This is a genomic window from Rhodococcus sp. MurmanLake-1 (assembly GCF_056945715.1).
Genome location: NZ_JBWZNF010000004.1, coordinates 1 through 57,671 on the forward strand (window position 1 = coordinate 1; position 57,671 = coordinate 57,671).

Genomic DNA, 57,671 nt, shown 5'->3' on the forward strand with positions numbered 1-57,671 from the left:
CGGCGGCATCGGCGCAGCCGCACTCTGCGGCGGCGGCGGACAAGGCGACGCACTCATCATCCGCGTCCCCAAGGCGTGAGTGTCTAAATACACCTGAACGAGCGCTCTCGCTCTGCGACGCCCCGTGGTTTTGCTCACACAACTACGGGGCGTCGTAGTTGTTCGGGCACAATGGCCTCATGGCGAACATCTTTGACGTATCCACTCCCGCGAAACGCTTCCGTCTGGTGGCGTGGTGGGAAGCTGTGACCTGGGCGGCCTTGCTGGTTGCCATGTTCTTCAAGTGGGTCCTCGGACACGAAGAAGCGATTCGCATCCCCGGAATGGTTCACGGCACCGCCGGCTTCCTGGTGTTCATCGTTGTTGCTCTGCTGACTGCGTGGTCGCTCAAGTGGGACATCAAGACCACGATCCTTGCGCTGATCTCGAGCGTTCCCCCGTTCGGCACCGTCATATTCGAACGCTGGGCAGTGCGAAACGGCAAGCTCGGTGAGCTGTCCACGGAGTTCGAGGCGTCCAAGGGCAACGCGGCGCTCGTCTGAGTGCTGCATCCCTCTACGTAGCTTCGCGCAACTCGTGACAAACTGGGAGTCGTGACTCGACCAGGTTCCAGGCCCCCCGCGCGTTCGTCCGCAGTTGCTGCCGCCATGAGCGGCGCAGTCGACTTGTCCGCCTTCAAAGAGCGGGCCACGGCCCCACCACCGCCGCGTAACACCAGCGGCGACGGGGCCGTTTCTGCTGTCTCCGGGGCAGTGATCGAGGTGACCGAGGAGAACTTCGAAAGCGAAGTCCTGCTGAAGTCGAGCCAGGTGCCGGTCATCGTCAACATCGGTGGCCGCGCATACGAGCCCTCGGTCGTGTTCACCGAAGTTCTCGAATCATTGGCGGCGCGCGCCGGCGGCAAGTGGATTCTTGCCAACGTCGACGTCGACGTGAGTCCTCGCATCGCGCAGGCATTCGGTGTCCAGTCGGTGCCGACGGTTGTTGCCGTCGCGGCTGGTCAGCCGTTGGCCGATTTTCAGGGCGCTCAGCCAGAGGCGCAGCTCAGCCAGTGGTTCGACGCAGTGCTCCAAGCTGTCGAGGGCAAGTTGAGTGGGCCGGTGTCCGACGGGGACGAACCGGTGGAGGAGGTCGAGGATCCTCGCTTCGTGGCCGCTGAAACCGCGCTGGACGAGGGCGATCTCGACGCCGCCATCGCTGCTTACCAGGTGATTCTCGACGCCGAACCCAACAACGCGGAGGCCAAGAGCGCTGTTCGCCAGGTGAAGTTCATGGCTCGGGTTCAGGGCGTCGATCCCGAGTCGATTGCGGCCGCGGATGCTGATCCGTCCAATCTCGAACTGCAGTTCGCTGCAGCCGACCTGGAAATGTTCGCCCAGCAACCCGAGGCTGCGTTCGCTCGCTTGATCTCGGTGGTATCTCGAACTGCCGGCGACGACAAGGCCGCAGCGCGGACGCGCCTGCTCGAGCTGTTCGAACTGTTCGACCCGGCAGAACCGATCGTCATCGCGGCCCGGCGTAAGTTGGCTTCCGCTCTCTACTGACGTGTGGACCGGCAGCCGCTACTCCGTGTAGCGGCTGTCGCACACTTCCCGGCCACCCAGTACACCGGTCCGGAACGCGTCTACGCGTGCAAACCCGCTCGGCACCGTCTCACCGTTGACGTCACTGGCGGCGAGGCCGTCGGTCAGCAGCCCCGATACGGCTTCGTCGAGGTCGCCGGGGGAGAGTGTGACTTGAGCTCCGGACGCCGCAGCGTTGGTGGGACTGAGCGCTGCGGTGATGACGCCGGACAGGCAGGCGGCGCGCAAGGCAGTCTGCGGAGTGTCGAGCGATTGGCCGTTCTCCTTCTGCATCGCGAGGGTGTACCTCGACGCGAGCAGGACGTAGGCGTTGTAGTCACCGGTGATGTTGGTCTGGATCAACTCACGTCGACCGACGCGACCCGGCGTGCCGCGCTCGGCCAGGTCGTCGACGCTGATTCCGATGGTGTTCGTCGACGGGCAGTACGAGACGGGCTCGGTCGCAACGGCGTCGCTGCACCCGGTGTCTGCGCCGGTGAACACGACCTTCGGCGGCTCGGGTAGATCGAAGATCGCTTGGAATGTCTTCACGAACTCGTCGAGCGTTGCCTCGGTGACAGGCAGTTCTCCGGAGTCGTTGCCTTCGGCGAACTGTTGCGGGAGGTCTGCGCGTCGTGACTCGATTTCGTCGGCGTCCATCTTCGCGCAGGCGCCGGCGCCGTCGGTGAAGCCGATCTGAGTGGCGGTGACGCGCTCGAACGCCGAACCATGGTGGCTCTCAGGATCATTAGGGTCTTCGTCGCGGATGGCGACCGCCGAGGCCAACACCTTGTTGAGGCCGTCGGAGGTGTTCATCGTGAAGTGTGCGGCCTTGTCCTCGGCGACGTGCCGCAAGAAGGCGCCACCGAAACAGTCGGCTTGCTGTTCTCGCACCAGGGCCGCATCTCGTTTGCCGCCGACGATCCCGGCTTTGCGTTGTACGGCGTGGCCGTACTCGTGCGCGAAAATGAAGGCGACGGCCACTTCGCCGAACTTCTCTCGTACCTCGGGCAGTAGCAGTTCGCGATCCCAACCGATGGTGTGATCGATGCTGCAGTACCCGGCGTTGATGAGTTCTTCGGTGGTCTCTTCGCAGAAGTCCGGGCCGTTCGATTCGGTGGGGTCCCACGAGATCAGCTCGTCAACCGGCTCGAAGGGCTTGTCGAACAGAGCCGGGTACTCGGCGGCCCAGTAAGTTTCGATGTCGGTGATGGCGTTGGCCGCCAGGGCGTCGATGTCCCCGCCGTCGGTACCGGTGATTGCTCGGTCCGCATTGGGGGCTCCCGGGCGCAATCCGCTGGGGCCTGCTGTTGCGTCGAGTCCGGCGACGCGGAACGGATCGTGATAGATCGAGACGGCGTGCCCGTTCGTTCCGCTGGCACAACCGGCGAGCAGTGCGGCCACTGCGAACAGTGACGACGTGACAATGACTACTCGCCGGCCGACCATCAACGCTCCAGACTTATCCAAATCGCTCCAGCAGCTGGCAGCGCCACCTGTGCGGAGGCTGGCCGACCGTGCCACGAACGCGACGTTGCCGTGACCGCTCCGAGGTTCCCGACTCCGGAGCCGCCATACACCTCGGCATCGGTGTTGAGAATTTCCACCCATCGGCCGGGCTCTGGTAGCCCGACGCGGTAGCTCGAGTGCTCACTGCCCGAAAAGTTGAACAGGCAGGCGACAATCGAACCGTCAGTACCGTAACGCAGAAAACTGAGGACGTTGTTCTCGGTGTCGTTGGCGTCGATCCAGGAGTATCCGCCGGGGGAGGTGTCGAGGGTCCACATCGCCGGATGGCGTCGGTACGCGGAGTTGAGATCTCCGACCAGTCGCTGGACGCCGCGGTGGAGAGTGCCGGTGTACTGATCGTCGAGTTGCCACCAGTCGAGGCCGCGTTCTTCGGACCATTCCGCGCTCTGACCGAACTCCTGTCCCATGAACAGCAGTTGCTTGCCCGGATGCGCCCACATGTACGCAAGCAGTGAGCGCAGGCCGGAAGCCTTGGCGAAGTCGTTGCCGGGCATCCGGGTCCACAGAGTTCCCTTGCCGTGCACCACTTCGTCATGGCTGATCGGTAGCAGGTAGTTCTCACTCCACGCGTACATCAGCGAGAAAGTGATCTCGTGATGGTGGTAAGTCCGGTGCACCGGGTCGTGACCGAGGAATCCGAGGGTGTCGTGCATCCACCCCATGTTCCATTTCATGTTGAACCCGAGGCCACCGACATTGGTCGCCCGAGTGACTCCGGGCCACGCCGTCGACTCCTCGGCGACGGTGACGACTCCTCGGTGGTTCTTGTGGACGGTGGCGTTCATCTCCTGCAGGAACGCAACAGCTTCGAGATTCTCGCGGCCACCGTGAATGTTGGGAGTCCATCCACCTTCCGGACGTGAGTAGTCCAGGTACAGCATCGATGCGACGGCGTCGACGCGCAGTCCGTCGATGTGGAACTCCTCGAGCCAGAAGAGCGCGTTGGCGACGAGGAAGTTCCGGACCTCGCGGCGACCGAAGTCGAATACGTATGTGCCCCAGTCCAACTGCTCGCCGCGACGCGGATCGGCGTGCTCGTACAACGGCGTTCCGTCGAAACGGGCAAGCGCCCATTCGTCTTTGGGGAAGTGTGCAGGCACCCAGTCGACGATGACGCCTATCCCTGCGGCGTGCAGGTGGTCGACGAACCACCGGAAGTCGTCCGGGGTGCCGAAGCGGGAGGTCGGTGCGTAGTACGAGGTGACCTGGTACCCCCACGATCCACCGAACGGATGCTCGGAGACGGGCAGCAGTTCGACGTGGGTGAATCCGGTTTCGGTGACGTATACGGCGAGTTGCTCGGCCATCTGCCGGTAGTCGAGTCCCGGACGCCACGATCCGAGGTGCACCTCGTACACGCTCATCGGGGACTGCGAAGGGTCGACACCAGCGCGGGTTTCCAGCCAGGCCGCGTCGTTCCATTCGTGCGAACTGGTGGTCACTCGCGACGCCGTCGCCGGCGGTACCTCGGTACCGAATGCCATGGGATCGGCCTTGTCGCGAACCGAGCCGTCGTGGCCGTGGACCCGGAACTTGTACAGCGAACCGACTGCGATGTCGGGCAGGAAGAGTTCCCAGACCCCGGTGGAGCCGAGGACTCGCATGGGGGCGAATTGCCCACTCCACCCGTCGAAGTCGCCGACGACGGTCACGCCGCGGGCGGCCGGAGCCCAGACGGCGAACGAGGTGCCGTCGACGGGTCCGTCCGGTGTCTCGTACGAACGCGGATGTGCGCCGAGGATGTCCCACAGTCGTTCGTGCCGACCTTCGCCGAACAGGTGAAGGTCGAGTTCACCGAGAGTCGGCAGGAATCGGTAAGGGTCGGCTGCGAGAACCGTGTGGCCACCCGGGTACGTCACGGAATAGCGATAGTCGATCAGGTCGGGGTAGGGGACCAGGGCCGCGAATATTCCGTTCGAAACATGTTCGAGAGGAAAGGTTTTGCCGCCGATGACGGCGCTGACGGACTCGGCGTTGGGACGCAACGCTCGAAGAACGGTGCCGTCGGCGTGGGGATGGGCGCCGAGAACACTGTGCGGATCGTGATGTTCACCGCGCGCCAACAGTTCCAGATCGTGATTGTCCGGCGCGATACCCGAAGGGGACTTTTCGGTTGGCATCACTTGCCTCCACCTGCGCGGTGCGCATTGCGTGCTTGGTAGGCCAGAGAGATCCGGGCCGGATACGGAACGGGTGGGAGCGATAGGATGTGCGCCACCGAACGCCAGGGCTCGAGGCGGACGAAATTGGCTTGGCCCCAATTGAACTGCTCACCGGTAACCTCGTCGAGCACGGTCATGTGGTCGTGCCATTCGCGTCCGAGCGCCGGCATGTCCAACCAGACGGTGCCCTCTTCTGCCGCGAACGGGTTGAGGTTGATCACCGTCAGGACGGCGTCACCGGTCGAGGCGTCGAACTTCGAGTAGGCGATCAACGCGTCGTTGTCGATGTGGTGAAAGTGCAGGTTCCGCAACTGCTGCAGGGCCGGGTGTGCACGCCGGATGCGATTGAGTGCGGTGATCCACGGCTCGAGAGATTCGCCTCGCGCTGCCGCTTCGGCGAAACGGCGCGGACGAAGTTCGTACTTCTCGGAGTCGAGGTATTCCTCGCTGCCGGGGCGAACGGCTTGATGTTCGTAGAGTTCGTAACCGGAGTAGACGCCCCACGTCGGCGCCAGGGTGGCGGCGAGAGCTGCTCGCAGTGCAAACATTCCGGGCCCACCGTGCTGGAGGGACTCGTGCAGGATGTCCGGTGTGTTCACGAAGAGGTTCGGTCGGGCCTCGTCGGCCTTTGCCGCCAGCTCGTTACCGAATTCGGTGAGCTCCCACTTTGCAACTCGCCAGGTGAAGTACGTGTACGACTGCGTGAACCCGCGCCTGGCAAGGCCGTACATGCGCGCCGGACGAGTGAACGCCTCGGCGAGGAACAAGACGTCGGGGTCGGTTTTCTTGACCTCCGAGATGAGTGTCTCCCAGAAGTTGGGCGGCTTGGTGTGCGGGTTGTCGACACGAAAGATCTTGACTCCGGCGTTGATCCAGTGGCGGACCACGCGCAGGATTTCCTTGTCCAGACCGCGAGGATCGGTGTCGAAGTTGATCGGGTAGATGTCCTGATACTTCTTGGGCGGGTTCTCGGCGTAGGCGATGGTGCCGTCGGGAAGAACGTTGAACCACTCCGGATGCTTCTGAGCCCATGGATGATCCGGGGCGCACTGCAGCGCGAGATCCAGTGCCACTTCGAGATCCAGCTTGCGGGCCGCAGTGACGAAGGCCTTGAAGTCCTTGAGCGTGCCGAGTTGGGGGTGAACAGCGTCGTGCCCGCCGTCGGCAGAGCCGATCGCCCACGGCGAACCGACGTCGCCGGGTTCGGGGGTGAGGGTGTTGTTGCGACCCTTGCGGTTGATCTCGCCGATGGGATGGATCGGCGGAAGGTAGACGACGTCGAAACCCATTGCGGCGATGCGGGGCAGGTCTTCGGCCGAAGTGCGGAACGTGCCGTGCTGCGGTACTCCGTTCTCGTCCCATCCACCGGTCGAACGGGGGAAGAACTCGTACCAGGAGCCGAACAGCGCACGGCTGCGATCGACGACGACGGGGTGGGACTCGCCCTTGGTGACCAGTTCGCGAAGTGGAGTAGCGCGGAGCAGTTCGGCGACGTCGGAGGCGAAGGCCGGAGCGACGCGAGCAGTCAGCGCCTGATCGCTGCGCAGCGACGCCGTGACGGCCTCGAGCCTGGACCTGTTGCCCCGCGGCACTTCGTGCGCGGCCTTTTCGAACAGGCGCGCACCGATTTCCAGGTCGTTGGCCAACTCGGCCGCCCCTTGCCCGACGGCGAGCTTTGCTTCCACGGCGTGCTTCCAGGTGGCGATGGGATCGCTCCACGCCTCGATCCGGAACGACCACATACCTTCGGCGGACGGCGTGAACACCGCGTCGACGGTGTCCGGTTCGGTCCCGGGATCCATCGGAATGCGCAGCGGCTTGGTACCGCGCGGACCACGCACGACAAGAGTGGCGGAAATGGCGTCGTGGCCTTCTCGCCACACCGTGGCGTGCACCGGGAAGACTTCACCGACCACGGCCTTTGCCGGATAGTTACCCGAGATCTCGGGTACCACGTCGTCGATACCGAGGCGTCCTGACACGGGAAGCTCCATTTCTGATGATGGATCGCGGTAAAACTTTCTTTCGCCGGGTTCAACCGTAGTGGGTGCGACGCTGGAGTGCTGATAACGACGAATTCGGGTCTGTCGGTGGTCAGGTCGGCTCGGGCGTTCGGTTCCACCGGACAGAGTGCAAAGAACTCGACTAGGGTTCGCGGGGTGAAAGCCTTGCGTCGGTTCACTGTCCGAGCCCACATTCCGGAGCGCCTCGCCGCGCTCGGCCCCCTGTCCACCAACCTTCGGTGGTCGTGGCATCCCGAGACACAGGATCTGTTCTCGCGACTCGACCCCGAACTCTGGCAAGCAGTCCAGTTCGATCCGGTCCGCATGCTCGGGGAAGTCAACCCCACCCGTCTCGACGAACTCAGCAGTGACGAGGCATTTCTCGGTGACCTCGACACTGCAGCAGCCGATCTCGATGCCTATCTGAGCACGCCGCGCTGGTATCAGTCTCAGCAGGCCAAGGGCACATCGTTGGCCGGCGGAATTGCGTACTTCTCCATGGAGTTCGGAGTCAGCGAAGTTCTGCCCAACTACTCCGGCGGATTGGGCATCCTCGCGGGCGATCACCTCAAGGCCGCGTCCGACCTCGGGCTGCCGCTCATCGGCGTCGGACTGCTCTACCGATCCGGCTACTTCCGCCAGTCGCTGACCGCCGACGGTTGGCAGGCCGAGCACTACCCGCCGCACGATCCTCAAGGGTTGCCTCTTCGTTTGCTGACGGACGCAGGTCCGGCGTCCGACGACGGATCACCGGTCGTCATTCACGTCGCGATGCCCGGTGGACGAGTGCTGCGTGCGCGAGTGTGGATCGCTCAGGTCGGACGAGTGCCGTTGCTGCTGCTCGATTCCGACATCTCCGAGAACGACGCGGATCTGCGCGGCGTCACTGACCGTCTCTACGGTGGGGACCAGGATCACCGCATCAAGCAGGAGATCCTCGCAGGTATCGGCGGCGTCCGTGCGGTGCGTGCCTACACCGCGGCGTACGGATTGCCCGATCCCGAGGTTTTCCACATGAACGAGGGGCATGCCGGATTCCTCGGCATCGAACGGATTCGGGAACTTGTGACCACCAGCGGTCTGGACTTCGATTCGGCTCTGGCCGCGGTCCGCGCCGGAACGGTCTTCACGACGCATACTCCGGTTCCCGCCGGAATCGACCGCTTCCCGGCGGATCTGGTCCGTCACTACTTCGGCGGAGCGAACGGCGAGAACGAATCGAGTTTGCTTCCCGGACTGACCGTCGACCGCATCGTCGGGATGGGGCGCGAATCCGATCCGTCGATCTTCAACATGGCGCACATGGGTCTTCGCCTGGGCCAGCGAGCCAATGGCGTCTCGAAGTTGCACGGCATCGTCAGTCGCGACATGTTCAACGGTCTCTGGCCGGGATTCGACGCCGACGAGGTGCCGATCGGATCGGTCACCAACGGTGTCCACGCTCCGACGTGGGCTGCGCCGGAGTGGATGGACGTGGCCAGGCGGATCGTGGGGCAGGAGCAACTCGAAGAAGCGCGCGGTTGGGAGCGCCTACACGAGTTGTCGGCCAACGAACTGTGGGAGACACGTAATGCGTTGCGCGGCAAGTTGGTCGACGAAGTCCGTCGTCGCGTCCGAGCGTCGTGGCTCGAACGCGGCGCGACCGAAGCTGAACTCGGCTGGACCACTGGAGTTTTCGATCCCAACGTCTTGACAGTCGGATTCGCCAGGCGCGTGCCTACGTACAAGCGGTTGACGCTGATGCTGCGTGATCCCGAGCGTCTGCGTGCGATGTTGCTCGACGAGAAGCGTCCGGTGCAGTTGGTGGTGGCCGGTAAGTCGCACCCCGCCGACGACGGCGGTAAGGCACTCATCCAGCAGGTCGTACGGTTCGCCGACGAAGCGGATGTGCGTCACCGCATCGTCTTCCTGCCCGACTACGACATGTCGATGGCCCGGTACCTCTACTGGGGCTGCGACGTGTGGCTCAACAACCCACTTCGCCCACTCGAGGCGTGCGGCACTTCCGGCATGAAGTCCGCGCTCAACGGTGGACTCAACCTCTCCATTCGCGACGGATGGTGGGACGAGATGTACGACGGCGAGAACGGGTGGGCCATTCCGACGGCCGACGGTGTTCTCGACGACGTGCGGCGTGACGATCTGGAAGCCAGCGCTCTCTACGAACTTCTCGAGCACGCGGTACTGCCGACGTTCTACGACCGTGATGCAGCCGATCTGCCGACACGCTGGGTCGAGAGGGTTCGCCACACCCTCGAGAATCTGGGCCCGAAGGTGTTGGCATCACGCATGGTTCGTGACTACGCCGTCGACTACTACGCACCTTCGGCGGAATCAGCTCGAGCGGTAGTGGCGGACGATTTTGCCGGCGCGCGTGAGGTGGCCGAGTTCCGTCGTCGCATCGAATCGCAGTGGCCGTCGGTCGCCGTCGAGCAGGTGGACGGTTCCGGCTTGCCGGACACTCCGGAGATCGGTGCGACCATCTCGTTGAGGGCCAAGGTCCGCCTCGGCGGCTTGTCGGTCTCGGATGTCCAGGTCCAGGCAGTCCTGGGACGCGTCAGCCCGGGCGAGGAACTCACCGACGTTGTGACGTTCCCGATGACACACTTCGGCGCCGAGGACGGAACCGAGATCTTCGAAGCCGAGGTCGCGCTTCCGGTCTCCGGTTCCGTGGGATACACCGTGCGGGTGCTGCCGCATCACCGGTTGTTGGTCGATGCGTCCGAACTCGGGTTGGTGACCACTCCGAGCGTCTGACGTATTGCATTCTGCCCCGGTCCGTTCGGTAGGTACCGGGGCAGAATTGTGTCCGCGTGAGAACTGGCTCAGGGACGTGAGTCACGGATGCGGGTGAGCGCCTTGCGGACGACTTCGGGGTTGGTCGTCTCCCAGAAGGGCGGCAGCGATGCGCGAAGGTAACCCGCGTATCTCGCCGTGGCCAGACGCGGATCGAGCACGGCCACCACGCCCTTGTCGTCGGTGCTGCGAAGCAGGCGACCCACGCCCTGTGCCAGGAGCAGCGCCGCGTGATTGGCCGAGACGCTGAGAAAGCCGTTACCGCCATGGGATTCGATGGCTTGTTGGCGAGCCATCAACAGTGGGTCGTCCGGGCGCGGGAACGGAATCCGGTCCAAGATGACGAGGCTCAGCGATGGGCCAGGGACATCGACGCCCTGCCACAGGGACAACGTGCCGAACAGTGACGTGGGTTCGTCCTTGGCGAAGGCCTTGACGAGGGTGCCGGTGGCGTCGTCGCCCTGGCACAGGATCGGGGTGTCGAGGCGTTCGCGCATCGCCTCCGACGCGGCTTTGGCGGCGCGCATCGAGGAGAACAAGCCGAGGGTGCGTCCGCCGGCGGCCTCGACGAGTTCGGCGATCTCGTCGAGATAGACCGGGGAGAGGCCGTCGCGGCCGGGCGTGGGCAGGTGGCGGGCAATGTAGATGATGCCGGCCTTGGCATGGTCGAAGGGCGACCCGACGTCGAGTGAGTTCCAGCGGAAAGCAGAAGCGTCAGAAGGTGCTTCGGTGCCGATGGCGGTACCCGAGTCGGGTCGCACCGACGATTCCGCAGGAAGGCCCCAGTTGACGGCGAGACCGTCGAACGATCCGCCGACGGTCAGTGTCGCGGAGGTGAGAACGACGGTGGATTCGGCGAACAGTCGCGAGCGCAGCAATCCGCCGACGGAGAGCGGAGCCATCCGGACGGAGCGCCGCACCGATCCGCGGAACTCGTCCGAGGACAGCCAGACGACGTCCTTGCGCTTGGCCGGGTCTGGTTCGTCGAAAGCGGTGAGAATACGCACGGCACTGTCGTGGACGTCGTCGACGGACGAGAGCGCAGCGTTGCGGGCTGCAGCGGCTTCGGGGTCTGCGGCTGCCATGCCCGGTTTGGCCGGACCGATTGCGGTGCGCAGCGACCAGGCCGCGTCGCGTATCGCGGCCAGTGCGGGCGCCGCACCGTCCGGGAGGCCTTCCCATCGACCTGGACGCAATTCCTCGAGGAGCCCCGCCCAACCCTCGCCGGCGGCTTCGAGTCGGTCGGCGTCCTGCTCTTCGGCGATCTTGCCGCAACGCCTGGCCGCGGCACTGATCGAAGAAGCTGTGAGATCGGCCGTGGCAACACCGGTGACGCGGTCGACCAATTCGTGGGCTTCGTCGATCACCACGACGTCGTGGTCAGGGAGGATCTGGATGCCGGTGATGGCGTCGATAGCGAGCAGCGCGTGGTTGGTGACGACGACGTCGGCCTTCGACGCCTCGACGCGGGCGCGCTCGGCGAAGCAGTCCTCACCGACCGGGCATTGGTTCTTTCCGATGCACTCGCGGGAGGTGACGCTGACCTGCCGCCACGCCTGATCGGATACGCCCGGTACCAATTCGTCACGATCACCGGTTTCGGTGTCGGACGACCATTCGGTGAGGCGGACGACCTCCCGGCCCAGACGCGAGACCGTGAACGGATCGAACAACTCGTCCTCGGGCGGCTGTTCCGACGCGCCGGTGTGAATCTTGTTCATGCACAGGTAGTTGTTGCGGCCCTTGAGGATTGCGAACTCGGCGCGTCGGCCGAGTGGCTTCTTCAGTGCATCGGCCAGCCGTGGCAGATCTCGATCGACGAGCTGGCGCTGAAGCGCGATGGTGGCAGTGGACACGACCACAGTGCGCCCAGACTCGACCGCATGGCGCAGGCTCGGAACGAGGTAGGCGAGTGACTTACCGGTACCGGTGCCGGCCTGGACGGCCAGATGCTCGCCCGTGTCGATCGAGTGCGCCACGGCCGACGCCATCGTCAGCTGACTGGTTCGTTCGGCACCGCCGAGCGACCGCACCGCTGTCTGGAGCAGTTCGGGAACGTTCGGGAGTTGATCGGCCACCCACGAAGGTTAATGGATCCCTACGTCAGAAACGTCCACGGATGATTCCCGGGGTAGTTCCCCGGCATTCGAGTCTTCTTCCGACGACGCCTCGTCTCGCCCGATCAGCTGCACTCCCGCCTCCTGCATCTGTACCAATGCCGACTCGATCGTGGCAGTCGACACACCTGCGGTGAAGGGGAGAAGGACCGTCGTGGCGAATCCCGCGCGCGCCGCGTCGATGGCCGTGGCCTTGACACAGTGATCTGTGGCAATGCCGATCACGTCGACGTCGGTGATCTTGTGGGCGCGGAGCCAGTCCTCGAGTGTCGTGCCGTCCTCGGCTGCTCCTTCGAAACCGGAATAGGCCGCGCTGTAGGCGCCCTTGGAGAAGATTGCCGAACCGGCGACGGAAGCGTCGAACGCCGGGTGGAACTCGGCGCCGGCCGTCCCGACGACGCAGTGAATCGGCCAACTGTCGACGAAGTCTGGGGTCTCGGAGAAATGCGCCCCGGGATCGATGTGGAAATCGCGAGTCGCGACTACGGCGTCGTACTCGTGGGAGTTGACGAAATCGTTGACGGCCGCCGCAACCGCAGCGCCGCCGTCGACCGCGAGAGCGCCACCTTCACAGAAATCGTTCTGAACGTCGACGACGATCAGTGCTTTAGCACTCACTGGTGCTCACCTCCGGAGAATCGAACGGGCACAGCCGAGTCTCCGCGCGAGAGCTTGAGTCCTTCCCACGGCAGGCTCACGAGCCCGGCCTTCAGAACTGCGCGGCTCTCTTCGAGCGTCGGTGCGCTCTCGACGACCTTGCCTTCGCGAACCAACGGGATCAGCAGTTCGGTCGCGCCGTCCGCCTCGGAAACCGGAGCGGGCGAGCCGGCAGGGTAGATGACTTCTTCGACGATCGTTCCGGTCGGGCGAACCACGCGCAGTGCTTTCTTGGCGCCGCCGCGAGATGCCTTGTTGGTACTTCTCTTCTCGACCGCGATTCCGTCGACCTCGACCAGCTTGTAAACCATGCCTGCCGTGGGCGCGCCCGATCCGGTGACCAGTGAAGTACCCACGCCGTACGAGTCGACGGGTTCGGCGCGCAGAGCCGCGATCGCGTACTCGTCCAGGTCGCCTGAGACGACGATGCGTGTCTTGGTAGCACCGAGATCGTCGAGTTGTTGGCGTACCTGACGAGCAAGAACGCCGAGATCGCCGGAGTCGATGCGAACCCCACCCAGCTCGGGACCGGCAACGGCGACAGCCGTTTTCACACCCTCGGTGATGTCGTAGGTATCGACGAGCAACGTGGTGGATACGCCGAGTGCCGCGGCCTGACCGCGGAATGCCGCTGCCTCGTCCGGACCGTCTTCGGTGGTGTGCAGGAGAGTGAAGGCGTGCGCACTGGTACCTGCGCTGGGTACGTCGTGACGCCGCGCGGCTTCGAGGTTGGAGGTGGCGTCGAAGCCGGCGAGATACGCGGCACGTGAAGCGGCGACGGCGGCCTGTTCGTGTGTACGACGCGAGCCCATCTCGATCATCCGTCGACCGCCCGCTGCGCTCACCATGCGGGCTGCGGCCGAAGCGATCGCGCTGTCGTGGTTGAGGATCGAGAGAATCAAGGTTTCGAGGATGACGCACTCGGCGAACGTTCCGCGGACCGAGAGGATCGGTGAGCCGGGGAAGTAGAAGTCGCCCTCGCGGTAGCCGTCGATGTCACCGGAGAATCGATAGTTGCGCAGCCACTCGACGGTCGTGTCGTCGAGGAATCTCGCAACGATCGCCAGTTCCGGTTCACCGAACCGGAACTGCTCGAGTGCGTCGAGAAGGCGTTCGGTACCGGCGACGACGCCGTAGCGACGACCGTCTGGCAGCCGCCGTGCGAATACCTCGAAACTGCAGTTGCGGAAGGCAGATCCGTCGGCGAGAGCCGCCGAGAGCATGGTCAGTTCGTACTGATCGGTGAGCAGTGCGGTGCTGGCACCGGCGTCGCGGATGTCGGAAATTTGCGTAGGCACGCACACAACTCTATGCGCGAGACGACGTGGGTGGGTGTTGTCGCCTCTCGTCGCGCCGTACCCTGGATACATGGTTTTCGGCGGCGCGACCGTGTCCGACACTTACTCGGCGAACGTAACGATGAGAGGCGCTACGGCTTCCTCTCCTCAAGCCACGCCCGAGCAGTCGGAGGCTGTTGCGACCATCGAAGCCGCAGATCGGCCCTGGGTGACCATCGTCTGGGACGACCCGGTCAATCTCATGCATTACGTGACTTACGTGTTCCAGAAGTTGTTCGGTTACAGCAAAGCCAAGGCCACCGACCTGATGATGCAGGTCCATTCGGAGGGCAAGGCCGTGGTCTCGAGCGGTTCGCGCGACAAGATGGAGGCCGATGTTCGTCGCCTCCACGCTGCCGGTCTCTGGGCCACGATGCAACGCGACGACACCTGAGAAAAGCCCTGAGAAAAGCACTTTTTCGACCGATTTGTTCGCCTAACTCGTAGACGGGAGTCCGACGCGTGCGGACGTGGAGTAGGAAGAGTTCACTCGGCGGAGTGAAGTTCAAGTCCGAGATGGACGGCCACGAGGCGGCGGTTCTGCGCTCGCTCGTGGAGTCGGTGACCGGGCTTCTCGACGAGCGCGCGTCTTCGGCGCCGCAAGACGAGCTCGCCGCGCTGACGGGCCTTCGTACCGGAAATTCGGAGACGCCCGACAATCCGGTGTTGGCGCGTTTGCTTCCCGACTTCCAGCGCACCGATCCGGACAAGGTCGCTCCGGACAGCGACGATCTCGACGACGCCGGCGCCAATGTCAACGGCGCGCTGCGCAGTTTGCACGAGCCCGAGATCATCGATGCCAAGCGTGAGTCCGCTCGCATGTTGTTGGCTTCGCTTCCGGAGGTCGGCGGCAAGGTCGTTCTCACGCAGGAACAGGCCGATGCGTGGCTGTCCTCGCTCAACGACGTCCGTCTCGCGCTCGGAACCAATCTCGGCATCGACGCCGACACCCCGGAGAGCCTCGAACCCGACGACCCGCGCGCCCCGCATCTCGACGTCTATCACTGGTTGACGTGGATGCAGGACTCCCTCGTCCAGGCGCTCATGCCATGACCACGACGCGGACCGGGCCCACTGATTCACTGACAGATGTCGCCGGCCTCGCTGTCGGCCATCACCACAAGCTCGACGAGGGAGCCACTCTCGGAAGCGGCGCAGCCACCGGATGCACGGTCGTGCTCGCGTCGGCCGGTGTGGTTGCCGGAGTCGACGTCCGCGGCGGCGGTCCGGGTACCCGCGAGACCGACCTACTCGACCCGAGCCATTCGGTCCAGCAGGTCAATGCCGTGCTGTTGACCGGCGGTAGCGCCTACGGACTTGCCGCGGCCGATGGAGTGATGCGCTGGCTCGAGGAACACGATCGCGGGATCGCGATGGGTGCTCCTGGTCAGGTGGTACCGATCGTGCCCGGCGCCGTGATCTTCGATCTGCCGGTGGGGGACTGGACCGTTCGACCGACCGGAGACTTCGGATTCCTCGCTGCCGACACCGCTTCGCGCGAATTCGCCACGGGCACGGTCGGCGCCGGGGTAGGTGCCAGAGCCGGAGCGCTCAAGGGTGGGGTGGGAACGGCCAGCGTCGTGATCGCCGACGGCCCGGCCGAGGGTACGACGGTCTCCGCGTTGATCGTGGCGAACCCGGTGGGTTCGGTCTTCGATCCCAGAACAGGCTTGCCGTGGGGCGTCGGCTCGGACGGGGCGGAGTCGTTCGGGCTCAGGCTTCCCGACGCGTCCGAACTCGCGGCGGCCAACGCCGTTGCAGCCAAGGGAACAGTCCTCAACACCACGATCGGTGTGGTCGCCACTGACGCCGCCTTGACAAAAGCCGGGTGCCGACGCGTCGCCGTCGCAGGGCATGACGGTCTGGCTCGTGCGATTCGGCCCGCGCATTCGCCACTCGACGGCGACACGATCTTTGCGCTCGCCACCGGCGATCACACTCCGAATTCGGAGATCGCAGTTCCGGCCGCTTTCCCGAACGATCTGCCGATACTCGACGCGGTGTGCGCGGCTTCGGCGCAGGTTGTCGAACGTGCGATCGTCACAGCGGTTCTCGACGCCACGTCGGTAGCCGGAATCCCGAGCTACCGCGAGCTCTTTCCGTCGGCATTTCTCTAGGCAGCACTCCTGGAATCGGCGGTAATCTCGAATTGAGCCTGGTCGCGAGTGACCGAATCAGAAAACCGGATCGACCGTGGAGGACGCACACGATGACGATGGATTTCAACAATCCGGACTTCGGCACCCGGACGCCGGCACCGAAATCCGGTCCGCCCTCGGTGTGGAAGCAGTCGGCCGTGTTGGTGGGCGGCTTCGCGATCCTGCTCTACGTGATCGAGATCGTGGATGTCATCTCCGGTCAGAACGTCCAGAACGCCGGCGTCACCCCGCGCACGCTCGACGGCCTGTGGGGAATCCTGTTCGCCCCGGTCCTGCACGACGACTGGGCTCACCTGATTGCCAACACCATTCCGGTCCTGATCCTCGGGTTCCTCGTGCTGGTGTCGGGAATTGCGCGCGGACTCGCGGCGACCGGCATCATCTGGGTGATCGGCGGTGTCGGGACCTGGTTGTTCGCCGGCTCGAACTCGAATCACGTCGGTGCGTCCGTGCTGATCTTCGGCTGGGTCACCTACCTGCTGGTTCGCGGGTTCTTCACGCGGAGCTTCACACAGATCCTGATCGGCGTTGCCGTCTTCGTCGTGTACGGCGGAGTGCTGTGGGGCGTTCTCCCGAGCGATCCACGGGTTTCCTGGCAAGGACATCTGTTCGGAGCGATCGGCGGCGTGGTGGCCGCCTGGGCGCTGACGTCGAGGGAGAGGGCCAAGCGCGCAGGGTCGGCGCCGGCCGTCCGACCACCGAGTTTCTGAACGGACGTGGGTCACACCCTCGCTGCGGTGTGACTTCGACGCGCCAAAACCACCAAGAGCTTTTTTCCAGACGGGTAGACGTGGCAGCATGACCGGTATGCGCATGACCGTCCTGGGGTGTTCCGGCAGCGTCACGGGTCCGGATTCACCGGCTTCGGGATACCTGCTCACGGCACCGGGAACTCCGCCGCTCGTGATCGACTTCGGCCCGGGAGTTCTTGGGGCGTTGCAGCGATACGCCGATCCGGGCGAGGTGACGATCCTGCTTTCGCACCTTCATGCGGACCACTGTCTCGACATGCCCGGCCTGCTCGTCTGGCGTCGCTATCACCCCAACCCGCCGGTCGGGCGGGCTCTGGTTTACGGCCCCACCGACACGGCCTGCCGCATCGGAGTGTCCTCCGCCGAGTGCGCCGGCGAGATGGATGACATCTCCGACACCATCGACGTCCGGCTCTGGGCCGAGAACGAGCCGGTGACGTTCGGAGAACTGAGCGTCGTCGCCCGTCGGATGAATCATCCTCCCGAGGCTTACGGTTTCCGGATCACCGGCGCCGACGGCCGCGTGCTCGTCTACACCGGTGACACGGGTATGTGTGACAACGTCGTCGAACTCGCCCGTGGAGCGGACGTGTTGCTCTCCGAAGCTTCGTGGACCGACAGTCCGGATCGCCCCGAGGGAGTTCACCTCTCCGGTAAGGAAGCCGGCCGTGTGGCTGCCCTCGCCGGCGTCAAGGAACTTCTCCTCACGCACATCCCGCCGTGGACCTCCCGCGAAGACGTGATCGCCGAAGCGAAATCCGAATTCTCCGGACCAGTCCATGCCGTCTCCGCCGGAAGCGTCTACGACATCTGATTCCCCTCACATTCGATGCAGTGCCGACCGGGCGACCGCTAGGCTCACGAAGGTGACTACACGAGAAGACGGTAGGGCGGACGACGAGCTCCGCACGGTCAAGATCACCCGCGGGTTCACCAGTCATCCGGCCGGATCCGTTCTGGTCGAGTTCGGGAACACTCGCGTCATGTGCACGGCCAGCGTCGAAGAGGGTGTACCCCGCTGGCGCAAGGGCTCCGGCTTGGGTTGGCTGACAGCCGAATACGCGATGCTTCCCGCCGCCACGCACACGCGCAGTGGCCGCGAATCGGTCAAGGGCAAGGTCGGCGGCCGTACGCAGGAGATCAGTCGACTCATCGGCCGATCACTTCGGGCCTGCATCGATCTCGCTGCGATCGGCGAGAACACCATCGCCCTGGACTGTGATGTCCTCCAGGCCGACGGCGGCACCCGCACCGCGGCAGTGACGGGGGCGTACGTGGCCCTGGTCGACGCCGTGACGTACCTGCGCGCAGCCGACCTGCTCTCCGACCCTCAGCCCATCTCGTGTGGCATAGCGGCCGTCAGCGTCGGCGTCGTGGACGGACGAGTGCGCCTCGATCTTCCGTACGAAGAGGATTCGCGCGCCGAGGTCGACATGAATGTCGTGGCCACCGATACCGGCACGCTGGTGGAAATCCAGGGAACCGGTGAGGGCGCCACGTTCCCACGCTCGACGCTGGACAAGCTGCTCGACTCCGCTCTGGCTGGTTGTGAGCAACTTTTCGAGATCCAGCGTCAAGCGTTGGCCGAGCCGTATCCCGGGGTGCTACCCGAACCGAAGAATCCGGAACCCAAAAAGAAGTTCGGTGCCTGAGCTGTGAGCGTACGAGTACTGGTTGCCAGCCGAAATGCCAAGAAACTGAAGGAACTTCACCGGGTGCTCGACGCCGCTGGAGTGAACGGAATCGAACTGGTCGGGCTCGACGAGGTGCCGCCGTTCCCCGAAGCCCCCGAGACCGGGGCGACGTTCGAGGAGAATGCACTCGCCAAGGCACGTGACGGCGCGGCGGCAACCGGAATGCCTTGCATCGCAGATGATTCCGGTGTCGAGATCGATGCACTCAACGGTATGCCCGGCGTGCTGTCCGCGCGATGGTCGGGCACTCACGGCAACGACGGCGCCAACACGGCGCTTGTCCTGGCTCAGCTGGGAGACGTGCCAGACGAGCGGCGCGGCGCGGCATTCGTCTCCGCCTGTGCACTGGTGATCCCCGGCGGTGACGAGACTGTCGTGCGCGGCGAATGGCGCGGGGTGATCGGCCGAGAACCAGCCGGCGACGGGGGCTTCGGATACGACCCCATCTTCCGTCCGGACGGCGACACCCGCTCTGCCGCTGAACTCACCCCGGCCGAGAAGGATGCGGCGTCACATCGAGGGCGCGCGCTCGTGCAACTCGTTCCGGCGCTGGCGGCACTGTCCGGCTGAACCGAATTTCGAAAAGTAGAGCCCTGAACGCGTCTGCGTTCAGGGCTCTACTTTTCGAAACTCTCAGAGCTGATAAGCCTGCTTCACCTGGGCAGTTCGCTTGTGCTCGAACACGAACGACAGGAACGGGATCGTGCCGGCGAGCGCGGTGGCAACCGTCGTACCGGGCTTCCACCGGGCCTTGATCGCCAAGTCGATCGTGAACACGAGATAGAGCATGTAGAACAGGCCGTGGATCTGGCCGATGTAGAACAACCACGACGGTGCGTCCGCCGAATTGTCGAGAATCAGGTACTTGTAGACCATCTCGCCGGTCAGGAACAGCAGCCAGAGACCGGTGATCCAGGCGAGAACGCGGTATCGGACGAGCGCCGACGCAACCTTCTTCTGCTTTTCTGCGTTGACTGCGGGGGTAGCGATGCTCGCTTCCGAACCGGTACTCACGTCGTGCTCCTATCGGACTCGCGAGCGGCGAGCTGCGCAAGGTAGTCGTTGTATTCCAGCATTTGGCGGGCTTCAGGGTCGTCGACGTCGAGGTTCACATCGTCGAACTCGGCCTGCGGGCGTTGCGGCAAGAGGTCGGCGGGAATCTCACGCGGCTCCGCGGCGGCTTCCTCGGCTTCGGCCTCTTCGGGGTCCACGTCTTCGAGCTGAACGAACTTGCGATACGCGTACACGACAAACGCCGCGAAGAGCGGCCATTGGAACGCGTACCCGAGATTCTGTCCCGAGCCTCCGACGGCTTCGAAGCGCTCCCACTGCCACCAGCCGAGCGCGAGGCAGCCGGCAGCTGACACGATGACCAGCAGAATCAGCGCAGGTCGGCGTTTAGTAGCGTTCTTGGACACACTAAGACGGTACCTGAGAGCTATAGTGCCTCGCCCTGCGATCTCCGACACGGTGTCGTAGAAGCCGTTCCACGGCGTGTCGTAGAAGCCGTGCCACGGCGTGTCGTAGAGGCCGTGCCACAGCACCTGTGCGTTATGCCCACCCAACACCGCACCGTCGGGCATTGAACACATTTTTCCGGCTGTGCTGCATCGATAACCTCGGGCGTATCCGAAAGCAGGGGAGTGTTTCATGCACATCAGAGTGATTCGCCCGGTCATCGACACCACACTGACTCCGGCGGTGACAGACGAGGTGGAGCACTGGGCGGCGCCCGGCACGACGGTCGATGTCGTGTCACTGCTCTCTGGCGCGGCGAGCATCGAGTCCGAGTACGACGAGGCACTGGCCGGCCCCGGGATCGTGCAGCGGGTCGAAGAGGCGGCAGTCGACGGCGTCGACGGTGTATTCATCACGTGTTTCGCCGATCCCGGAGTGCATGCCGCCCGAGAGATCATCGACGCACCGGTGGTCGGCGGCTTCGAGCCGTCATTTCTGACAGCGATGAGTCTGGGCGATCGCGTCGGTGTCGTGACCATCCTGCCGAACGTCGTGCCGATGCTCCGATCGCTCACTCGGCGGTATGGGCTCGATAGTCGGCTGGGCAGTATTCGAGTCGTGGACATGCCGGTGCTTGGCCTCACCGATCGGGAGGAACTGATTGATCGACTGGCCGCTCAGGCGTCTGCGGCAGTGCAGAACGGCGAGGCCGATTCCGTCGTTCTCGGTTGCACCGGGATGCTCGGTGTGACCAGTGCAGTCCGAGACAGGCTGCATGGCAAAGGGATTCACGTTCCGGTTGTGGATCCGACGGCGTCGGCGATCACGTGGTTGGAGAGCTCGGTCCGTCTGGGGCTGACGCCGAGTCGGACGACATACATGACCCCGCCGGTCAAGGCTCGAAAGCGCTGAGCCTGATCTAGAACCGAATAAGCCCCGCCGGATCTGATCCGGCGGGGCTTTTCGTTGTGCGCGAGGGGGGACTTGAACCCCCACGTCCTGAGACACTGGAACCTAAATCCAGCGCGTCTGCCAATTCCGCCACTCGCGCGCGGAATTCAAAGGATACGCGAGTGGAATCGCTCGCGGGCACACCACCCTGGTCGGGATGCGCCCGCCCGCTCTCAGGCCGTTTCGGCGAGTGGATCCGCTGCGGGCGGCGTGGTGGATTTCTTCGACCGGCGCGGTTGCTCGGCCGTGCGTTGATATCGCCACGCAGCGTGGGTGAGTGTTGGAACATCGACATCGAGATGTTCGGCAACCGCAACTAGCAACTCGGCTGCGTCGGTGCTCGACAACAATTCCTCACTACTGCTTGCTGCGGTGGCGAACCGTGCAAGTAGATCTATCGAAGTTGCCGTCAACTTCCCGGACAGGAACACCAGCGTCGCGAAGGTCCTGGGGCCCAGGCCCGGAACGGAGACGACTGCCGAACGGAGGCCTTCGGTGTCCTCGACGTCGGCACCGCACCGGCAACCGGCGTCGGCGAGCGCTTTGGCCGCACGAGCCGCGCCTTCGGCTTTGGTGAAGTAGTTGCCCGGCACGCGCTGGCGATTGCCGAGAATCGTTGCGAGCTCGTCGCCACGGTCGGTGAAGGCGGCGAGAGCGGACAAGCTGTCGAGGTGTTCGCCTGCGGCTACCGAGCGGTGTGTGCGCCAACGGTCGACGACGGCGCGGACTCCGGTCTTCGGTGTTCCGTAGGCGGCGCGCGACGAGAAGATCGCGTCGAGAAGGGCGGCTTCGGACTCGCGCGGCCATCCCTGATTCCAATGCGGCCACGCCTCGCGCGGAAGCTCGGCGCCGATGAATTCGGCCGCTCTGACTACGTCTGTGTCTTTCATGATTTCTCCCCCCGAGAAGTCGTCCGGTGTGGACGCGCTGAACGTAGCGAGGGGGTCCGACAGATGGTGGCCCGGAACGCACGGGATCGACCGTCCGTCAAGGAGGTCACGAATTGGTAACAATAAATATGAGGGGTTCCTCAGGTTTCTGAAAATCCCGGTAACAGTCCCAGGCAGGGCGTTCGCGACCTACTCGCGAGTCACTTTCTCGAAGTCTCGTGAGGAAGATCACGGCCTCGAAAGTCCAGATTTCCAGGGTGCCGACAAACGTGAGGAAATCCTCATGATTCTGTGTAAACCTTGTCTTGCACGAACGCCCTGACTCCGTCGATTCTCTCGACGAATTCGCGAGCACTTCAGCCGGGCAGCACACCGCAAATCCCACCTCGCCGCAGAGGTGACCAGGAGAGGACGTACGCGTGACGATCGATGACACGACACCTACAGGAAACGGACGCGACTCGAAGGGTGGACGCCGTTTCGGCGTCGATGGGGGACAGTCCCGCACGACCAGCAAAGGTGCCCTCGTCGATTCGCTGAACAACGGCGTTTCCTACGCAATCGCTTTCGGTGGACAGGGCGCTCCCTGGCTCACCTCGCTCGAGGAGCTCAGCCGTGACAACGGCCTGGAGCCCGTTCTGACCGATCTGGTCAATGACGCAGCCGCACGCCTCGCGCCCGTCGCACAGGATCTCCTCGTGGTTCGCCCGGTCGGATTCGATCCGATCGCGTGGATGCTCGAAGCCGAGATCGTCGACGAAGAAGAAGGTGAGAAGTCGGCCGGGCCTTCCGCTGCCGCGCTCACCGCAGCTCCGGTGTCACTCCCCGGCGTCTTCCTCACGCAGCTTGCGGCGTTGCGTGCACTCTCCGCTCAGGGTCTGGATGTAGCCGGTAACCCGCCTGCTGCCGTCATCGGCCACTCGCAGGGCCTGCTGGCCACCGCTGCCGTAGCCGCGCAGGGCAACGACGACGGTGAACTTCTCGCCGTCGCACAGCTCGTCGGTGCTGCTGCCAGCTTGGTCGGCCGTCGCCGCGGCGTCATCGCCGGCGCCTCCGCGAAGCCGATGGTTGCGGTCTCGGGCGTCGATCCCGAGCGTCTCGCCGCCATCGTCGCCGAGCTTGCCGAGGGTGTTGCCCCCGAACGCGCGGCTGTTCTCGCCATTCGCAACGGCCGTCGCCGCGTCGTTCTCGCCGGACCGCCCGCTCAGCTGGCACGCGTGCAAGAGCGTTGCGAGCAGATCGAAGCCGAAGAAGCTCGCGAGCGAGAGGGCAAGAAGCGTGGCGGTTCCGTCTTCGCTCCGTCCTTCGATCCGCTCGACACCGAAATCGGCTTCCATCACCCAGCATTGGCCGAGGCCGTCGAACTTGTCGGCAGCTGGGCAACCCGTTGCGGTCTCGATGCCGACCGTGCGCGTGAACTTGCACAGGGTGTCCTCGTCGATCCGGTCGACTGGGTCGAGGCTGTCGACGGCGCAATCTCCGCCGGCGCCAAGTGGATTCTCGATCTCGGGCCCAGCGATCAGCTGACCCGTATGACGTCCTCTTCGCTGCGTGGGCAGGGCATCGGCATCATCGCCGCCGCCACCCGCGGCGGACACCGCAATCTGCTCACCCCCGGTGCTGCGCCTGAGGTCTCACGTTCGTGGAGCGAATTCGCGCCGAAGCCTGTTTCGCTTCCCGGTGGCCGCATCGGCGTCGAGACGGCGTTCACGAAGCTGACCGGTCGTTCACCCATCCTGCTCGCAGGCATGACGCCGACGACGGTCGACGCCAAGATCGTTGCCGCGGCAGCCAATGCCGGTCACTGGGCTGAGCTCGCCGGTGGCGGACAGGTCACCGAGGAAATCTTCGAAGACCGTGTCGCAGAGCTGAAGATGCTGCTCGAGCCGGGCCGTGCGGTCCAGTTCAACTCCCTGTTCCTCGACCCGTACCTGTGGAAGCTGCAGCTCGGTGGCAAGCGCCTTGTGCAGCGTGCCCGTACTGCCGGCGCTCCCATCGACGGCGTCATCGTCACCGCCGGTATCCCGGAACTCGAAGAGGCCGTTGCCCTCATCGACGAGCTGTCCGAGATCGGCATCACCAACATCGCGTTCAAGCCCGGCACCGTGGCGCAGATCCGCTCCGTGATCCGCATCGCCAACGAGGTTCCGAACTTCCCGGTCATCGTCCACATCGAAGGCGGCCGCGCCGGCGGACACCACTCGTGGGAAGACCTCGACGACCTGCTCCTCGACACGTACGCCGAGCTGCGTACACGTCCGAACCTGGTCATCTGCGTCGGCGGCGGCATCGGAACCCCCGAGCGCGCAGCCGATTACCTCACCGGTCGCTGGTCTGCCGCAGCCGGTTTCCCGGCTATGCCCGTCGACGGCATCCTGGTCGGCACTGCAGCCATGGCGACTCTCGAGGCCACCACCTCTCCTGAGGTCAAGCAGCTCCTCGTCGACACGCCCGGTACACCGGATTGGGTCGGTGCCGGTACCGCTGAAGGCGGAATGGCCTCTGGCCGTAGCCAGCTCGGTGCCGACATTCACGAGATCGACAACGCGGCTTCGCGCACCGGACGCCTCCTCGACGAGGTTGCCGGCGATTCCGAGGCAGTGGCCGAGCGCCGCGACGAGATCATCGCCGCCCTCGACGTCACCGCCAAGCCGTACTTCGGCGACGTCGAGACCATGACGTACGCACAGTGGCTGCGCCGCTACCTCGAGCTCACCGTCGGCATCGACGCGGCGAAGGAATTCGATTGCGGCGCAGATCTTCAGGACGCCATCGTCGAGGCGACCTCGAGCCCGTGGCTCGACATCACCTGGCGTGCTCGCTTCGGCGAGATGCTCCAGCGCACCGAGGCGCGTCTGCACCCGGTCGACCGTGGCCCGATCCCCACACTGTTCGGCGACGCCGAGACTCTCGAGCGCCCCGAGGCTGCGATCTGCGCACTGCAGGCGTCGTACCCGGACTACTCGACGACGGTTCTGCATCCCGCAGACGTCTCGTTCTTCACCTCGTTGTGCAAGACGCCGGGCAAGCCGGTCAACTTCGTTCCCGTCGTCGACGGTGACGTTCGCCGTTGGTGGCGCAGCGACTCCCTGTGGCAGGCACACGATCCCCGCTACACCGCCGATCAGGTTTGTGTCATCCCCGGCACCGTCGCCGTCGCGGGCATCACCCGTGTCGACGAGCCGGTCGGTGACCTGCTCGATCGCTTCGAGAAGGCGACCTACGACGAATTGGTTGCTGCCGGAGCCGCTCCGGTTGCACTCGCGAGCCGTCGCCACCAGGATTCCGCACCCGGACTTCTCGACGCCGTCCTCTCCGCTCCCGACCTCCAGTGGGCCGGCCGCCTGACCCAGAACCCCGTCCGTCGTCTCGGTGACCTCGACGAGTGGAGTGCAGAGTCTGCCGACAAGGCAGTTCACGGCACCACGGGTTCCAGCTTGACCGTCGTCGATTCCTCGCACGTGCTGCTCTCGGTTCCCTTGGTGGCAGACAAGTCGGTCGACATCACGATCACCATCCCCGAGTCCGTCGTAGACGGCGGCGCTCCGGTTGTCACCGAGGCCGACGCCGAAGGTGCGATGTCCGCGCTGCTGGCAGTTGCTGCCGGACAGGAACTTCCGACAGTCAAGAACGGCAAGGCCCGGCTCAACGTCGCGTGGGTTCCCGATCGCATCGCCGATCACGCCGGTGTCACCGGTTCGGGTCTGCCCGCCACGCTCAGTGTCAGCGGCAAGGCTGTTCCGGACGTCGTCGTCGGAGCATGCTGGCCTGCAGTGTTCGCAGTCCTCGGCGCAGCCAAGCTCGACAGTCTTTCCGTTATCGAAGGCATGCTCGACCTGGTCCACCTCGACCACACCGTCGACTTCGTCGGTGAACTTCCCTCCGAGACAAGCATTCTCGTGGTCAATGCCGAGGTCGCCTCGGTTCTCGACACCGACCTCGGTCGCGTCGTCGAGGTCAAGGTCGAGGTCGGTGCCATGCTCGGCGAGGGCCTCGACGCCCCCGCAGTCGTCACCATGACCGAGCGTTTCGCGATCCGCGGACGCACCGGCGCTGGCGAACTCGCCGACCCGGCTCGCGCCGGTGGATCGATCAGCGATGCGGCTGTCGACACCTCGCGTCGTCGTCGCCGTGACGCGAAGATCCTCGCGCCGGTCAGCATGGGTGCGTTCGCTCAGGTTTCCGGTGACCACAACCCGATTCACACCTCCGACAACGCCGCTCTGCTGGCCGGCCTCGGAACCCCGATCGTGCACGGCATGTGGCTCTCCGCCGCAGCGCAACAGGTAGTCACCGCAGTCGACCCGGCCGAGACCCGCGTCCCGCCGCGCCGCCTGACCGCCTGGACCGCCCGCTTCCTCGGGATGGTTCGCCCCGGCGCCGAGATCGACGTCCGCGTCGACCGTGTCGGCATCGACCAGGGCGCAGAAATCGTCGAGGTCGGCTGCCGCATCGACGGCGAACTGGTGATGGTCGCCACCGGCCGCACTGCCGCACCGAAGACCGTCTACGCCTTCCCCGGCCAGGGCATCCAGCGCCCGGGCATGGGCCTCGACGCTCGTGCACGCTCCAAGGCCGCCCGCGACGTCTGGGAGCGTGCGGACAAGCACACCCGCAAGGCGCTCGGATTCTCGATTCTCGCTGTCGTGCGCGACAACCCGGTGACCGTCAAGGCGCGCGGTGTCGAGCACAAGCATCCTGACGGTGTCCTGCACCTGACTCAGTTCACCCAGGTGGCCATGGCCGTTCTCGGTGTTGCCCAGGTTGCCGAGCTGCGCGAATCCGGAACCTTCATCGAGGATTCCCTTCTGGCCGGTCACTCGGTCGGTGAGTACAACGCACTCGCTGCTGTCGCCGAGGTTTTCCCGCTCGAAGCACTTCTCGAGGTCGTCTTCCAGCGTGGCTCCGCCATGCACCAGCTCGTTCCCCGTGACGAAGCCGGACGCTCCGACTACCGCATGGCTGCTATTCGCCCGTCGCAGATCGGTGTTTCCGACGACGACGTGCAGGGCTTCGTCGCCGGTGTCGCCGAGACCTCCGGTGAGTTCCTCGAAATCGTCAACCTGAACCTGCGCGGCAGCCAGTACGCCATCGCCGGTTCGGTAGCCGGTCTCGACGCACTCGAGGTCGAAATCGATCGTCGCCGAGCAGAATTCGGTGGCAAGCGGGCATACATCCAGGTTCCCGGCATCGACGTGCCGTTCCACTCCACCGTCCTTCGTGGCGGCGTGGCGGACTTCCGCGTGTGCCTGCAGGACTTGCTCCCGCACGACATCGATCCGGACATCCTGATCGGCCGCTACATCCCGAACCTGGTTCCGAAGCCGTTCTCGCTGCGTCGTGACTTCGTTCAGGAAATCGCCGACCTGGTGCCGTCCGAGCCGCTGCAGGAAGTCCTCGCAGATTTCGACAGCTACGCAACGCGCACTCACGAGTTGTCCCGCATCATCCTGATCGAGCTGCTGGCTTGGCAGTTCGCCAGCCCGGTCCGCTGGATCGAGACGCAGGACCTGCTCTTCGGCGACGAGTCCGAAGGTGGACTCGGGGTCGAACGCTTCGTCGAGATCGGTCTCGGCGCTGCCCCGACCGTTGCAAACCTCGCGTCGCAGACCCTCAAGCTGCCGGGCCGCTTCGGCTACCCGGTCGAGGTTCTCAACGTCGAGCGCGAAGCTGCGATCGTCTACGGCACCGACGTCGACCCCGCCGTCGATGACGACGACGAGATCGAAGCGCCTGCCGCGCAGGCTGCACCGGTTGCCGCGGCCGCTGCTCCGGTTGCAGCTGCTGCGCCGGCCGCACCTTCGGGTGGACCGCGTCCGGACGACCTCACCTTCAAGGCGCCCGACGCCACGAAGGTCCTGATCAGCCTGTGGACCAAGCTCCGTCCCGATCAGGTCGGCCCCGCCGACACGATCGAGGCACTGTGCGACGGCGTCTCCTCGCGTCGTAACCAGCTTCTGGTCGACCTCGGCTCCGAGCTGTCCCTCGGCGCCATCGACGGTGCCGCGGATGCCGACATGGGCTCCTTGGGAGCAACCGTCGACAAGCTCGCCCGTACGTACAAGCCGTTCGGACCGGTGCTCTCCGATTCGATCAACGATCACCTGCGCAAGGTCTTCGGCCCCTCGGGCAAGCGTCCCGGCTACATCGCCGACCGCGTCAAGAAGGTCTGGGAACTGGGCGACGGCTGGGCGCACCACGTCACCGCAGCAGTGGCTCTCGGCACCCGTGACGGCGCCAGCATCCGCGGCGGCGACCTCGGTGGCCTGAGCTCCGGCGCACTGGCCGACGCCGCAGCGGTCGACGCAGTCATCGACAGCGCAGTTGCCTCGGTCGGCTCTGCACGCGGAGTCAGTGTCTCGTTGCCGGCCACCGGCGGCGGAAGCGGCGGAACCGTCGACGCAGCCGCCCTGGGTGAGTTCACCGAGAACATCACCGGGCGCAACGGCGTTCTGGCCTCGGCTGCACGCCTGGTGCTCGAGCAGCTCGGACTGAACGAAGAAGCGGCAGTCGCGACGGTCGAGGACACCGAACTGGTCGACCTGGTCTCGGCTGAACTCGGCTCCGACTGGCCGCGTCTGGTTGCTCCGGCATTCGACGCACAGAAGGCCGTGCTGCTCGACGACCGTTGGGCAAGTGCGCGTGAGGATCTCGCTCGTATTTGGCTCGGTGACACCGCGTTGTCGGTCGAGAACTTCATCGGTGCCGGTTCCACCGTCGCCGCACAGGCCAAGTGGTGGGCCACCCGTGCAACCGACGAGGGCCGCACGGCGCTCGCCGAGGTCTACACCCGCATCGTTGATGCAGCCGTGACGACAGAATCCGACGCACCCGAGTGGGCAGGCGAGGTCGCAGTAGTGACCGGCGCCAGCAAGGGTTCCATCGCGGCAGCGGTCACGGGCAAGCTCCTTGCCGGTGGCGCAACGGTATTCGTGACCACCTCACGACTCGACGGTCAGCGTTTGGGCTTCTACCGCGACCTGTACCGCGAGAACGCTCGCGCCGGTGCCGCCCTCTGGGTGGTTCCCGCGAACATGGCGTCGTACACCGACGTCGACGCACTGATCGACTGGATCGGCAACGAGGCCACCGAGAACGCAGGCGGCGCAAAGAAGCTCATCAAGCCGGCCATGACGCCGACGATGCTCTTCCCGTTCGCAGCTCCGCGTGTCGGCGGCGAACTCTCCGACGCCGGCGCTCGCGCCGAAATGGAAATGCGCGTGCTGCTCTGGTCGGTGGAGCGCCTCATCGGCGGTCTGTCGAAGATCGGTTACGACAGCGATGTCGACACGCACCTGCACGTAGTGCTGCCCGGTTCGCCGAACCGCGGAACGTTCGGCGGCGACGGTGCTTACGGTGAGGCCAAGGCTTCGCTGATCGCCGTGGTCAACCGCTGGAAGGCCGAGCGGAACTGGGCCGAGCGGGTCACGTTGGCACACGCGGTCATCGGTTGGGTTCGCGGAACCGGACTCATGGGTCACAACGATCCGATCGTCGACGCGGTCGAAGCTGCGGGCGTCCGCACCTGGTCCACCCAGGAGATGGCGACCCAACTGCTGAAGACGGCAACCCGCGAGTCGCGGCGCGCTGCAGCAGAGGCTCCGCTCGAGGTCGACCTGACCGGCGGACTGTCCGAGGCCAACCTGGATCTGGGTGCTTTGGCCAAGGAAGCTGCCGAGGTTGCCGAGATCGCCGAGGCTGTCGACGAAGCAGTGGACGAGTCCAGCATCCTGGCGCTGCCCACGCCGGCTCGCATCGACGACTCGGTCAAGGCTCCGAGCTGGCCCGAACTGGACGTCACCCCCGCGGACCTCGTGGTCATCGTGGGTGCCGGAGAGCTCGGACCCTACGGTTCCTCGCGTACCCGCTTCGAGATGGAGGTCGACGAGCAGCTCTCTGCCGCAGGCGTTCTCGAATTGGCGTGGAACACCGGACTCATCGTCTGGGAGAACGACCCCAAGCCGGGCTGGTACGACGTCGAATCCGGTGACCTGGTACCCGAGGCGGAAATCGCCGACAAGTACCACGACGCAGTCGTCGAGCGTTGCGGCATCCGTCGCTACGTCGACGAGGGCGCGATGATCGACAACACCGCTCCGCTGCTCACCTCCGTGTTCCTGGACAAGGATCTGAGCTTCGTGGTCGGCAGTGAGGCAGAGGCTCAGGCCTTCGTCGAATCCGATCCGGAGAACACGACGGCGACGGTTTCCGCCGAGTCCGGAGACTGGACAGTCACTCGCCGCGCAGGCACCGAGATCCGCGTCCCGCGCAAGATGAAGCTGACTCGTAGTGTCGGCGGCCAGATCCCGACCAACTTCGACGTCACCAAGTGGGGCATCCCCGCCGACATGGCAGATTCGGTCGACCGCGTCGGACTCTGGAACATCGTCGCAACGGTGGACGCCTTCCTCACCGGCGGCTTCACTCCGAGCGAACTGCTCCGCTGGGTACACCCGAGCCTGGTCGCCAACACGCAGGGCACCGGCATGGGCGGCATGACCTCGATGCGGAGCCTGTACATCGACACGCTGCTCGGCGAGAACCGTCCGAACGACATCCTGCAGGAAGCGCTGCCGAACGTCATTGCAGCGCACGTCGTTCAGTCGTACGTCGGCGGTTACGGCGCGATGGTTCACCCCGTCGCCGCCTGCGCCACGGCAGCGGTATCCGTCGAAGAAGGCGTCGACAAGATCCGACTCGGCAAGGCGCAGTTGGTTGTTGCCGGCGGGTTCGACGATCTGAGCACGGAAGGCATCATCGGCTTCGGTGACATGTCGGCAACTGCCAAGACCGAGGACATGCACGCCAAGGGCATCGAGGATCGCCGCTTCTCGCGGGCCAACGATCGTCGCCGCGGCGGATTCGTCGAGTCGGCCGGTGGCGGAACGATTCTCCTCGCTCGCGGAGACCTGGCACTCGAGATGGGCCTGCCCGTCCTCGGTGTGGTCGCCTGGGCCGGATCGTTCGCCGACGGTGTCCACACCTCGATCCCGGCACCGGGACTCGGAGCACTGGGCGCCGGACGTGGGGGAGCGGATTCGCAGCTCGCACTCTCGCTCAACGCTCTCGGCGTGAGCGCCGACGACATCGCCGTGATCTCCAAGCACGACACCTCCACTGCCGCCAACGATCCGAACGAGGCAGAGCTGCACGAGCGCCTCGCCGGGGCATTGGGACGCAGTGAAGGTGCGCCGATGTTCGTGGTCTCGCAGAAGAGCCTGACCGGTCACGCCAAGGGTGGTGCCGCAGCCTTCCAGCTGATCGGGCTCTGCCAGGTACTGAGCCAGGGCATCGTCCCGCCGAACCGCAGCCTCGACTGCGTCGACGACAAGATGGCCGAGTTCGAGCACCTCGTGTGGGCACGTCAGCCGCTCAAGTTCGGTGATCAGCTTCCGCTGCGTGCCGGCCTGCTGACCAGCCTCGGCTTCGGTCACGTCTCCGGCCTGATCGCAGTCGTGCACCCGCAGGCATTCGTCGAGTCGGTTCCGGCCGACAAGCGCGCCGACTATGTTGCTGCGGCGCAGCAGCGGACGATCGACGGTCAGCGCCGCCTCGCCAAGGCGATGTGCGGTGGCGACAGCCTTTACGAGCGCCCGGCGGATCGTCGCCTCGGTGCCGACGGAACGCCGGCAAAGGCGTCGCGTCAGCTCGAAGCGGACATGCTGCTGAGCGAGGACGCACGACTCGGCGCAGATCTGGTGTACCGCTCGAATCTGCCCGGCTGCAAGTAATAATCACGGTATGGGAGTTCTGGGTATCGGCTTCGACCTCGTGACGGTGTCGGAGTTCGCCGAGCAATTGAACAGGCCGGGAACGGCAATGCTCGACAACTTCACACCGGGCGAGCGTCGAGACGCCGCTACCCGGAGCTCCGAACCGGCACGACATTTCGCCGCCCGGTGGGCAGCGAAGGAAGCAGTGATCAAGGCATGGTCAACTGCTCTCTTCGCCAGCCCGCCGGTGCTGGGGGAGATGATCCACAATCAGATCGAGGTCGTCTCGGACGCCTGGGGTCGCCCGGGCATCCGGCTTCGCGGTGACGTGGCCAAACACCTCACCGGAGTGAAAATTCATATCTCGCTCACCCACGACGGGGACATGGCGGGCGCTGTCGCGGTCATCGAATCCGACCCGGAGTAACACTGCCCGACACGAAAGAGCCGGTCTCCCAAGGGGAGACCGGCTCTTTGTCGTTCGACTAGTCCTTCGTGCGGGATTCCTTCTCGGCGACGAGGAGATACGCGATCATCAACCTTTTCAGTTCGGCGACGGCGTCGGCATGCGACTGACCGTCCTGAACCGAGAAGTTGAGCATCGAATACACCACGTGGACAAGAACTTCCGCCATCATCAGGCGACGATCTCGCCGCGTACGAGGCGTCAACGGACCGAGCATTTTCGCTACGGTCTCGGCGAATTGCTTTTCGTGAATGACTCCGGTGGCCCGCGTGGACGGCGTCGACTGCATCGCCAGCCAGACCTCGCGGCGCGACGGATCGGACGTCCACAGTCCGGCCATGTGATCGACGAAACTGTTCAGGAACCGCAACCAGTCGAGCGAGGGTACTTCGCCGCCGAACTGCGCAAGCTCGTGCTGGACCCCGACGAGATCCTGGCGGTTCAATTCGCACACTATGACGTACTTGTTCGCGAAGAATTGGTAGAGCGTCCCGATCGGGACGTCAGCACGTGCCGCGACCTCTTCGCAGGTGAACGATTCGAAACCGACATCGGTGAGGAGTTCCCGTGACGCCGCCAGGAGTGCGTCGAATTTACGCTGGCTGCGCTCTTGCGTCGGACGCTTGCGCGGCAGCAGTTCCTGCGGTTCTTCGAGGCTCTGAGGATTCTCCAGTGCTGGGTCGACTCGTCGCCGCGCGCGGTTACGAGTCGTGGGCTGCACGTCTTCCAGGCTATCGGTGTTTTCTGTCGAATTTGGGACTTGTGCATTATCCGGTGTCATCGGCCACCTACTTCGGCGGTCGTGATCGGTCGAAACGCACCGCGCAGGTGCGCGCACACGAGTCCCGATGCTGTTGCCACACCTCGATACTAGGTGACCACCTGTCCAGTAGCTGAAGAGGTTGCTGCGCGGTGTGGCGCAACGGCGATCCTGCCGACTCCCTACGCCCGATTCGGGCACACTGAGATTCTTCGGGCACACCGAGGTTCGATGCCGAGGAGAGGGAGACGATGACGGAAGAACTGCGAACCGCGGTACGTGAACTCATGCCGCGTGCCCATGAGGATCTGAGTGCACTTGCGGCGATGAAGTCCGTCGCAGATGCACGGCAGTACCCGCCGGAAGAATGCGCGGCCGCGGCACATTGGGTCCTGGAGGCATTCCGCGATCAGGGTTTCGCCGATATCGAGGCGATCGAGACCCCCGACGGCTCGGCCGCCGTCGTCGGTCGTCGACCAGGTCCAGACGGTGCTCCGACCGTTCTGCTGTACTGCCACTACGACGTTCAGCCGCCGGGAAACGAAGAGCTCTGGGGCTCGCCGCCTTTCACACTCACCGAGCGGGGTGGACGGTGGTACGGACGCGGCGCTTCCGACTGCAAGGGCAACGTCGTCATGCATCTGACAGCTCTGCGAGCGCTCGCCGCTGCCGGTGTGGATCCGAGCGCCCATCTGACGATCGTCGCCGAAGGATCCGAGGAGATGGGCACTGGCGGTCTCGAGGATCTGGTGCGAGAGCGCCCCGAACTTTTTGCGGCCGACATGATCCTGATCGCCGATACCGGCAACACCGAGGTGGGGGAGCCGACGATCACGACATCACTGCGCGGGATCGCCAACGTGGTGGTCCACGTGTCGACGCTCGAGGGTGAGATTCACTCCGGTGTCTTCGGTGGACCGGCACCCGATGCGATCACCGCGCTGGTGCACATTCTCTCGACGCTGCACGACGGCGCCGGAAACACCACTGTCGAGGGCTTGACCAACGACCAGGAGTGGGCGGGAGTCAGTTACGACGGCGATCAGTTTCGCTCCGACGCCGGGGTACTCGGAGGGGTACAGCTGACTGGTTCCGGTTCGGTCGCCGAGCAGGTGTGGGCTCGTCCGGCGCTGACCATCCTGGGTATCGACTGCCCGCCGGTCGTGGGTTCTGCGGCGGCAATCACGCCCCGTGCATCCGCACGCCTGAATCTTCGTGTCCCGCCTGGCACGGATCCGGCGCGGGCGCAGAAGTTGTTGACTGACCACCTCCGTGCAGCGGCGCCGTGGGGCGTCCACATCGAGGTCGCACCGGAATCGACGGGATCACCGTTCTCGTCCTCGACGGAAGGGACGGGATTCGCGCAGCTGAAGTCTGCGCTGACCGATGCCTACGGCCGCGAAGTGGGGTTTGCCGGCCAAGGGGGATCGATTCCGCTGTGCAGTGCGTTGGCCGAGCAGTTCCCCGACGCGGAGATCGCGTTGATCGGCGTCGAGGAACCGCAGTGCCGCATTCATGCACCTGACGAAAGCGTCGACCCGTCGGAGATCGAGAATCTCGCTTTCGCGGAGGCGCTGTTCTTGAGCAGGTACGGGAGTTAGACGGATAGATCGCGTCGTAGCTTGGCGACGTGGCCGGTGGCCCGGACGTTGTACTGGGCCACCTCGATCTTGCCTTCCTCGTCAACGAGGAACGTCGAGCGGATGACGCCCTGGACCGTCTTGCCGTACATCTTCTTCTCACCGAATGCGCCCCAGGCTTCGAGCGTCGCCTTCTCGGGGTCGGAGAGCAGCGGGAAGGTCAGCTCTTCGGTATCGCGGAACTTCGCGAGTTTTGCTGGCTTGTCCGGCGAGATTCCGACGACCTCGAGCCCGGCGCCGTTCAATTCGGCGAGGCTGTCGCGGAAGTCGCAGGCCTGCTTGGTGCACCCCGGGGTGCTGGCCGCGGGGTAGAAGTACACGATGACCTTGCGGCCGTGGTAATCGTGAAGCGAAACCTCGTTGCCGTCGGCGTCTGGGAGCGTGAAATCCGGCGCGACGTCGCCGGCGGACAATCTACTGTTCTCGGTCACGGGAATCGAGGTTAGTCGAGAAATTGCGCGGCAGGTGGGCGCGAGGGCATTCTGCTCCTCTACGGTAGAGCGAAGTGTCGGCGCGCTGCGTCCGCACAGCAGACCCGCACACAGAGCAGCAGAACACAGACAAGTTGGAGGACACGTGCCCAGGGACACCGAGAGCATCGAACGCGAGATCGAGAAGGCGCGTAACCAGCTCGCGAGCACACTCGACGAACTGACGGTCCGCACCAACCCGAAGCGGCTGGTCGAGAACACCAAGAAGACGGTGCTCGCCAAGCTCAACGAGCCGGCAGTGAAGTACGCGCTTATCGCAGTTGGTTCAGTGGTGGGACTACTCGTGGTCCGGAAGATCATTCGCTGACCGAGTTTTCGAAGGCAGAACATGAAGAAGGCCCCCACCTGGTGAGGTGGGGGCCTTCTTGCAAGTGCGCCCACAGGGACTCGAACCCCGGACCCAGTGATTAAGAGTCACTTGCTCTACCAACTGAGCTATAGGCGCTCGCTCTTGCGAGACAGAACATTAGCCGACAGGCTCAGGAGTTTGCAAAACGCGTGTTCATCGTGGTGACGATGGTTACATCGCTTCCGGAATTCACGAGTGTGGCGGGCGTGAATCCGGCCAGCGGACGGTGCTTTCCAACTGCTGTGCGACGGCGAGAATCGCCGATTCGCCACCGCTGCGCGCAACCAGTTGGACGCTCAGGGGGAGTCCGTGTTCGGAGAAGCCGGCGGGTACCGCGGCCGCCGGGTTGCCGCAAACATTCCAGATAGAACAGTAGGCGGCGATCGGCAACGCCTTGCGGACTGCGGACAGAAGGCCGGTTCCTTCGAGTTGTCCGATCGGGCGTGGCAGCGCGGGCGTCGTCGGCATCAGGACCAGGTCGAAGGTGTCGAAGACCTGGTTGACCGTCGCTGCAATTCGCTCACCTTTGCGGTAGGCGAATTTACCGACGCGCGCGGGTGCAGCTATCCGGCCGATCGAGGCGAGCGCTCGCGTGCGCTTCTCGAGAAGCGCTGGATGATCGACACGAAGCGCTTCGTCGCGGACACCGCCGAGCACCTGCGGGAGAAAAGCGGCAGTGGCATCCGGGTACTCGGGATCGTGTTCTTCGACGTGATGTCCCAACGCGCTCAACATCTCTGCGATCGAGAGCACCGCGGCAACGATCTCCGCTGACGGACGGACGCCCCGGACCGGACTCCGGGTGGACACCGCGATGCGAAGCGGCCCGGGTGCCGACACGGCCGCGTCGGCAAAGCTGGTTCGGAGCGTTTCGGCTGTGTAGTCGTCGATCTCGGTGGTACCGGTGATTGCGTCGTATACGAGCGCGCTGTCCTCGACCGAACGAGTGAGAGGCCCGAGTGTGCCGAGTCCGCGCCAGAGGTTTCGGTTCGGCGCTGTGCTCACCCGACCGCGTTGCGGCTTGAGTCCGAACAACCCGCAGAACGCCGAAGGCAATCGTATGGAACCGCCGCCGTCGCCGCCTATTGCCGCCGCGACCATTCCCGACGCGACGGCCGACGCAGATCCTCCGCTCGATCCGCCGGTGGATATGCCGGTGTCCCAAGGGTTTCTCGTGTATCCGTTTGCGGCAGTCTCGGTGAAGGGCCAGATGCCGAACTCGGGCATCGTCGTCTTGCCGACGATCACCGCACCCGCTTCGCGCAACCGACGGACAACCTCTGAATCGGCCGATGCGATGCGCGTTGCTGCCGCACCGCCGTACGTCGTCGGCGTTCCGGCGACGTCGTTCTCGTCCTTGATTGCAATCGGGACTCCGTGCAGTGGGCCCAGGGTTTTGCCGTCGGCCTGACGTTGATCGAGCCGTGTCGCCTCGTCGAGTGCTTCGTCCGCGAGAACTCGTACAAATGCGTTGAGCGTCGAATCGAGGCGCTCGATACGGCGAAGTGTGGTCTCGGTGAGTTCGCGGGCGGACAAAGCTCCGGACCGGATCAGAGCTGCCTGACCTGCCACCCCGGCAAATGCCAGTTCGCCGCCGGGCGTGAATTCGCGCTCAGTCATCAGACCTCCAGGCCGTGGTTCCGGTAACTGTGAAGTCTATTCACCACGACCTGTCCACCAAGCCACAAAGAAAAATCCCCACCTTCCGAAGAAGGTGGGGACCTTGCAAGTGCGCCCACAGGGACTCGAACCCCGGACCCAGTGATTAAGAGTCACTTGCTCTACCAACTGAGCTATAGGCGCTCGCTCTTGCGAGACAGAACATTAGCCGAATCGCCGGTTCGGGAGCAAATCGCCAGGTGGCGGCCTCGCTGCCGTAGTCCAATCGGAGGAAATCCGCTGAAAGCGGTAACAAAACGGACGGTTCGGAGCGATTGATACTTGAACGTTACTGACGGCGTGGCCCTTCATGACCGTTGGTAACGAGCGCGCCTGGCATCATTGGTGCAGCGCAGTCATACCGCAAGTCCCACTTGCCTTCCGGTAAGTGGGATTCGCATGTGATGCGGAAGTTAGTCGGAGAAATTGTGAAGCGGAGTCGAACGATGAGTCGTCAAAGGTGGGGTCTGTCCGTGCGCGGGGGGAACGGTCGAGTGTCGAAGAGTGCGGCGATGATCGCGGTGTCTCTCGGTGCGCTCGTTCTGGTCACCGCGTGCACGTCGGGTGGCAAGGACGTCAGCACCGAGGGATCGGCGCCGATCGATTCCAATCCGCTCACCGAACTCATCAAGCCGAAGCTCACCTCGACCGCCGCCGATGGCGCTGTCGGCTTCTCGCCGGGCGACCCGGTCAAGATCAACGTCGCTGACGGCGCCCTGTCCGACGTGACGATGGTCAATCAGGACGGCAAGGCAGTTGCCGGCGCGATTGCTGCCGACGGTGCGTCGTGGACGACCACCGAACCGCTCGGCTACAACCGCAAGTACAAAATCGAAGCCCGCGCATTCGGATTGGGCGGCGCCAGTACGACGGTCACGTCCTTCACCACCAGCGCACCCGGCAACGTCACGAAGCCGTATGTCTTGCCGAACGAGGGCGATGTTGTCGGCATCGGTCAGCCCATCGCGGTGCAGTTCGACGAGAACATCCCCGATCGCAAGGCTGCCGAAGCTGCGATCACCGTCACCACGACTCCGACCGTCGAAGGTGCGTTCTACTGGGTCAACAATCGTGAGGTCCGTTGGCGTCCGGAGAACTACTGGGCACCCGGCACCAAGGTCGACGTGAGCGTCAACGTGTACGGGCGCAATCTCGGCAAGGGAGTCTTCGGGCAGGAAGACGCGAAGAGTTCCTTCACCATCGGTGATGCCGTCATCGCCACGGCGGACGACAACACCAAGCAGGTCACTTTCCAGGTCAACGGTGAGACCGTCATGACCATGCCCACCTCCATGGGCAAGGACAGCACTCCCACCGACAACGGGGTCTACATCATCGGTGACCGCTTCGCGAACATGATCATGGACTCGTCCACGTACGGCGTCCCGGTCACCTCGGCGCAGGGTTACAAGACCCCCGTCGACTGGGCGACCCGAATGTCCTACAGCGGTATCTTCTTCCACTCGGCGCCGTGGTCGGTCGGGCAGCAGGGCTACTCCAACACCAGTCACGGCTGCCTCAACCTGAGCCCGTCCAACGCCAAGTGGGTCTACGACAACACCAAGCGTGGGGACATCGTCGTCGTCAAGAACACCGTCGGCGGAACGCTCTCCGGCACCGACGGCCTCGGTGACTGGAACATTCCCTGGAGCGTCTGGAAGACCGGCAACGCGGACGTCTGAGTGCGTCCCTGAAGCACTGAACGTCAGAATGCCCCCGACCGTCCGGTTGGGGGCATTTCTGCATCTGTATTCCTTTTCTGAGCGAAAGTGCCTCTCGGTCTATCTGAGGCGACGGGAGGTACGTTCGCTCGGCGTCAGCGTCGACCGAAGGCGTCCACTCCGGTCATTTCAGCGGACAGTGCCCACAATCTGCGTGCGTCGTCGCGATCGGTAGCCCAAGGCTTCACGCCGCCGACGCTCATGTCATCCGTCTGCGCGACGTCCGCGATGTTGCAGTCCTGGAGGTACGCGCCGGCGTGATCGGCGAGTATCGGTGCCGTCGCTGCCAACACCGTTGTAGCGGCGCCCTGGGAGGGAGTCTTGAATCCCGGCACGGCGTCGCCATTCGACGTCGTCCATCCGAGATCGTGTTTCTCCGATGCAGAGAAGTGACGTTGAAGGGGAGTGAGGATGCTCCCGGGATGGACGGAGAACGCAGTGATGCCGCGTGAAGCACCGGAGCTCGCCAGCTGTACAGCGAATAGAGCATTTGCAGTCTTGGCTTGACCGTACGCAAGCCAGCGGTCGTAACCGTTGCGGAAATGTATGTCATCCCAACGCACTCCCGACAGAAAATGTCCCGCCGACGAGACAGCGACTACGCGAGAACCGTTTGCGGGCATGGCTGGCACAAGCAGGTTCACCAGTACAAAGTGCCCGAGGTGATTGATCGCGAATTGTGATTCCCAGCCGGAGCCGACACGGAGTTCCGGGCAGGCCATGACCCCCGCATTGCAGATGATGATGTCCGGAGTGATCCGGGATTCGAGAATTTCTCGCGCACACGATCTGACACTGCTCGGGTCCGACAGGTCGCACGCTCGCACTTCGATACCCGGAAGGTCGGCCACCTCGCTCCGTGCCTGTTCTGGTCGGCGGGCAAGAACTACAACTCGCGCGCCGACCGAAGAAAGTGACCGCGAAATCTCGTATCCGAGTCCGGAGTACCCGCCAGTGACCAAAGCAGTTGTGCCGGTTAAATCTTGTCCGGCAAGTACGTCGTCGGCAGTGGAGATTCGGGAGAATCCGGTGTTGATTTTGCGCTGAATGGAATTCATGGCCGCGACCGTAAAATCTGGAGTGCACTCCAGGTCAAGGAAAGGTAGACGGGCAATGCGTGAACTATCAATCGGTGACGTAGCTGTCGAGACCGGAATCAGCATCGATTCCCTTCGATACTTCGAACGTGAGGAATTGCTCGTTCACGAGGTTGCGCGCTCGGCAGGTGGGCGTCGGGTCTACGCCGAAAACGATGTCGCTTGGTTGAAGCTGTGCAATCGATTCCGAGACTCGGGTATGCCGATCGCAACGATCCGCGAATTCGCCGCACTCGTCAGGTCAGGGCCGGGAAACGAGAAGGAACGGCTTTCACTTCTACAAAAGCATGAGGTGTTGATTCGATCCAGGATCTCTGCGCTGCAGGACAACCTGACCGTCATCCACGACAAGGTTTCGGCATACGAGCGACACGTTCGCGAGGGGACCGTCGCAGGTGTCTGGGAGCCGCAACCGTCGCCCGAGTGATCGACGGCTGGGCCATTTGCGGCGATTTCCAGCTACCCCAATGAGAGCGAAAGTGGCTTTCGGTCTATCTGAGGCGACGAGAGGTACGTTCGCTCGGCCCAGGCACGGGTTGCTCGGGAGCGGGCGATTTGTCGCGGTCGCCACCCGGCGGTGGAAGGGGGGATTGGGGCCGGCGCACAAACCAAAAGAACCCCCGAAAATGTCTTTCGACATCTTCGGGGGTTCCGCTTGGGTGAGCGACGGGACTCGAACCCGCGACAGCCAGGATCACAACCTGGTGCTCTACCAACTGAACTACGCCCACCATTGCCTCGGCCACCGGTTTGACCCGGCTGCTTTGACGAAAGAGATACTAGCGCGAAAGTCGGTCAGGAAGCCAATCGGCAGGTCAGGCGGGACCCAAGCCCTCTACGACGGCTGCGATCTCCGCGCTCGACGGTCCGGGTGCCGCGACGAATGCAGTGCCGCGGTAGTACTTGAGTTCGCGGATGGATTCCTTGATGTCGGCGAGTGCCCGGTGGGCGAGACCTTTTTCGGGCTGGCCGAAGTAGATTCGCGGGTACCAGCGGCGGGAGAGTTCCTTGATGGAGCTGACATCGATCATCCGGTAGTGCAGGTATGTGTCCAGCGCCGTCATGTCACGCGAGATGAATCCGCGGTCGGTGGCGATGGAATTACCTGCCAGGGGAGCCGTACCGGCGACGGGAACGTGCTTGCGGATGTACGCGAGCACCTCTTTCTCCGCCTCGGCGAGGGTGACCGTCGACTTACGAACCTCTTCGGTCAGTCCCGACTTCGCATGCATCTTCTTCACGACGTCGGGCATTGCAGCCAATGCGTCGTCGTCGGCGTGGATGACGATGTCCACACCTTCGCCCAAGATGTTCAAGTCGCTGTCGGTCACCAGAGCCGCAATCTCGATGAGTTTGTCCGACTCGAGTCGCAGCCCGGTCATTTCACAATCGATCCATACCAATTTGTCCTGCACCAGGAACACAGTAGTGCGCGCGGGCGCGGGATAAGGTCTGCGGTGGAAACTCGACGTGTGTAAGACGGCGTTCGGGTGATGACAAGAACTTCGCCGCATTGCAACGAGGAGGGCTTTTCGATGACCGTGGATCCGAAGGACGGAGCCGCGCCGCTGACGCCGGCGGAGAAGGCGAAAGCTGCCAAGGCTGCCGCTGCCGAAGCCGCTCGGATTGCAGCTGAAGCCGCTGCGGCAGCTGAGGAAGCCGAGAAGGAAGCGGCTGCCGCTGAAGCCGAAGCATCGGCCGGAGCCACCCCCGCTGCTCAGGCGCCGTCGGGTGCTGCAGCTGAAATCGCGGCGGGCTATTCATCCGAGGGGCGGGCACTCGAGCTCGGCTCGGTGGTGATCGACGGAGTGGCAGATCCCACCGCGCGGGTGCGGATTCCGTTGGCGACGATCAACCGTCACGGTCTGATTGCCGGTGCGACGGGTACCGGCAAGACCAAGACGTTGCAGGGCATCGCCGAGCAGCTGTCCGCCGCGGGTGTGCCGGTAGTGATGGCCGACGTCAAGGGCGATCTCTCGGGTCTGTCGAAGGCGGGGGATCCGAGCGAGAAGATGAAGGCTCGCGCCGTCGAGACGGGCGACGATTCGTGGACTCCCGCTGGGATGCCAGTCGAGTTCTTGTCGTTGGGTACTGACGGAATCGGTATCCCGGTGCGCGCGACCATCACCAGTTTCGGGCCGATCCTGCTCAGCAAAGTGTTGGGCCTCAACGAGACCCAGGAATCGACTCTCGGACTGATCTTCCACTGGGCCGACGCTCAGGGCCTGGCCCTGCTGGACCTCAAGGATCTGCGTTCGGTCATCGCCCACCTGACTAGCGCTGAGGGCAAAGCGGATCTGAAGGGTATCGGCGGAGTTTCCTCCGCGACGGCGGGAGTGATTCTGCGCGCGTTGGTCAACCTCGAAGCCGACGGCGGTGACACCTTCTTCGGCGAACCGGAACTCGAAACCGAGGACCTGCTGCGTGTCGTCGGCGGTGCCGGTGTGATCACGCTGTTCGAACTCGGTGCCCAGGCCGCGCGTCCGGCAATGTTCTCCACCTTCCTGATGTGGGTGCTCGCGGACCTGTTCCAGACGCTGCCCGAAGAGGGAGATCTTGACAAGCCGAAGCTGGTGTTCATCTTCGACGAGGCGCACCTTCTGTTCGCGGACGCGTCGAAGGCTTTCCTGCAGCAGGTCGAACAGACGGTCAAGCTGATTCGCTCCAAGGGCGTCGGCGTGTTCTTCTGCACGCAACTTCCGACCGACATTCCCAATTCGGTGCTGTCGCAGTTGGGCGCGCGCGTCCAGCACGCCCTACGCGCATTCACGCCCGACGATCAGAAGGCGCTCAACAAGACCGTTCGTACCTACCCGAAGACCGAGCACTACGACCTGGAAAAGGCACTGACTTCACTCGGCATCGGTGAAGCCATCGTGACCGTGCTCTCGGAAAAGGGTGCGCCGACGCCGGTGGCCTGGACCAAGATTCGTCCTCCGAGGTCGCTGATGGACACCATCGGCAACGACGCGATCAAGGCGGCCGCGTCGTCGAGTCCGCTGAATCAGAAGTACGGCCAGACCATCGACCGCGAGTCGGCGTACGAAAAGTTGACGGCGAAGGTGGCCGGTGCTCCGACGGCGGATCAGTCCGTGGATCTTCCGTCGCTGCCCGATCTGCCGCCACCGCCGCCGGCCGAACCTGAGGGCCCCAACATCGCCGAGCAGATCTTGGGTAACTCGGCCGTGAAGAGCTTCCTGCGTTCTGCGGCTTCGGCTGCAGGGCGGGAGATTTCGCGAAACATCTTCGGTACCGGTAGCCGTCGCAAGCGCTGAGGCTTAGGCGCCCGCGAGGTCAGATGCCGACCTCGCGGGCCAATAGGTCGTTGATCGATTCACGCCTGATCAACGGCCGTGCAATCCCGCCCAGCACAGCGACGACCGGCGGCCGGCCGACGCTGTTGTAGGTGGAGGCCATGCTGTGGTGGTATGCGCCCGTACACGGCACTGCCAACAGGTCACCTTCATGTAGGTCGGCGGGAAGCCTTGCTCCGACGGCGATTTCGTCGCCCGATTCGCAGTGCCGCCCGGCGACGGTGACTTCCTGGAGCGGTGCGCTCGAATGCCGGTTCACCAATTCGACGTCGTAGTGGCTGTCGTACAACGACACCCGAGGGTTGTCGCTCATCCCACCGTCGACGGAAACGAAGGTTCGACCGCCGCTGATCGACTTGATGTTCTGTACGCGATATAGCGTGACTCCGGCGCGCGCGGCGATCGCTCGGCCAGGCTCGAGCACGATTTCGGGGCGAGGGAAGCGGTTTCGGGTGCACGCGTCGTCGAGAGTTTCGTCGATGACGTGAGCGAGGCGGGTCAGATCCAGTTGGGCGTCTCCCGGCATGTATGCGATCCCATGGCCACCGCCGAGATCGAGTTCGGTGAGGATGATTCGATGCGCGCGTCGTATGTCGTCCATCTGTGCGATCATCGTCTCGATCGCGGGGCGGAAGAGTTCGGGATCGGTGATCTGGGAGCCGAGATGGCAATGCAGGCCGATGAGTTGCAGGTGCGCCGCGTTGGCGACGACGGATACCGTACGTTCCAGTTCTTCGGAAAACGCTGGTAGGCCGAACTTTTGGTCCAAGATGCCTGTGGACACTGCCTTGTGTCCGTGTATGTCGATGCCGGGTGTGACTCTGATCAACACCTTCTGTCGGTGGGTACACACCGACGCGAGCCGTACCGCTTCGCTGGGGGAGTCGAGGACGATCCGGCCCACACCCGCGTTGACCGCCGCCCTCAGTTCGGAAACCGATTTGGCATTGCCGTGCAGGATGATTCGGTGGGGGTCCACGCCCGCGGCGAGCGCGACGGCGAGTTCACCGGCGGAACAGACATCCACCCCGAGTCCCTCGTCGGAGACCCAGGTAGCCATCGCTCGAATCATCAGTGCCTTGCCGGCGTACACGATCTCCGAGTCGGGGAAGATCTCTCGATACGTGCGGCAGCGGTGCCGCACGTCCGCCTCGTCGACGACGTACGTCGGTGTGCCGTACTGGTCCGCGATCTCTTCGAGGGAGACGTCGCCGATACAGACACGCCCGCTGTGGTCGTGGCGAGTACTGATGGGCCACAACGCAGGATCCATACGCGGTGTCATTGCGCCGCGTAGGGAGGGGAAGATTTCGAGTAGCGTCACGTCGATCTCCTGAAGGTGACCCGCCGTGTTGCGGGCTACCTTCAGATCTACTCCCGAAGATCACCGGTGGGGCGGTTCTTGACGCTTACTTGACGCGCCGCCGAACGAGGTTGACGCGGCCCTGACGGGGCTCGAATCACTGTGCCTGTCGAATCACTGTGCTCGCCGGCGCTTCCATCCGAACCAACCGAGCACCGCGAGCAATGCCACCGCGGCGCCTCCGCCGATGACCGCCGATCTGTCGGCGGACACACCAACGGACGGAGTTCCGCCGGGGCTCGGGGCGTAACCGGCGCCGTACACGGACTCGACCGCCGCTTGGATGTCGAACCCGGTTTCGGTAGCCGGCCCGCAGCTGTGCCCCTCGTGCTCGGCGTCGACGTCGTACGGCGCAGAAACGAACATCAGCTGCTCGGTGCCGAGCACATAGCTTGTGCCACAACCGTTCCCGTTCGCGAGTGTCCCCACCGACGTCACCGATGCCAGATCGCCTTTGTAGACCCGGCTGACGTCGAACAGGTAGGTGTCCTCGAACCCGTCCGAAGTTTTCTCCGTCGGAGTCCCGAGGAAAACGGTGCTGGAGACGCTCACGGCTTCTTCCGGGGTAGCCGATGATGCGCACGAACATGCATTCGCTGCCGTGGGCAGCAGTAAGGGCAACCCTCCGGTCAAAAGAAGGATTGCCCCGACTGCCAGTGTTCTTCGCATCGCCATTAACCGACTATATGGTCTGTTACGGCCTGCTCTGAGAAGTTTGCGTGAATCAGCCGCCGAGCCTCTTGTAGAACGTGCCCACGATGGGCGCAACGACGGCACGCGGGCTGTAACCGCCCGCGACGGACATCGCCTTGCTCAAGATGCCCGGTACGACGCGCATCTTGTTCTCGGCCAGGCCGTCGAGCGAGACCTTGGCGGTGTACTCGCTCGAGATCCAGAAGAAGTCCGGGACGAGCTTGTCGACGATCGACGCTTCGGCCGGGTCCGGGGTTTCGGTGCGTACTGGGCCTGGGGCGAGCAGGGTGACGTTCACTCCGGTGCCCTTGAGTTCACCTCGCAACGATTCCGCGAAGGTGTTCACGAACGCCTTCGTGGCGGCGTACGTCGCGTTGTTGGGGATCGGCATGTTTCCGGCCGCGGACCCGACCATCAGGATGGCTCCGGACTTGCGTGCGAGCATGCCGGGCAGCACGGCCAGCGTGAGATCGTGCACTGCAACGGCGTTGAGTTCGACCTGGTCGCGCTCGTATGCCGGGTCCAGCTCGGCGATCGGCCCGAAGGTGGCGATACCGGCGTTGTTGCACAGGATGCTGATGTCGCGGCCACCGAGTTCCTCGACCAGAACGGCACGCGCCGCGCTGTCGGAGAGGTCCGATGCACGGACCTCCACCTCGACGCCGTGCGCGGCGCGAAGCTTCTCGGCGAGGACCTCCATGACCTCGCCACGACGGGCAACGAGGATCAGGGAATGTCCGCGTGATGCCAGATCAGCGGCCAGTGCCTCTCCGATGCCGGAGGAGGCGCCGGTCACTACGGCGCGGGCTGTGGTTGTGGGTGTCGGCAGGCTCACGATCAGTCAGCGTAGCCGGTCAGATCTTCGCGGCCAGTCGTGTGCCCTGTTCGATGGCACGCTTGGCGTCGAGTTCTCCTGCCACGTCGGCGCCGCCGATGATGTGGGTCACCACGCCCGCGACGGTCAGTTCGTCCACGAGATCGCGAACCGACTCCTGCCCGGCGCAGATGACGATGGTGTCGACCTCGAGGAGTCGGGGCTTCTCGTGCTTCTCACCGAAGGTGATGTGCAGGCCGGCGTCGTCGATGCGCTCGTAGTTGACGCCCGAGAGCTCGTGGACGCCCTTGTTCTTGAGGGCCGCCCGATGGACCCAGCCGGTGGTCTTCGCGAGGCCGGCGCCGATGCGTCCTGGCTTGCGTTGGAGGAGGTAGACCTCCCGCTCGGAGAGCTCCGGTACCGGAGTGGTGAGAGCGCCCGGGGCCATTTCGGGTTCGGTGACGCCCCATTCCTGCTTCCACTCCTTGAGATGAAGAGTGGGGGAAGTGGGGTGCGTGAGGAATTCGCTCACGTCGACGCCGATGCCGCCGGCACCGATGACGGCGACGGACTTGCCGACGGGCTTGCCCTCTCGGACGACCTCGGCGTAGGTCAGCACCTTCGAGTTCTCGATGCCGGGGATCTTGGGAACCCGCGGCGTCACGCCGGTGGCAACGACCACTTCGTCGAAGGAGCCGATGAGATCTGTCGGTGCGACGCGGGTTTCGAGCTTGACCGTCACTCCGGCCACGTCCAGCATGCGGGTGTAGTAGCGAATGGTTTCGGCGAACTCTTCCTTACCCGGAATGAGCTGTGCGATCCCGAACTGTCCGCCGATCTTGTCCGAAGCCTCGAACAACGTGACCGAATGACCACGCTGAGCAAGATTGAGTGCTGCGGAAAGTCCGGCAGGACCGGCACCGACAACGGCGAGGTTCTTGGTCCGCCGAGTGGGGGAGAGGATCAGCGTGGTCTCACGGCCCGCGCGCGGGTTGAGCAGGCAGGAGACCTGCTTGTGAACGAAGGCGTGGTCGAGGCAGGCCTGGTTGCAGGCAATGCACGTGTTGATCTCGTCGGACGCTCCACGTTCTGCTTTGTTCACCCAGTCGGGATCGGCGAGCATCGGCCTGGCCATCGAAATCAATTGTGCGTCACCGCGGTTGAGGATCTCTTCGGCAGTCTCGGGCATGTTGATCCGATTCGAGGCGGCTACCGGAATGTCGACGTGCTTCTCGAGTTTGCCGGTGATGTCGACGAAGGCTGCTCGGGGAACCGAGGTGACGATGGTAGGCACCCGTGACTCGTGCCACCCGATGTCGGTGTTGATGATCGTGGCGCCGGCGGCTTCGACTTCCTTTGCCAGTGAGACGATTTCATCCCAGGTCTGACCGCCCTCGACCAGGTCTGCCATCGACAGCCGGAACACGATGATGAAGTTCGGGCCGACAGCCTTGCGTGTGCGTCGCACGATTTCGACTGCCATGCGTCGACGGTTCTCGGAACTGCCGCCCCACTGGTCGGTGCGCTTGTTCGTGCGCTCGCAGAGGAACTGGTTGATGAAGTAGCCCTCACCGCCCATGATTTCGACGCCGTCGTAACCCGCGGACTTGGCCAGGCGCGCGCAGCGAACGTAGTTGCGGATCTGCCAACGCACCCCACGGCCGGTCAGCTTGCGCGGACGGAACGGGTTGATGGGCGCCTTGATCGACGACGCGGAGACACTGAAAGGCTGGTAGCTGTAGCGGCCGGCGTGCAGGATCTGCATGGCGATCTTTCCGCCCGCGTCGTGAACCGCCTTGGTGATCCGGCGGTGACGGCGCGCTTCGATGCGGTTGGTCAGCTTGGCACCGAAGGGCAAGAGCCAACCGGTGCGGTTGGGCGCGTAGCCGCCGGTGATGATCAAGCCGACTCCGCCACGGGCACGTTCGGCGAAGTACTCGGCCAAGCGGTCGGTGTCCTTCGCGCGATCTTCGAGGCCGGTGTGGATCGATCCCATGACGACGCGGTTCTTCAGCGTCGTGAATCCGAGGTCGAGCGGTTCGAGCAGGCGGGGGAACTGTGTATCCGTCATGACTGAAGATGTCCTTCCGTGGCGTACTCGCCAGTGTCTTCGATGGCGTACTCGCCAGTGGGCAATGCGTCCAGAACTTCCTGGCACCAGTCGGTGAATCCTTCTTCGACGCGGATACCGCCGCGAAGTACCAGGTACTGGTGCAGTGAAGAGCCGGAAAGTGCTGCTGGATTGGGGAAGTCGCGCTTTTCGATGAGTCGGTAGACGTCGAGGCGGGCGGCGTGGCCGTCGCGGTGGCGAGCGACTTCGCGTCGTAGAGCGGGGAGATCGGCGTGCGCTGCGGCCCTGATCTTGATGGCCAACTCGTTGCGCAGGTGGTTCGGTTCGGACGGCTCGGCGATCCATCGGGTCAGTTCGGCGCGGCCGGCATCGCTGACGCGGTACATCTTCTTGTCCGGTCGGCCGTCCTGCGCGATGGCCTCCACCTCCACCCAGCCTGCCTCGTCCATTCGCTTGAGGACTCGGTAGATCTGCTGGTGCGTCGCGCTGTGGAAGAAGCCGATCGACTTGTCGAACCGGCGTGTGAGGTCGTATCCCGACGCATCCTGTTCGGACAGGGAGACGAGCAACGCATGTTCGAGTGCCATGGAAAAAGTATCTATGCACTCAGGTGCGTATGCAACTAAGTGCGTACTAACTTGGTTGCATAGAACGTCTTGTATGTCGACTTCGGAGAGAGGCGCCGAGTCGCCCGCGCGCAGTTAGGCTTCGCCGTATGAGCGCCGAGTCCACGAGCATGCAGGCCGAGCCACCCGCAGGCATCGGTGGTGCGGCCACGAAGAGTCAAGTGTTCGCGTGGGGGCTGTGGGATTGGGGATCGGCAGCATTCAACGCCGTGATCCTCACGTTCGTCTTCTCGGTCTATCTCACCGACGCGGTCGGCGACGACCTGCCCGGCACGATTTCGGCAACTACGTGGCTCAGTTGGGCTCTCGGAATCGCCGGCTTCTTCATCGCGATACTCGCCCCGATCACCGGACAGCGTTTCGATGCGTCGGGTAAACGCAAACTCTCACTCGCGATACTCACCGGCATCACCGTGCTCTCGATGGCGGGTCTCTATTTCGTCGAGGACAACTACCGCTACCTGTGGCTCGGATTGGTTCTGCTCGCAATCGGTTCGGTGATTTTCGAACTGGCCGGCGTGCCGTACAACGCCATGATGCGGCAGGTGTCGACACCGGAGAATCTGGGACGAGTCTCCGGCTTCGGCTGGGCCATGGGATATTTCGGCGGAATCGTGCTGCTGTTGCTGTGTTACTTCGGGTTCATCGTCGGCGACGGCGACACTCGGGGATTCCTGGGATTGACCACCGACGGCGGCATGAACATCCGGATGGTGGCACTGCTGGCTGCAGTGTGGTTCGCGGTCTTCGCGATTCCGGTGTTCTTCAAGGTTCCCGAGTTGCCCAGCCCCGCGGTCGATTCGGGAGCGTCCAAGGCCGGGTTCCTCGACTCCTATCGGGTGTTGTGGCGCGATCTGCGCGAACTCTGGAACGTCGACAGGCGCACGATCTGGTACCTGATCGCGAGCGCACTCTTTCGTGACGGTCTGGCGGGTGTGTTCACCTTCGGAGCCGTGTTGGCTGTCAACGTCTACGGAATCAGTGCGGCCGACGTCCTGCTGTTCGGTGTTGCCGCCAACGTGATTTCCGCAATCGGTGCATTGGTGGCCGGACGCTTCGACGATCGGATCGGACCCAAACAGGTCATCACCGTCTCGCTGGCGTCGATGATCGTGGTCGGCGCGATATTGATCGCGGTGTCCGGGCCGGTGATGTTCTGGATCTTCGGTCTCGCGCTCTGCCTGTTCGTCGGGCCCGCTCAGTCTTCGGCACGAACCTTCTTGGCACGCATCACCCCGCCTGGGCGTGAAGGTCAGATGTTCGGCCTGTATGCGACCACAGGCCGAGCAGTGTCGTTCTTGGCGCCGACACTGTTCGGCCTGTTCGCTTGGCTCTTCGGTGCAGACCGTGCCGGCATCATCGGACTGCTGGTGGTTCTCGGCGTCGGCCTTGCCGCATTGTCGATGGTGAAGGCGCCGGAAGGGGACAGTGCGATCCCCGTCAATCCTTGAAGTAGACCAACTGGTGTGTCGTAGCGAGCAATGCGCCGTCACTGCCCCAAATTTCGGCCGACTGATCGAAGTATCCGTTTCCGAACCGTTGGGTCCGCGCCGTTCCCAGCACGGAATTGTCTGCCTGTGCGGTCAGCGTCTGAGCGTCGGCGTGGAAGTAGATGGTCATCGAGACCGTTCCGGCCGGAGCCATCTTGCCTCGGCGCAAGAAGACTCGTGGGAAGAAGACATCACACAGTGCGGTCAGCGACGTGAAGTCGAGAGCGCGTGCCGGCTGATCTCGCACCCAGAGCGTCGTGGTCGAGTCGGGGTGCTCGCCCGACTCCAGATCGGGGATCGCACCTTCGACAAAGCGCATCTCGTAGTTCTGTGCCCAGGCGATGAACTCGGGGAACGGCAGCAGCGCAACGTTTTCGGCCGACGGAACTTCCGGCATCGTGATCTCGGTAGACGACCAGGTTTCACGCCTGGTACCGAACACTGCCGTCGCGGTAGTGGCGACGGTTCCGTCCTGAGACAGTTCGATGGACCAGTGCTGCGTCGAGCGGTTGGTACGCACCGGCCGGGCGGAGATCTCGAAGGCGCCCTCGGTGATCGGACCGGCAAAGTTGACGGTCAACGACAGCGGATCGCCGAGGCGTTCGGGGTGCTTCAGTACAGATTCGAGCAATGTGGCAGCGGTGACGCCGCCGAACGGCCCGACCATGTTGTTGTACGCCGGATTGGTTTCGCCGGTCGACAAGCCGGCCGTGAGTGGCGTCAATCCGACAGCGGTGTCGAACGGATGGGGTGGTGCAACGGTCTCGGTCATCGCAGAACTCCTGGTGGTGGAATCAATTCGGCTCTATGTATGACAACATACATAGAGCCGAATTCGTCGCGACGATCAGGATCCTGCACGTGCGAGGATTGCCTCGGCCAACTCTTCGGCTCGCTCTTCCGGAATCCAGTGACTTCCGCCGTCGAGCACGACGAACTCGTAGGGAGCGTCCACGAATTCACCACAGCGTTCTGCGCCTGCGCGGCCGAGTGCTGTGTCGCCGGTGCTCCAGACATACGTGGTCGGCACGGTGGTGCGATCGATGTCGCCGAAGTCGCGAGTCATCGCGCGGTACCAGTTCAAGGCGCCGGTGAGCGCGCCCTCCCCGCTCAGGACACGAATGTGCTCGTCGGCGAATTCAGGATCGATCTGGCCGTCGAACATGGCGCGCAGCCGGCGGAAGTTGTCCTCCGACAACACTTCCTCGGCTTTGCCCTCCTGTCGGAGAAGTCCGATGTACGACGAGCGTTGCTTCTGGTCCTCGTCCTCGCGGAGTGCCCAACCGAAGGCGGTGGGGTGGGGGACCGAGATGGCTGTCAGGCTGCGGATCCGGTTCGGATGGCGACCGGCGACCTGCCAGGCGACCGCCGAACCCCAGTCGTGGCCGACCAGATGCGCGTCGGACAGGCTGAGCGCGTCGAGCAATCCGACGACGTCGGCTACCAGATGCTCGATCTTGTAGGCATCCACCCCTTCGGGGCGCGCGCCGGCGGAGTATCCGCGCTGATTCGGTGCGATCACGCGGTATCCCGCCGCGGTGAGCAGTGGTGTGACCTTGCCCCAGGATGCGGCGCTCTCCGGGAAGCCGTGCAGCGCTACCAGCGGAATGCCGTCGTCCGGGCCCGAGATCAGTACATCGAAGGTGAGGTCGCCAACGGGGATTTCGTATGTACTCGTGGAAGACATGACTCTCACCGTACGTCGAAAAGGTGAACCCGAGGTCAGTTTCGAGGTGGATTCCAGGTGGCCATTCCGAGCATGATGACTCGCAGTTGCTTCTCGGCTCGTGTGATGACGGCGGCTTCGTCGCGATACCCGGCCGTCCCGGCGTCCAGCAGTTCGACGACAGCGCTGAACATCGTCGAGACGATCAGGTCGGCAGCCATTTCCAGATCGTCCGACGACCAGCTTTCCAGTCCGGCAATTCTGGAGAGGTCGATGGTCAGTTCGCTGACGAACAACCGCATTTCAGTGGCTATCGCACGTCGTACCTCACTGACGCCGCTGTAGCGTTCGCGGCAGAGGAACCGAAACTGTCGCTCGTGTGTATGCACTTGTCGCACAAGGATGCCCAGTGACGTAGCGGCGTCCTTGGTGCTGGGATTACGCCTTGCGTCGCGCAGCATCTGGCGCAACATGCGCATGCTCTCTTCGACGAGGACGACACCGACGTCCTCCAGTGAAGCGAAGTGGCGGTAGAACGCCGTCGGAACGATCCCGGCTTCCCTGGCTACCTCTCGCAAGCTGATTCCGGCGAAGCCGCGATCGGCCGAGAGGTCCATGGCAGTGTCCAGGAGCGCTTGGCGTGTGCGTTCCTTCTTTGCGGCACGACTTTCCGGTTCCCTGTTGTCGGGTTCCCTGCGCTCTGGGTTCACCGGTCCGGCCTTCGTCACGACGTCGAGTGTAGGTACAGGCATTCCGGCTCCTTTCGGCAACTCGTGTAACTCGGATCACATTCTTGTTGACATGTACTTGTGTGCACCTGTCACACTATCTTCGGTGAACATTTGTACACTGAATTCACGCAGTCGGGGGAAGCTAGCCCAGCAATCGGTACACCCGGCAATCGAAGTACGAGGAGGGTCATGACAATCGCATCTGCTCCTGAGAACACGACACCGAAGTCCACACCTCGGCGCGGACTGTCCTTGGTGGGACTGATCGAAGCCATGGCTGCTCCACATCAGATCGATCGGTACCTCGAGTTGGTCAACCCGATGGCGACCGTTCGTGACATCCGCGCGCAGGTTGTCGCCGTCGACCATCCGACCGCTGACTCCGTCACTCTGACGCTGCGCCCGACTCGCCAGTGGCGCGGTTTTCAGGCGGGCCAGTTCGTGCAGTTGGGCGTGGTGATCGACGGTGTTCGTCACACTCGCTGCTACTCGCCGGCCGGCGGCGCGTCTACGCGCAACGGGCTGATCGAGCTCACCGTGAAAGCGCATCCCGGTGGCCTGGTGTCGCAGTATCTGTACGCCAACGCGGCGCCCGGACTCGTTGTCAGCCTCTCGCAGGCAGACGGTGTGTTCTCCCTTCCCGTCGACCGCCCGCGTCGGGTGTTGTTGATCAGTGGCGGCAGTGGAATCACCCCGGTCATGTCGATGCTTCGGACGCTGGTGGAGGAGGAGCACTCGGGCGAGATCGTGTTCGTGCACTACGCGAACACCGATGCCGACGTGGCATACACGCGCGCGCTGAAGACCATCGCCGAGCAGAACCCGAACGTGAAACTGGTACTCGTGTACACCGAAAGCGGTGGAGGTGACCTCGAAGGTTTCTTCGATCGCGGGCACCTCGACGCCGTGGCTCCGTGGATCGCCGATCCGGACACGATCGACGCCCAGGCTTATCTCTGCGGGCCTCCCGGTCTGATGCGGGGAGTGCGTGAGGTGTTCCGTGAGGTCGACGTCGAGCACTTGCTCAATACCGAGGAGTTCGCGCCGGCGGTTGCCGAGCCGGGTGAGGCCGGCGGCGAGGTGTCATTCACCAAAAGTGGGGTGGCGGCCGAGAACTCCGGCGAAACACTTCTCGAACAAGCAGAAGCTGCGGGCCTCAATCCCGAATACGGATGCCGGATGGGAATCTGCTTCTCCTGCACCTCCGTCAAGAAGGCGGGTCGTACCCGAAACGTGCGCACCGGTGAGACAGACGACGAGCCGGACAAGAAGATCCAGCTGTGCGTCAGCGCTCCCGTCGGCGACGTCACCGTCGACATCTGAAGTCCCATTTTCCACACGACTGTCTGGAGACCGACATGTTTGGACTTTCACTTCCCACCCTCCCGTTCCTCGGCAACGGTTCCGATGCGAAGGACGACGCTCCCGTCGTCCTGACGTACGAGCAGGTCGAGGAGATCGGCCGCGAGTTGGACGCATTGCGTGATCGCACCGTCGCTTCGCTTGGGGCCGAAGACCGGGAGTACATCTACAAGATCATCAAGGCTCAGCGCGGGTTCGAGGTCGCAGGTCGCGGCTTGATGTACCTCGGATTCCTACCGCCGGTGTGGCTCGCGGCAGTCGGTGCGCTGAGTGTGTCGAAGATTCTCGACAACATGGAGATCGGCCACAACGTCATGCACGGTCAATATGACTGGATGCGGGAACCCGGGCTCAATTCCGAAGTCTTCGAATGGGATACGGTGTGCCCGGCCGACCAGTGGCGACACTCGCACAACTACATGCATCACACGTACACCAATATTCTCGGCAAAGACCGTGACATCGGATACGGCATCCTGCGTATCGACGACGCGCAGAAGTGGAACCCCTATTACCTCGGTAATCCGGTCTGGGCCTTTGCCTTGATGATGCTCTTCGAGTGGGGTGTGATGATGCACGATCTCGAGATCGAGAACGTCATCCAGGGCAAACGCAAGTGGCACGACGTCAAGCCGCTTCTGAAGGGCTGGTGGAACAAGGCGGGCAAGCAGGTCCTCAAGGACTACGTCATCTTCCCGGTTCTGACGGGGCCGCTGTTCGTGACCACTCTCGCGGGGAACGTCACCGCCAACCTGGTCCGAAACGTGTGGACGTACTCGATCATCTTCTGTGGCCATTTCCCCACCGGCGTACAGAGCTTCACCGAGGACGAGACGGCCGACGAGACTCGTGGTCAGTGGTACGTGCGTCAGATGCTCGGCAGCGCCAACATCGAGGGAAGCCCGCTCTTCCACATCATGTCCGGCAACCTCTCGCACCAGATCGAGCACCACCTGTTCCCGGACCTGCCTGCGCATCGTTATCCGGAACTCGCTCCCCAGGTGAAAGAATTGTGTGGGAAGTACGGTTTGCCGTACAACACCGGTGGGTTCTTCAAGCAGATCGGTTCGGTATGGGGCAAGATCTTCAAGCTCGCTCTTCCGCCCGGTTTGGTCAAGTCGAAGACCCCTCCCGGTGTTATCGTCGAGCGCCAGCGAACTGCAGCCTGAGAGGCACACACTGATGGTCGGGAAATTCGAACGCCGCAAGGACACGGTCCAGGAACTGACCGAAAGTGCAGCCAACCACGTGGGCTCCATCGCGATGATCATCGCCGGGGCTGTTCGAGACGTGACGCGCGAGATCGGTGACTGGGTGTCCGACGGAATCGAGATGCGTGAAGCAGCGAAAAAGGCTGCGGCTGACGATCGTTCGGAGTCCGTGACCATCGAGCACGACGAGACCGATCCACCGGAAGATTGGCGTTGATTCCAACTCTTCGATCGCCGAGACAGTAAGGCCGACGGCCGGATCGCACAACCGCGAGCCGTTTCGCCTGAACGACCACGTTGCCCTCCGTCACAGATGACGGAGGGCAACGTGGGTTTCGTGGACTGTTTCGGCGGCCGAAGACGCGGATCGAACACCGATCACAAGTGAGGTCCTAAGCAGCGCTTCCGAGGCTCGCCGAGTCGAAGCTGCCGAGCCCGGTGCTGCCGAGACCGCTGCTACCGACCCCGCCCAATGCGAGCGCATTGCTGCTACCCGCGCTCAGTAGCTGGACGATGATGTTGATGACGATGGGGTCGCCGGTGAGCGGAATTGTAGGCACAGGGGGACCTGCTTTCTGTTTCGAGATGTGGTGAGCAAGGTGAGCGGCGACGGGATCGTCGACGTGGTCAGGCGGGCTGTTTCAGCCACTTCCGGTGCTGCCGAGCGACACGATAGAGCCGTTGCCGAAGCCGAGTGCTCGGGAGAGTGAGCCGAAGTCGATGACCAGGCTGCCCAGGGTGTGCTGGTTTATCACAGTGGTTCCTGTCTGTGCCGCGACTTTGTGATGCGAGCGGGTAAGTCGATCAGGGAGCAGGCGTCGTGGGAGTTTCGCCGCCGCCGCCGCCAATCGGAGAGTTGTTGGTGTAGAGGAAACTGCTGCCGGCGTTGAACATCTGTAGGACGGTGTTCATGACGACGGCCAAAGCGCCTGTGGTTGGTGCGGCGATCATGTGCTTGCTCCTGGTTTCAGCGGTGGCGACGTGGTGGTCACCGTGGTCACCGCCATCACAGTGTCAGGCGGCTTGGAGCGGGCCCTGCGCGAGAGATTCTCTCGCACAGGGCCCGAGATTCGTCCTAGGAGACGCCGCCGCCATCCGTCGAGCCCGTGCCGGTGCTGCCCGCGTTGAAGAGCTGCAGGATGGTGTCGAAGAAGGCACCGAGGAGAGCGTTATCCTGGCCGTTGATCATGTGTTTCCCCTTAATTGTTACTGGTTTGCGCGGTGATTCGCACCACACTTTTATAGCCCGGGTCGGAACGGAAAAGTGGGGTCCAGGCGCCACACGTGGACAGCTAATAGCGAGGATGTGAGTGTTCACATTTTCGCTGGACGATTGTCCACATCAGTGCTTGCGAAAGTCAGAGAGATCATGGCAGCGCGCAGTTTGAGCAGTTCAGAGGGCAGGGCCGGATCCAATCCGGTCAGGGTTGCGATGCGCTTGATTCGATTGTCGACGGTGTTGGTGTGCAGGCCGAGCGCCGACGCGGTGCGCTGACGATGCTGGCCGTTGGCGAGGTGTATGGACAATGTCTGCAGCAGTTCCGGATTGCCGTCGAGTGGCCTTAGAAGATTGATCAAGCTGTCGCGGCCTGCGCCACCCCGAGTGAGTTGATACTCGAGCGCGAGGTCTTCCATTCGGTACGACCGCGCCGGCAGTCTCAGGCGCCGCACGAGTTGCGCCAATTCGTGAGTGGTTGCTTGGGCGGCGGCGATATCTCGTACCGCGGCGTTCTCGGCGATTGCTGTGATCTCCACCCCGACCGTTGCGCGTGCACGTTGGATGACCTCGCACACTGTTCCCCAGTCGGGTGTGCCCTCGATCAGGACCAGACCACGTTGCGGTGCAGGAGCTTCGAGCAGCGCCGACCCGAAGTGGGCCGCGATTTTCGATTGAGCGACGGAGAGGTCACGGTAGGCCTGTATGCGCTGGTGGTTGCCGTTGCGTGCTCCCGGGCGGATGGGCGGCAGGTTCACCAGGAGCCGCAGGACGAGATAGCGGGGTGCGAGTTCAACGCCCATCTGCAACGCAAGCTGGGTGGGATCGTCGCCGTCCAGCATGGCTTTCACGAGAGCGCCGGCGGAGTATTCCCCGAGTTGGGAGCCAGCTGGGAGAGCCGAGAGATAGCTGATCGAGATGAACGAGTGAAGCCGCTGCGCGAGTGCGAACAAGAACTCGTTGAGATCCCCGAGATTGGCGGAGTCCTCGGCGTCGGCCCGGCTGAGGATGAGGGTGCGAAAAGTGCTGATGCCCTCGTTGGTCAAGTTGAGGATCGCGCTGAGTGGCACGCCTTTCAATGCTTGTTGGACGGTCATCGTGTGAATGCCGTCCAACTCTTGGTCGGTGGGAAGTTTGCGGTGATCCAGCA

47 protein-coding genes and 4 tRNA genes (1 of these 51 running past the window's edge) are annotated in these 57,671 nt (G+C 63.8%); 22 read left to right on the plus strand and 29 right to left on the minus strand.

Annotated features, from left to right (window positions below):
- Positions 1–179 precede the first annotated feature (179 nt).
- Both AC2ETI_RS12890 and AC2ETI_RS12895 read left to right on the plus strand, forming a co-directional pair.
- A complete protein-coding gene (locus AC2ETI_RS12890; RefSeq protein ID WP_020908283.1) occupies positions 180–542 on the plus strand; it encodes a DUF3817 domain-containing protein in 363 nt (120 codons plus the stop codon).
- A gap of 105 nt (positions 543–647) precedes the next feature.
- A complete protein-coding gene (locus AC2ETI_RS12895; protein WP_020970043.1) occupies positions 648–1,544 on the plus strand; it encodes a tetratricopeptide repeat protein in 897 nt (298 codons plus the stop codon).
- An 18-nt stretch (positions 1,545–1,562) separates the two neighbouring features.
- On the opposite strand, the gene AC2ETI_RS12900 is transcribed toward AC2ETI_RS12895, so the two are convergent.
- From AC2ETI_RS12900 to AC2ETI_RS12910, 3 genes are read right to left on the minus strand one after another with little or no spacing between them, the layout of a single operon-like run.
- Positions 1,563–3,011: a neutral zinc metallopeptidase gene (locus tag AC2ETI_RS12900; protein WP_020970042.1), complete on the minus strand. Its 1,449-nt coding sequence runs from the start codon at positions 3,009–3,011 to the stop codon at positions 1,563–1,565.
- On the minus strand, positions 3,011–5,212 hold the full coding sequence (gene glgB, locus AC2ETI_RS12905; RefSeq protein ID WP_031331511.1) for a 1,4-alpha-glucan branching protein GlgB: 2,202 nt from the start codon (positions 5,210–5,212) through the stop codon (positions 3,011–3,013). Before glgB ends, AC2ETI_RS12900 begins: the two co-directional genes overlap by 1 nt.
- Positions 5,212–7,236 carry an alpha-1,4-glucan--maltose-1-phosphate maltosyltransferase gene (locus AC2ETI_RS12910; RefSeq protein ID WP_483634008.1) on the minus strand — a complete coding sequence of 675 codons (2,025 nt, stop codon included), beginning with the start codon at positions 7,234–7,236 and terminating at the stop codon, positions 5,212–5,214. The genes glgB and AC2ETI_RS12910 overlap by 1 nt, the downstream gene beginning before the upstream one ends.
- Before the next feature lie 177 nt (positions 7,237–7,413).
- Between AC2ETI_RS12910 and glgP the strand changes: the two genes are divergently transcribed.
- Entirely contained in the window at positions 7,414–10,014 is a 2,601-nt protein-coding gene (gene glgP, locus AC2ETI_RS12915; RefSeq protein WP_483634009.1) for an alpha-glucan family phosphorylase, read from the plus strand.
- 68 nt (positions 10,015–10,082) lie between these two features.
- On the opposite strand, the gene AC2ETI_RS12920 is transcribed toward glgP, so the two are convergent.
- From AC2ETI_RS12920 to AC2ETI_RS12930, 3 genes are read right to left on the minus strand one after another with little or no spacing between them, the layout of a single operon-like run.
- Positions 10,083–12,131, minus strand: coding sequence for an ATP-dependent DNA helicase (locus AC2ETI_RS12920; protein ID WP_019749155.1), 2,049 nt, complete (start codon positions 12,129–12,131; stop codon positions 10,083–10,085).
- A gap of 9 nt (positions 12,132–12,140) precedes the next feature.
- Positions 12,141–12,788, minus strand: a complete 648-nt coding sequence (locus AC2ETI_RS12925; protein ID WP_021333460.1) for an isochorismatase family protein — start codon at positions 12,786–12,788, stop codon at positions 12,141–12,143.
- Positions 12,785–14,125, minus strand: a complete 1,341-nt coding sequence (locus tag AC2ETI_RS12930; RefSeq protein WP_483634010.1) for a nicotinate phosphoribosyltransferase — start codon at positions 14,123–14,125, stop codon at positions 12,785–12,787. The genes AC2ETI_RS12925 and AC2ETI_RS12930 overlap by 4 nt, the downstream gene beginning before the upstream one ends.
- A 121-nt stretch (positions 14,126–14,246) precedes the next feature.
- Here AC2ETI_RS12930 and clpS point away from each other — a divergent pair, with 121 nt between their 5' ends.
- From clpS to rdgB, 7 genes are all read left to right on the plus strand, one after another.
- On the plus strand, positions 14,247–14,558 hold the full coding sequence (gene clpS, locus AC2ETI_RS12935) for an ATP-dependent Clp protease adapter ClpS (RefSeq protein ID WP_029255695.1): 312 nt from the start codon (positions 14,247–14,249) through the stop codon (positions 14,556–14,558).
- A 68-nt stretch (positions 14,559–14,626) separates the two neighbouring features.
- Positions 14,627–15,217: an oxidative stress transcriptional regulator AosR gene (gene aosR, locus AC2ETI_RS12940; protein ID WP_428691938.1), complete on the plus strand. Its 591-nt coding sequence runs from the start codon at positions 14,627–14,629 to the stop codon at positions 15,215–15,217.
- Complete coding sequence (locus tag AC2ETI_RS12945; RefSeq protein WP_020908273.1) at positions 15,214–16,281, plus strand: P1 family peptidase; 1,068 nt, start codon at positions 15,214–15,216, stop codon at positions 16,279–16,281. The genes aosR and AC2ETI_RS12945 overlap by 4 nt, the downstream gene beginning before the upstream one ends.
- Before the next feature lie 92 nt (positions 16,282–16,373).
- Positions 16,374–17,033, plus strand: coding sequence for a rhomboid family intramembrane serine protease (locus tag AC2ETI_RS12950; RefSeq protein WP_020908272.1), 660 nt, complete (start codon positions 16,374–16,376; stop codon positions 17,031–17,033).
- A 97-nt stretch (positions 17,034–17,130) separates the two neighbouring features.
- Positions 17,131–17,889 carry a cyclic nucleotide-degrading phosphodiesterase gene (locus AC2ETI_RS12955; RefSeq protein ID WP_007733274.1) on the plus strand — a complete coding sequence of 253 codons (759 nt, stop codon included), beginning with the start codon at positions 17,131–17,133 and terminating at the stop codon, positions 17,887–17,889.
- Positions 17,890–17,941: 52 nt separating this feature from the next.
- Positions 17,942–18,727: a ribonuclease PH gene (gene rph, locus AC2ETI_RS12960; protein ID WP_003945332.1), complete on the plus strand. Its 786-nt coding sequence runs from the start codon at positions 17,942–17,944 to the stop codon at positions 18,725–18,727.
- Positions 18,728–18,730: 3 nt separating this feature from the next.
- A complete protein-coding gene (rdgB, locus tag AC2ETI_RS12965) occupies positions 18,731–19,339 on the plus strand; it encodes an RdgB/HAM1 family non-canonical purine NTP pyrophosphatase (protein WP_483634011.1) in 609 nt (202 codons plus the stop codon).
- A 63-nt stretch (positions 19,340–19,402) separates the two neighbouring features.
- On the opposite strand, the gene AC2ETI_RS12970 is transcribed toward rdgB, so the two are convergent.
- Together AC2ETI_RS12970 and AC2ETI_RS12975 are read right to left on the minus strand one after the other, a co-directional pair.
- Positions 19,403–19,783 (minus strand): DUF3817 domain-containing protein, encoded by a 381-nt coding sequence (locus AC2ETI_RS12970; RefSeq protein WP_003945334.1) that lies wholly within the window; start codon positions 19,781–19,783, stop codon positions 19,403–19,405.
- Positions 19,780–20,187, minus strand: a complete 408-nt coding sequence (locus AC2ETI_RS12975; RefSeq protein ID WP_021333455.1) for a hypothetical protein — start codon at positions 20,185–20,187, stop codon at positions 19,780–19,782. Before AC2ETI_RS12975 ends, AC2ETI_RS12970 begins: the two co-directional genes overlap by 4 nt.
- 232 nt (positions 20,188–20,419) lie before the next feature.
- Between AC2ETI_RS12975 and AC2ETI_RS12980 the strand changes: the two genes are divergently transcribed.
- Entirely contained in the window at positions 20,420–21,139 is a 720-nt protein-coding gene (locus AC2ETI_RS12980) for an aspartate/glutamate racemase family protein (protein WP_317830837.1), read from the plus strand.
- A 57-nt stretch (positions 21,140–21,196) separates the two neighbouring features.
- Here AC2ETI_RS12980 and AC2ETI_RS12985 read toward each other — a convergent pair.
- A tRNA-Leu gene (locus AC2ETI_RS12985) sits at positions 21,197–21,278 on the minus strand.
- A 73-nt stretch (positions 21,279–21,351) separates the two neighbouring features.
- Entirely contained in the window at positions 21,352–22,068 is a 717-nt protein-coding gene (locus AC2ETI_RS12990) for a hypothetical protein (RefSeq protein WP_483634012.1), read from the minus strand.
- 419 nt (positions 22,069–22,487) lie between these two features.
- Here AC2ETI_RS12990 and AC2ETI_RS12995 point away from each other — a divergent pair, with 419 nt between their 5' ends.
- Both AC2ETI_RS12995 and acpS read left to right on the plus strand, forming a co-directional pair.
- The gene (locus tag AC2ETI_RS12995; RefSeq protein ID WP_483634013.1) at positions 22,488–31,799 is read left to right on the plus strand and encodes a fatty acid synthase subunit beta domain-containing protein; all 9,312 of its coding nucleotides are present in this window, start codon (positions 22,488–22,490) and stop codon (positions 31,797–31,799) included.
- Positions 31,800–31,809: 10 nt separating this feature from the next.
- Positions 31,810–32,208 carry a holo-ACP synthase AcpS gene (gene acpS, locus AC2ETI_RS13000; RefSeq protein WP_019749143.1) on the plus strand — a complete coding sequence of 133 codons (399 nt, stop codon included), beginning with the start codon at positions 31,810–31,812 and terminating at the stop codon, positions 32,206–32,208.
- Between the two features lie 58 nt (positions 32,209–32,266).
- Here acpS and AC2ETI_RS13005 read toward each other — a convergent pair whose 3' ends face one another.
- Positions 32,267–32,968 (minus strand): TetR family transcriptional regulator, encoded by a 702-nt coding sequence (locus AC2ETI_RS13005; protein WP_019749142.1) that lies wholly within the window; start codon positions 32,966–32,968, stop codon positions 32,267–32,269.
- Between the two features lie 290 nt (positions 32,969–33,258).
- Here AC2ETI_RS13005 and AC2ETI_RS13010 point away from each other — a divergent pair, with 290 nt between their 5' ends.
- Entirely contained in the window at positions 33,259–34,608 is a 1,350-nt protein-coding gene (locus AC2ETI_RS13010; RefSeq protein ID WP_483634014.1) for a M20/M25/M40 family metallo-hydrolase, read from the plus strand.
- On the opposite strand, the gene bcp is transcribed toward AC2ETI_RS13010, so the two are convergent.
- On the minus strand, positions 34,605–35,078 hold the full coding sequence (bcp, locus tag AC2ETI_RS13015) for a thioredoxin-dependent thiol peroxidase (RefSeq protein ID WP_483634015.1): 474 nt from the start codon (positions 35,076–35,078) through the stop codon (positions 34,605–34,607). The genes AC2ETI_RS13010 and bcp overlap by 4 nt on opposite strands.
- Before the next feature lie 145 nt (positions 35,079–35,223).
- On the opposite strand from bcp, the gene AC2ETI_RS13020 reads away from it, so the two are divergent.
- Entirely contained in the window at positions 35,224–35,445 is a 222-nt protein-coding gene (locus AC2ETI_RS13020; protein WP_003945299.1) for a DUF3618 domain-containing protein, read from the plus strand.
- Positions 35,446–35,510: 65 nt separating this feature from the next.
- Here the strand turns inward: AC2ETI_RS13020 and AC2ETI_RS13025 are convergent.
- The 3 genes from AC2ETI_RS13025 to AC2ETI_RS13035 form a co-directional block, all read right to left on the minus strand.
- Positions 35,511–35,583, minus strand: a tRNA-Lys gene (locus tag AC2ETI_RS13025).
- Positions 35,584–35,676: 93 nt separating this feature from the next.
- A complete protein-coding gene (locus AC2ETI_RS13030; RefSeq protein ID WP_290287618.1) occupies positions 35,677–37,107 on the minus strand; it encodes an amidase in 1,431 nt (476 codons plus the stop codon).
- Positions 37,108–37,217: 110 nt separating this feature from the next.
- Positions 37,218–37,290 (minus strand) — tRNA-Lys (locus AC2ETI_RS13035).
- A gap of 329 nt (positions 37,291–37,619) precedes the next feature.
- Between AC2ETI_RS13035 and AC2ETI_RS13040 the strand changes: the two genes are divergently transcribed.
- Positions 37,620–38,828: a L,D-transpeptidase gene (locus AC2ETI_RS13040; protein ID WP_019749139.1), complete on the plus strand. Its 1,209-nt coding sequence runs from the start codon at positions 37,620–37,622 to the stop codon at positions 38,826–38,828.
- Positions 38,829–38,962: 134 nt separating this feature from the next.
- Here AC2ETI_RS13040 and AC2ETI_RS13045 read toward each other — a convergent pair whose 3' ends face one another.
- Positions 38,963–39,925, minus strand: a complete 963-nt coding sequence (locus AC2ETI_RS13045) for an oxidoreductase (protein WP_483634016.1) — start codon at positions 39,923–39,925, stop codon at positions 38,963–38,965.
- Between the two features lie 55 nt (positions 39,926–39,980).
- Here AC2ETI_RS13045 and AC2ETI_RS13050 point away from each other — a divergent pair, with 55 nt between their 5' ends.
- A complete protein-coding gene (locus AC2ETI_RS13050) occupies positions 39,981–40,391 on the plus strand; it encodes a MerR family transcriptional regulator (RefSeq protein ID WP_019749137.1) in 411 nt (136 codons plus the stop codon).
- Positions 40,392–40,622: 231 nt separating this feature from the next.
- On the opposite strand, the gene AC2ETI_RS13055 is transcribed toward AC2ETI_RS13050, so the two are convergent.
- Positions 40,623–40,695: transfer RNA gene (locus tag AC2ETI_RS13055), tRNA-His, on the minus strand.
- A gap of 84 nt (positions 40,696–40,779) precedes the next feature.
- Entirely contained in the window at positions 40,780–41,379 is a 600-nt protein-coding gene (orn, locus tag AC2ETI_RS13060) for an oligoribonuclease (protein WP_024487359.1), read from the minus strand.
- 120 nt (positions 41,380–41,499) lie between these two features.
- Here orn and AC2ETI_RS13065 point away from each other — a divergent pair, with 120 nt between their 5' ends.
- A complete protein-coding gene (locus AC2ETI_RS13065) occupies positions 41,500–43,239 on the plus strand; it encodes a helicase HerA-like domain-containing protein (RefSeq protein WP_483634017.1) in 1,740 nt (579 codons plus the stop codon).
- A gap of 19 nt (positions 43,240–43,258) precedes the next feature.
- Here the strand turns inward: AC2ETI_RS13065 and lysA are convergent, their stop codons facing one another.
- From lysA to AC2ETI_RS13090, 5 genes are all read right to left on the minus strand, one after another.
- Complete coding sequence (lysA, locus tag AC2ETI_RS13070; protein WP_483634018.1) at positions 43,259–44,602, minus strand: diaminopimelate decarboxylase; 1,344 nt, start codon at positions 44,600–44,602, stop codon at positions 43,259–43,261.
- A 153-nt stretch (positions 44,603–44,755) separates the two neighbouring features.
- Positions 44,756–45,193 (minus strand): hypothetical protein, encoded by a 438-nt coding sequence (locus AC2ETI_RS13075; RefSeq protein WP_070797084.1) that lies wholly within the window; start codon positions 45,191–45,193, stop codon positions 44,756–44,758.
- A gap of 172 nt (positions 45,194–45,365) precedes the next feature.
- Entirely contained in the window at positions 45,366–46,169 is an 804-nt protein-coding gene (gene cmrA, locus AC2ETI_RS13080; protein ID WP_097387209.1) for a mycolate reductase, read from the minus strand.
- A 19-nt stretch (positions 46,170–46,188) separates the two neighbouring features.
- Positions 46,189–48,219 (minus strand): FAD-dependent oxidoreductase, encoded by a 2,031-nt coding sequence (locus AC2ETI_RS13085; protein WP_483634019.1) that lies wholly within the window; start codon positions 48,217–48,219, stop codon positions 46,189–46,191.
- Positions 48,216–48,806, minus strand: a complete 591-nt coding sequence (locus AC2ETI_RS13090; protein ID WP_020970016.1) for a PadR family transcriptional regulator — start codon at positions 48,804–48,806, stop codon at positions 48,216–48,218. Before AC2ETI_RS13090 ends, AC2ETI_RS13085 begins: the two co-directional genes overlap by 4 nt.
- Positions 48,807–48,934: 128 nt before the next feature.
- On the opposite strand from AC2ETI_RS13090, the gene AC2ETI_RS13095 reads away from it, so the two are divergent.
- Positions 48,935–50,296: an MFS transporter gene (locus AC2ETI_RS13095; protein WP_172932168.1), complete on the plus strand. Its 1,362-nt coding sequence runs from the start codon at positions 48,935–48,937 to the stop codon at positions 50,294–50,296.
- Here the strand turns inward: AC2ETI_RS13095 and AC2ETI_RS13100 are convergent.
- The 3 genes from AC2ETI_RS13100 to AC2ETI_RS13110 all read right to left on the minus strand — a co-directional run bounded on the left by AC2ETI_RS13100 (position 50,286) and on the right by AC2ETI_RS13110 (position 52,753).
- Positions 50,286–51,107: an acyl-CoA thioesterase gene (locus tag AC2ETI_RS13100; RefSeq protein ID WP_020908258.1), complete on the minus strand. Its 822-nt coding sequence runs from the start codon at positions 51,105–51,107 to the stop codon at positions 50,286–50,288. The two genes, AC2ETI_RS13095 and AC2ETI_RS13100, sit on opposite strands and share 11 nt — an antisense overlap.
- Before the next feature lie 75 nt (positions 51,108–51,182).
- Positions 51,183–52,022, minus strand: a complete 840-nt coding sequence (locus AC2ETI_RS13105; RefSeq protein ID WP_483634020.1) for an alpha/beta fold hydrolase — start codon at positions 52,020–52,022, stop codon at positions 51,183–51,185.
- Between the two features lie 35 nt (positions 52,023–52,057).
- The gene (locus tag AC2ETI_RS13110) at positions 52,058–52,753 is read right to left on the minus strand and encodes a TetR family transcriptional regulator (RefSeq protein WP_003945327.1); all 696 of its coding nucleotides are present in this window, start codon (positions 52,751–52,753) and stop codon (positions 52,058–52,060) included.
- A gap of 168 nt (positions 52,754–52,921) precedes the next feature.
- Here AC2ETI_RS13110 and AC2ETI_RS13115 point away from each other — a divergent pair, with 168 nt between their 5' ends.
- From AC2ETI_RS13115 to AC2ETI_RS13125, 3 genes are read left to right on the plus strand one after another with little or no spacing between them, the layout of a single operon-like run.
- A complete protein-coding gene (locus AC2ETI_RS13115; protein ID WP_021344756.1) occupies positions 52,922–54,055 on the plus strand; it encodes a ferredoxin reductase in 1,134 nt (377 codons plus the stop codon).
- Positions 54,056–54,090: 35 nt separating this feature from the next.
- A complete protein-coding gene (locus AC2ETI_RS13120; RefSeq protein ID WP_020908255.1) occupies positions 54,091–55,263 on the plus strand; it encodes a fatty acid desaturase family protein in 1,173 nt (390 codons plus the stop codon).
- Between the two features lie 13 nt (positions 55,264–55,276).
- Positions 55,277–55,522, plus strand: coding sequence for a hypothetical protein (locus AC2ETI_RS13125; RefSeq protein ID WP_019749125.1), 246 nt, complete (start codon positions 55,277–55,279; stop codon positions 55,520–55,522).
- Positions 55,523–55,697: 175 nt separating this feature from the next.
- Here the strand turns inward: AC2ETI_RS13125 and AC2ETI_RS13130 are convergent, their stop codons facing one another.
- The 3 genes from AC2ETI_RS13130 to AC2ETI_RS13140 form a co-directional block, all read right to left on the minus strand.
- The gene (locus AC2ETI_RS13130; protein WP_003945367.1) at positions 55,698–55,865 is read right to left on the minus strand and encodes a hypothetical protein; all 168 of its coding nucleotides are present in this window, start codon (positions 55,863–55,865) and stop codon (positions 55,698–55,700) included.
- Positions 55,866–56,109: 244 nt separating this feature from the next.
- Complete coding sequence (locus AC2ETI_RS13135) at positions 56,110–56,256, minus strand: hypothetical protein (RefSeq protein ID WP_167333749.1); 147 nt, start codon at positions 56,254–56,256, stop codon at positions 56,110–56,112.
- Positions 56,257–56,619: 363 nt separating this feature from the next.
- On the minus strand, positions 56,620–57,671 hold the 3' portion of the coding sequence (locus tag AC2ETI_RS13140) for a PucR family transcriptional regulator (protein WP_046378785.1). Its footprint extends 208 nt past the window's final position; 1,052 of the gene's 1,260 nt are visible here — the last part of the coding sequence; the start codon falls outside the window, past its right edge; the stop codon is at positions 56,620–56,622.

Excerpts from the sequence above, each read along its gene's own strand:
- AC2ETI_RS12890 (WP_020908283.1), top strand. The coding sequence starts at position 180 with ATGGCGAACATCTTTGACGTATCCACTCCCGCGAAACGCTTCCGTCTG.
- AC2ETI_RS12895 (WP_020970043.1), top strand. The coding sequence starts at position 648 with ATGAGCGGCGCAGTCGACTTGTCCGCCTTCAAAGAGCGGGCCACGGCC.
- AC2ETI_RS12900 (WP_020970042.1), bottom strand. The coding sequence starts at position 3,011 with ATGGTCGGCCGGCGAGTAGTCATTGTCACGTCGTCACTGTTCGCAGTG.
- glgB (WP_031331511.1), bottom strand. The coding sequence starts at position 5,212 with ATGCCAACCGAAAAGTCCCCTTCGGGTATCGCGCCGGACAATCACGAT.
- clpS (WP_029255695.1), top strand. The coding sequence starts at position 14,247 with ATGAGAGGCGCTACGGCTTCCTCTCCTCAAGCCACGCCCGAGCAGTCG.
- AC2ETI_RS12945 (WP_020908273.1), top strand. The coding sequence starts at position 15,214 with ATGACCACGACGCGGACCGGGCCCACTGATTCACTGACAGATGTCGCC.
- AC2ETI_RS12950 (WP_020908272.1), top strand. The coding sequence starts at position 16,374 with ATGACGATGGATTTCAACAATCCGGACTTCGGCACCCGGACGCCGGCA.
- AC2ETI_RS12955 (WP_007733274.1), top strand. The coding sequence starts at position 17,131 with ATGCGCATGACCGTCCTGGGGTGTTCCGGCAGCGTCACGGGTCCGGAT.
- AC2ETI_RS12980 (WP_317830837.1), top strand. The coding sequence starts at position 20,420 with ATGCACATCAGAGTGATTCGCCCGGTCATCGACACCACACTGACTCCG.
- AC2ETI_RS12990 (WP_483634012.1), bottom strand. The coding sequence starts at position 22,068 with ATGAAAGACACAGACGTAGTCAGAGCGGCCGAATTCATCGGCGCCGAG.
- acpS (WP_019749143.1), top strand. The coding sequence starts at position 31,810 with ATGGGAGTTCTGGGTATCGGCTTCGACCTCGTGACGGTGTCGGAGTTC.
- AC2ETI_RS13010 (WP_483634014.1), top strand. The coding sequence starts at position 33,259 with ATGACGGAAGAACTGCGAACCGCGGTACGTGAACTCATGCCGCGTGCC.
- AC2ETI_RS13030 (WP_290287618.1), bottom strand. The coding sequence starts at position 37,107 with ATGACTGAGCGCGAATTCACGCCCGGCGGCGAACTGGCATTTGCCGGG.
- AC2ETI_RS13045 (WP_483634016.1), bottom strand. The coding sequence starts at position 39,925 with ATGAATTCCATTCAGCGCAAAATCAACACCGGATTCTCCCGAATCTCC.
- AC2ETI_RS13050 (WP_019749137.1), top strand. The coding sequence starts at position 39,981 with ATGCGTGAACTATCAATCGGTGACGTAGCTGTCGAGACCGGAATCAGC.
- AC2ETI_RS13065 (WP_483634017.1), top strand. The coding sequence starts at position 41,500 with ATGACCGTGGATCCGAAGGACGGAGCCGCGCCGCTGACGCCGGCGGAG.
- AC2ETI_RS13085 (WP_483634019.1), bottom strand. The coding sequence starts at position 48,219 with ATGACGGATACACAGTTCCCCCGCCTGCTCGAACCGCTCGACCTCGGA.
- AC2ETI_RS13090 (WP_020970016.1), bottom strand. The coding sequence starts at position 48,806 with ATGGCACTCGAACATGCGTTGCTCGTCTCCCTGTCCGAACAGGATGCG.
- AC2ETI_RS13095 (WP_172932168.1), top strand. The coding sequence starts at position 48,935 with ATGAGCGCCGAGTCCACGAGCATGCAGGCCGAGCCACCCGCAGGCATC.
- AC2ETI_RS13100 (WP_020908258.1), bottom strand. The coding sequence starts at position 51,107 with ATGACCGAGACCGTTGCACCACCCCATCCGTTCGACACCGCTGTCGGA.
- AC2ETI_RS13105 (WP_483634020.1), bottom strand. The coding sequence starts at position 52,022 with ATGTCTTCCACGAGTACATACGAAATCCCCGTTGGCGACCTCACCTTC.
- AC2ETI_RS13110 (WP_003945327.1), bottom strand. The coding sequence starts at position 52,753 with ATGCCTGTACCTACACTCGACGTCGTGACGAAGGCCGGACCGGTGAAC.
- AC2ETI_RS13115 (WP_021344756.1), top strand. The coding sequence starts at position 52,922 with ATGACAATCGCATCTGCTCCTGAGAACACGACACCGAAGTCCACACCT.
- AC2ETI_RS13120 (WP_020908255.1), top strand. The coding sequence starts at position 54,091 with ATGTTTGGACTTTCACTTCCCACCCTCCCGTTCCTCGGCAACGGTTCC.
- AC2ETI_RS13125 (WP_019749125.1), top strand. The coding sequence starts at position 55,277 with ATGGTCGGGAAATTCGAACGCCGCAAGGACACGGTCCAGGAACTGACC.
- AC2ETI_RS13135 (WP_167333749.1), bottom strand. The coding sequence starts at position 56,256 with ATGATCGCCGCACCAACCACAGGCGCTTTGGCCGTCGTCATGAACACC.